Below are 57,671 nucleotides of genomic sequence, written 5' to 3'. Positions count from 1 at the left end.
TCAAAACCAAGTTTTCAGCTACATTTACAGTTGCAATAATGCATAAAACATTTTAATTCATTGGAGTATGAAGAAAAAAATTATTATGGGATGGGGGGTATTTACCCTTACACTCTTAATAGCCGCAGCTTACGGAGTGAACGTGAATATGGGAAACAATGCCGGTCTTTCAGAACTGGCTCTAAGTAATGTGGAGGCACTGGCAGAGAGTAATGCCAATGAGATAAGAGGGACTTGCACAGGATCATCATCATCTTATTGCTTTTATAGATGTTGCGCATGTGGGGCTTTACATCAGAGTCAAAGTCAAGGCGACACTTATTCGGTGAAAGGTAAATGTGGGGTTTGTGGGACTCCTGTTGAAGACTGTAGATAAATTGTATCTTTGAAATGTGTTTTTACTGAAATTTAAGCCTGTTTTTTCGAGAATAAGAAGTTGTTTTGAATTTTTTCATCCATTGTTTTTTAGCCATTTTTTGATGGATTTGGATTTTCATTTATTGAAATGTGGCGGGCCACTTAAAAGAAATGAAAGTTCAAAGGCGCAAAAAATGGCTAAAAACAATATGAAAGAGTGGAAAAATAAGCGTAAAATAATTACTCGTAAAATTCAAAACAGTTTCTAAAAATTTATGAGAATAGGCTTGATTTTATATGTCTTATATTTTAAGAAAGAATGTATGAAAATGAACTATAACTATATCTTATGTGTCTTATTCATTTTGTTTTTCTTACAATGCAAAAATCAAGATGACTCGACAGACGCGTATTTCCCTCCCGTCTTCCCTGAGACACAAGAAGTAGTAACCAAACGATTGAACGATTCTTTTATTTTCGACACAGGTCTGATAAACTTTATCGATACATTTATAATATGCTCCGGTAAAACGGATATCAATGAGCATCCGTTTCATTTATTCTCTAAAAAAAGTGGAGATCATGTCAGAAGTTTCGGACAGATAGGACAAGGGCCGGGAGAAATAATACTGCCGGTTTCTGGCTTTTCAACAGATCGAAACCAAAATAAAGTTTTTTTCTATGATACGCGACAATTCAAACTGACGGAATATTCCCTCTATTATACCGAAAATGAAATAGCCGTAAACACAAAAGACTATATGCTTCCTCCCGAAATACGCAATGTCAGAAGCGAGATGTTCTTTTCTTTAGGAAACAATGAATTTCTATCCGCATATAATAACTCATACGACACCTCGTATCGCTTTATAAAGACAAATATTGATGACACAATCAGTACTTACAACCAATATCCCAAATTAAATGAACCGGAGGAGTTTGTGAGAGTTGAACATGCTTATTTTGCTAATTTGGGGAGATTTGCCACCAAAACCGATGGAAAAAAATTCGCACACGCAACTCAGGGTGGATGTATTCTCGAAATTTTTGACTGTTCGGACAGGATCACACTTCTGCAGACAAAACGCTTTTTTGAACCGGTTTATATTCCCCCGAAAAGAAAAGACACCATGTATCCATTTGTGCAAGTAGACCCGAATTCCATCCACGGAATCACCAGTATTGCCTGTACCGATAAATATATATATACAATTTATAGTGACAGGCGCGGTGAAAATGAGTATCATCAAATTGCGGCATTTGATTGGTATGGAGATCCTGTGAAATTGTTTTCTTTTGAAAGGGGAATCATCTCGTTTGTGATTGAAGATAATGATAAAAAAGGATACGCGTTAATGCGGGATCCCGACCATGATGTGTCCCTGGTAAGTTTTGACTTGTAAAGTAAAAAATGACATTAAAGAGCTATCATTCAAAAAAAACATATTATTTTGTCCGGAATAAATTTATTCACCAATATTTTGCAATAATGAAGCACAACCATATTTTTATCCTGACACTCTCCATTTCCTTGTTTGCCGCATGCAAAGCTGACAAGGACAAAAATAGCGAAAACAATGTCCAGCAACTACTTCCGGACCGGCCGGCCGAAGTAACCACCATGACCCTCACCGCGGTCGATTTTGAACATGAACTGGTCAGTAATGGCAAGATATCGGCGCAAAATGTGGCGGAACTGAAATTCCTCACCGCTGAAGTGATCGCCGCCATATATGTCAGAAACGGCTCCCGCGTGGAAAAAGGACAACCCATCGCCATACTGCACACCTACTCCCTCACCAACGCCTTGAACCAGACCAAAGATGCGCTCGACAGGAGCAAACTCGAATACCAGGACGTGCTGATCGGACAGGGATACAGGCTCGATAACCCGCAAGCCGTGCCCAAGGAAGTGGAAGAATTGGCCCGGGTAAAGAGCGGTTACAACACGGCACAAACTCAATACGACATGGCGGTATATAACCTGGAACAGGCCACGCTGACCGCCCCCATCAGCGGAGTGATCGCCAACCTCTTCGCCAAACCCAATACTCTCTCCTCCCCTTCCGCGATCTTCTGCAATATCATCGACACACGCAGCCTGGAAGCGACCTTCACCGTGATGGAAAACGAACTGGTGATGATTCGCACAGGCGACAAGATAAAAGTCACACCCTTCTCCATGCCCGGCGTGGAAATAGAGGGGCGCGTCTCGGAGATCAACCCCTGGGTGGACAAGAACGGGATGGTACAGGTGAAAGCATCGGTAGGATACCATGAACGCATGGTGGAGGGGATGAACGTGCGGGTCAGCATCTTCCGTTCATTAGGCAAGCAATGGGTCGTACCCAAAAGCGCGGTTGTCCTGCGCACAGGCAAGCAGGTGGTCTTTACGCTGCAGGACGGAAAAGCCCTCTGGAATTACGTCCAGACCGGACTGGAAAATGCCTCCTCCTATACTATCACGGGCGAAACACTCAAGGAGGGCGACCGGATCATCACCAGCGGCAATATCAACCTGGCACATGAGTCACCCGTCACCGTGATCGATGAGATACAAAGGAGTGGCGATTCCCGGGATACTACAGGAGACTCAAACGCCACGGATGATTAATCTGATGATTTAAGAGATGCGACGATAACGCTGAAATCAGCCAATCAATAAACCAGCAAATCAGCAAATCGATTAACAATGATAAAAGCTATACTGCAACGGCCCGTATCGGTATTAATGCTGTTCCTGGCATGTGTGATTCTCGGGATTATCACTTATAACACTCTGCCCGTGTCGCTGCTGCCCGATATTGCCATTCCGGAGATTACCGTACAGGTGTCGGGTGAGAACACCTCGGCGCGCGAACTGGAGAACACGGTGGTGAAACCTGTGCGAAGGCAGTTGATGCAGGTGGGAAAACTGAGGGATATCCAGAGCGAGACACGCGACGGATCGGCCATTATCCGGCTGAAATTCGATTACGGTACCGATACCGACCTGGCATTTATCGAAGTGAACGAGAAGATCGATGCCGCCATGAACAACCTGCCGCGCGATTTCCGCCGCCCAAGGGTGATCAAGGCCAGCGCGACCGACCTGCCCGTATTCTACCTGAACCTCACCCTGAAAAACGATATCCCCTACGCCGGCACCGACGAACAGCAATTCCTCGAACTGTCGGAATTTGCCGACAACGTGGTCAAACGCCGTATCGAGCAACTGCCCGAAGTAGCGATGGCCGACATGACGGGGCTAATGTACAAACATCTCCAAATCACACCTGATCCCGCCTTGCTGGAATCGGCATCGATCACCCTGAGCGATATAGAGAGCGCGCTCTCTGCCAATAACATCGAACCGGGAAGCATGATCGTGCGCGACGGCTATTATGAATATAATATCAAATTCTCCTCACTGCTGCGCACCCCTGAAGATCTACGGAATATCTACATAGGGAAGGAGGGACGTCTCTTCCAACTGAAAGACTTGGCGCGGATTGAGGTCGCGCGGCAACCGGAGTCAGGGATGTCGCTCATCAACGGGAAAAGGGCTGTCACCATAGGCGTGATCAAGCAGGCGGATGAAACCATGAAGAATCTCCGTAAATCGCTGGACAAAACGCTCCACAACCTGGAACGAAGTTACTCCGACGTGGAATTCACCGTGAACAGGAACCAGACGGAACTGCTCGAATACACCATCTCCAACCTCCAGGAGAACCTCATACGCGGCTTTATACTGGTGTTCATCGTCGCCTTGCTGTTCCTGGGCGATGGAAAATCACCCCTGATCATCGGCATCAGTATGACCACCGCGCTGATCACTACTTTTATCTTTTTCTTCCTCTTCCGCCAGTCGATGAATATCATCACCCTCGCGGGATTGATCCTCGCATTGGGGAACATGATAGACAGCTCCATCGTGGTGACCGATGTCATCACCCAATACAGGAAACTGGGATACCCGCTGGAAGAAGCCTGCGAGAAAGGGACCAAGGAGGTGATCATGCCCATCTTCAGCTCCACGCTGACCACCATCTCCGTTTTCGTACCGCTTGTCTTTATGAGCGGAATTGCCGGTGCCCTCTTTACCGCTGAGGCATTTGCGGTAACCATGGGCATGCTGGTATCCTATCTCACCGGGATCATTATGCTGCCGGTACTCTATAAAATTGCTTACGGGAAAAAACTCGCCAAGAAAAATGAGAAAGGGTTCTTTGCTGCCGCGCAAAAGAAAATCGACGGGGTACTTTTTCCCGCTTACGACAAAGGGATCCATTATGTCTTCAAACACAAGATGTTCTTTATTGTCTTACTGGTGATCGCCATTCCGCTCTGCGCGCTTCTTTTTCAGGCAATGCCCAAGACGAGCATGCCCGAGATCAGCTATGTGGAAAGTATCGTCACAGTGGAATGGAACGAAAACATCCATGTGGATGAGAATGCGCGCCGTATATCGGAACTGCTTCAGACAACGAAAGCACATGCGGTGGAGAGCGCTGCCTACGTAGGACAACGGCAGTACTTGTTGGACAAGGACAACGACTTGACCGCTACCGAGGCCCAGTTGTATCTGAAGAGCGACAAACCCTCGGGAATCGCATCACTCGAAACCCAAATATCGGATTGGGTGCGCCATCATTACCCTGAGGCGGTAATCACCTTTTCCCCTCCGGAGAACATATTCGAGAAGATATTCGATACGGGCGAAGCCGAGATGATCGTGCAACTCTATCCCAAGAACAGGGAAGATATCCCCGAACCGGCCGCCATCCGGCAAATGGAAGCCATTCTGGAGACCACCACGGGTGAACAGGCCGAAAACGTGCCGTTCGAACACCAGTTCGTGATCACCACCGACCGGGAGAAGCTCCTGCTCTACGGCGTTTCACAACAGGAGGTGTCAAAGACATTAAAAACGGCGTTCAGGGACAACCAAGTGGCGGTGTTACGCTCATTCCAGCAGTACCTCCCCATCTCCATTGCAGGCAAACAACAATCCATTCAGGATGTCCTGCAACAGACATTGTTATATGGTTATCCGGCCGACAGGTCGCAACCTATCCGTGTACCCTTGGCTGCATTAGTCAGCCTGACCCCAGGAGAGGATATAAAGACCATCATTGCCGGAAAGAACGGCGAATACATCCCCCTCTATTATCACCATACCGATCAGCCCGGGAAGCTGATGGAAAAAGCCGCGGAAACCGTGCGGCAGGAGGGTTCGTGGGATGTCATCTTCTCCGGGAATTTCTTCGCCAACCGGCAAATGCTCAAAGAACTGGTGATCATCCTGCTGATATCTATCCTGTTGATGTATTTCATTCTGGCTTCCCAGTTCGAGAATTTCCTGCAACCGCTGATCGTATTGGCCGAAATTCCCATCGATATCGCTTTCGCTTTGGTTGTGCTCTGGCTGACAGGACATTCTCTGAACCTGATGAGCGCCATCGGTATCGTGGTGACAGTCGGCATTATCCTTAACGACTCCATCCTGAAAATAGACCTGATCAATGAGTTGCGGAAAGGGGGAATGCCACTCATGGAAGCCATCCATACCGGCGGGGTAAGGAGGCTCAGGGCAATCATCATGACATCGCTCACATCTCTCTTCTCCATGATCCCAATCCTGTTCACTTTCGATATCGGTTCGGAATTACAGAAACCCCTTGCCATAGCCATGATCAGCGCAATGACCATCGGGACTGTTGTAAGTATATTCCTGATCCCCTTGCTTTATTGGGCTATCTATAGGAAAGAGTGAAGAATGAAGAATGAAAAATGAAGAATGAAGAGTGAAGAATGAAAAATGAAGAGTGAAGAATGAAAAATGAAGAGTAAAGAATGAAGAATGAAGAATGAAAAGTGAAGAATGAAGAGTGAAGAATGAAAAGTGAAGAGTGAAGAATGAAGAATGAAGAGTGAAGAATGAAGAATGAAGAGTGAAGAATTGATTATTAGTAATTAGTAATTAGTAATTAGTAATTGGTAATTAGTAATTGGTAATTGGTAATTTAAAAAACATGAGACCTTCTGCCCTGACATATATCATACTGGTTGTGGGGATTTTTCTCCCGCACCTCGTTCTCGCCCAGCAGACGCATATCGAGTTAGACCTGCAGACAACGGTGCGGTTGGCAAACGACAGTTCGCTGTCGGCATTCCGGGCGAAGAACAGCTACATGGCCAGCCATTGGGAATACCGTTCATTCAAGGCGGACCGGCTGCCATCGCTCTCCCTCTACCTGACTCCCGTCAGCTATAACAGAGACTACACTCGCCGGTACGACTCCGAACAGAATATCGATATTTACCGCCGCCAACAATCACTTTACAGCTACGGCAACCTGGCGGCACAGCAAAACCTGGACATCACCGGCGGTACTTTCTTCATCGACTCGGAACTGGGACATATCCGTAACCTGGGTGAACAAACCTACAGCCAGTTCTCCAGCGTCCCCATCCGCGTCGGCTACCGACAGAACCTGATCGGATACAACCCTTTCAAATGGGAAAAGAGAATCGCTCCCGTGAAATACGAGAAAGCACAGAAACAATTGATCCATCAACTGGAGCAGACAGCCGAAACGGCCACGGGTTATTTCTTCGATCTGGCCATGGCACAAGCCGAATACGAACTGGCCATGGAAAACCTCGCCAGTTCCGACACGCTCTACCGCATCGGTGAGCAAAAGCACAAGATCGCCTCAATTGGACAGGCCGACCTGCTTACCCTGAAATTAGACAGGGTAAACGCACAGAACAGCCTGCAAAATGCGGAGATCAACCTCAAAAGAACCATGTTCGCCTTGGCCGCATACCTCAACCTGGAGAAAGACACGCGTATCACCCTCAAACTGCCCGGATACCCCAGCGAGGTGATCATCACCGAGGATGAGGCGTTGACGCTGGCCAAAGAAAACAACCCGCAATACCTGGATTCCGAACAGCAGATCCTGCAATCGGAACAGACCGTGGAAAAGGCAAAAATAGAGTCGTGGTTCAACGCGGGACTGTCCGCGAGCGTGGGATTCAACCAGGTGGCGGAGTCCTTCAGAAATGCGTACCGGAATCCGCTGCAACAGGATATAGTCTCTCTCACACTATCGATCCCGTTGGTGGACTGGGGTGTGAGGAAAGGGCGCTACAACATGGCCAAAAGCAACCTCAACATCACCCGCCTCACCGCCCAGGAGAATGAGATACGGCTCGAGGAAGATGTGATCATGACCGTGGGCGACTTTACCATACAGCAGCACCTTATCCGCAGCGCCGAGGAGGCGATGGACCTGGCCAAGCTCGCTTATGAGCAGACACGTGAACGGTTCATCATCGGGAAAGCCGACATCAACAGCCTCACACTTTCCACCAACCGACGCCAGGAAGCGCAGCGGAACTATATCTCCGCCCTGAAGAATTACTGGCAGAGCTATTTCAAGATACGCAAGCTCACACTGTTCGACTTTGAGAAACGGACGCCTATCGCCGACACATTCGATTGGAGCCTGACAGGCAAATGATAACGGATATTGAATTAGGGATGCGGAATGACTGGTACTGAAAAAAAACATATATCCTCCTTCACGGTCATCATCGCGTTTGTCTGCCTGGCAATCGTGGGAGTGGCCCTTGTCCCGCTCCTGCCCGTAAAACTGTCGCCCTCGCGTACCCTGCCGGGCATTACGGTACGTTTCAATATGCCACAGAATTCTTCCCGCGTGGTGGAGATGGAGGCCACTTCCCGGCTGGAGTCGATGCTGGCCAGAATCAAGGGGATCAGGAATATGTACTCTACCTCCGGGAATGGCTGGGGAAGCATCACCCTCGAACTCGACAAACACACGCCCATCGACGTGGCCCGCTTCGAAGTATCCACCATCATCCGCCAGACATGGCCGGAACTCCCCCGGGAAGTAACCTATCCGTATATCTCCGTGAACCGTCCTGATGACAATGCCGCCCGTCCCTTCATGACCTACACTATTAATTCGGCAGCTACCCCCATCGTTATTCAGCGCTATACGGAGAACGTGATCAAGACGGCACTGAGCGATATCAAGGGATTGTACAAGATCGACGTGACCGGTGCCAGTCCCATGGAATGGCAACTGGAATATGACTACCTGCAACTGGAATCTGCCGGCGTGACCGTGACGGATATCATGCAAGCCGTATCTCAGTATTACTCCACCGATTTCCTGGGGATGGCGGAGACAAAAACAGAGGGTAGTGCCCCGTCATGGATCCGCGTCACACTGGCATCCACAGCCGAGGAGAACCGGTTCGACCCCACCGTCATCCACGTGGCGAACAGGGATGGCGCCCTTATCCGCCTGGACCAGTTGGTGAGGGTGCATCATGCCGAAAGGGAACCGTCGGGCTATTACCGGATCAACGGGCTCAACTCCGTTTACCTCAACCTCACGGCGGAAGAGTCGGCCAACCAGTTGCGTCTGAACGAGCAGGTGAAAAGGACGATGCGGGAGTTGGAAGCATCGCTCCCGGCCGGTTACCAGATACACGCCAGCTACGATGCCACCGACTATATCCAGGCCGAACTGAACAAGATCTATCTCCGCAGCGGGCTCACCGTGTTGATCCTCACCCTTTTCGTGCTGCTGATCACCCGCAACGGGCGTTACCTCTTCCTGATCACCGCCAGTCTTTTTGTCGACCTGGCTATCGCCGTCATCTTCTACTATCTGCTCAAACTGGAGATACAGTTGTTTTCCCTGGCCGGCATCACCATCTCGTTGAGCCTGATCATCGACAATGCCATCATCATGACCGACCATATTATGCACAAGGGGGACAGAAATGCCTTTATGCCTATCCTGACCGCTACGGTCACCACCATCGGCGCATTGTCCATGATCTTTCTGCTGGATGAACGGATACGGCTTAACCTGCAGGATTTCGCGGCGGTGGTGATGATCAACCTGATGGTATCGTTGTTCGTGGCGCTGTTGTTCGTCCCGGCCTTAGTCGAGCGGATAGGGCTTACAAAGCGGCACAGGAAGAGGAGAGCGCCCCGATTCCGCCTCCTTTCCCGATTCCGCCTTTTTGGCCGTTCCGGCCGTCTTGCCGCTTTTCGCCATCGCTATCTTTCCCGTGGTCGGATCGCCATCCGGCTCACACGCCTCTATGAAAAAATGATCCTGCTGTTGTCCCGCAGGAAATGGATCGCCTTCACTTCCATCGTCCTGTTATTCGGGTTTCCGGTTTTCATGTTGCCGGACAAGATAGAAAAGAAGACCCCCTTCGCTTTGAAGTATAATGAAATATTGGGGAGCGCCACCTACAAGGAGAAAATCAAACCGTTGGTAGCCAAGGCATTGGGAGGCACACTGCGGCTGTTCGTGGAGAAAGTCTACCAGGGAAGTTACTTCACCCGCAGTGAGGAACTGGTGCTCACCATCACCGCTTCAATGCCCAACGGCACCACTCTTTCACAGATGAACGACCTGGTTGTCAAGATGGAACGTTACCTGAGCGGCTTTTCTGAGATACGCCAGTTCCAGACCAGCATCCCCAACGCGCGACGCGCCTCAATCAATGTCTTTTTCCGGAAGGAAGCCGAGCAGAGCGGCTTTCCCTACCAGTTGAAAAGCAATGTGATCAGTAAAGCCCTGGAGTTGGGCGGCGGCAGCTGGGGCGTGTACGGGTTGCAGGACCAGGGGTTCAGCAACGAGGTCCGGGATATGGCCGGACAATACAGGGTAAAGCTCTATGGATATAACTACGATGAGTTGTCGGCATGGACGGACAGCCTGAAGCAACGGTTACTTACCTATCGCCGCATCCGGGAAGTGATCGTCAACTCCAATTTTTCGTGGTATAAGGACGATTATCATGAGTTCTTATTCGACCTGAAAAAAGAACAACTTGCAGCGCGGGATATTTTACCCGGCGAACTGTTCTCCTCACTCCAGCCGGTCTTTGCGAGGAATATGTGGATCGGCTCCGTGGTGATGGACGGGGAAAACGAAGATATCATCCTCTCCGGCAGGCAGGCAAGGGAATATGATATCTGGGTATTACAGCATCTGGGGCGTCACGTAGGCGATCGCTACTATAAACTGAACGAAGTGGCCGATATTGCCCGGGGGCAGGCGCCGCAGGAGGTAGGCAAGGAAAACCAGCAATACCGTCTGGTACTGCAATACGATTATATCGGCTCCAACACGCAGGGACAGAAAATACTGGAGAGGGAGATCGAGGAGTTCAACAAGCGGCTCCCGATGGGTTATACGGCGCAAAGGGAAGACAGTTACTGGGGCTGGGGCAAGAAAAACAACAAGCAATACCGGCTGATAGGGTTGCTGATCGTGATCATATTTTTCACCTCCTCCATCCTGTTCAATTCGTTGAAACAGCCACTGGCCGTGATCTTCATCATCCCGGTATCCTTTATCGGTATTTTCCTGACGTTTTACTGGTTCAGGCTCAACTTCGACCAGGGCGGCTTTGCCTCGTTTATCCTCCTGTCGGGTATCACCATCAACGCCGGAATTTATATCACGGACGAATACAACCGGATAAGAAGGCGCAGGCCCCGCCTCTCCCCGTTACGGACATACCTGAAAGCCTGGAACGCGAAGATTATCCCCATCTTCCTGACCATTATCTCCACCGTGCTCGGCTTTATCCCCTTTCTGGTCGGCACGCAGAAAGAAGGCTTCTGGTTCCCGCTGGCCGCCGGCACTATTGGAGGCCTGATCATGTCTTTTATCGGCATCTTTATTTTCATGCCTCTGTTGATGGTTAAGAGATGAAGGTGAAATATGTTGGATAACATAAAAAAATATTTGTAATAATCAAAATAATATCCCATATTTGCCCTCTATCAGTACAATACTGAGATAAAAGCGTTTATCACAATCGCAATGACAGATGAATAGTGCCGGAAGAGGCAAATAACCAAAAACGAGCCGGTCCGATAGGATGAAAACGTAATTCTTTTCCTTATGGAAACACAAAGGCCATCTATCTTTTCTTTCCGCTACTTGTATTTCATAATACTGGGAATCTCTGCATTGGCAATATATTACCCGATCCTTAGTAATCAGTTGCTCGATTTCTGGGACGACCAATGGGTCGTGATGAACCAATATACTGAAGGTGGATTCACATTTCAGAATATATGGCGAATACTTACCGAATTCTATCATGGACAATATGCCCCTTTTAATGAATATTTATACCTGATCTTATATTCTGTGGCCGGATATAATCCATTTGTCTTTCATCTGGCAAGTCTTATCCTGCATATCATCAATACCTGCCTGGTATTCTTAGTAATAGAGAAATTGCTTACTTTAAGCGGAAAAATCGATATTAAAATAATTCCGCCGGTTTCATTGATCACTTCCCTTATATTCTGCGTTCATCCGTTCAATGTTGAATCGGTTGCATGGATGAGCGCATCAAAGGTATTGGTATATGCCCTCTTCTATTTACTGGCAACCTACACGTTTCTCCGTTATATGGAAACCGCGAAAGCACGGTTTTACATATACACACTCTTATTATACGTTCTCTCTTTTCTGGGAAAAGAGCAGGCGGTAGTTTTCCCGGTATGGATGCTATTGATATACTGGTTATTGAACCGGAAGCTATCAGATAGGAAGGCATGGATGGCAACCCTGCCGTTCTTCGTGTTATCCATTATTTTCGGGATTGTCACCATCTATTCCCAGTACACCGACGGAGGAGGATTTCTTGCCGGGCATGACAATTACCCAGTATGGCAGCGTATTGTTTATGCCTCTTATGCTTATCTGGAATACCTGTTCAAAATCATTTTCCCGTTTAAGTTATCCTACCTGTATCCTTTTCCTTCTGCTATCGGAGATCCGTTACCCAACTGGCTGTTGGTGTATCCGGCAATAATACTAGTTATTGCGGTATCATTATGGACGTTTATCAGGCAATGGCCGATGGCTTTCGGATTTTTATTTTTTACCATCCATATCGCTCTGGCTTTGCATATCATTCCGCTATCACGCTTTGCCATTGTGGCCGATAGATATGCCTATGTTGCAGTGATAGGAATAGGATTTATATTGGCTTATTACGGTGTTATTCTGTATAACAGGATCAGAAAGAAAAGCCTTAAATTATTAACAGTAATACTTTTTACCAGCTACATACTGTATTTAGGGTTTTATGCCCACAAACGCACGTATACATGGTATAATACCGATACGTTGAAGAAAGAACTAAGGGAATTACTGAAACAACGAAACGATTACCATTTATTTCAACCTGACAATGGAACAATGAAAACATATCTTATCTTTTACGATAGCGTGGTCTTCCGACAATCCCGTCATTGGCGGGATGAAAATAATCAGAAGATGAATAGTTGAATTCAATTATATCAATTAATAATCAAATAATTAACAGAAATGAAAAAGATTTACTTAACAATTTTAGGCATAGCAACCTTACTGTTTGCGCTTACGCTGAACTTCAAACATGCACTGGATGACTACGGAATAGTAGACAATAAATTGCATGTGGAAGTATTGGCTCAGTCGAATGGTTCAGGTGGAGGAGATAGTTCTGGAGGTGGTGGCAGTTCTGGAGGTGGCAGTTCCGGAGGTGGCAGTTCTGGTGGTAGCAGTTCTGGTGGTAGCAGTTCTGGCGGTAGCAGTTCCAATCCTTCTTCCAATAATAGTAAAATAGTCTGGACGTTAACTGGGTCATCAACAGTTAAAGAAGACAGTTATGGAGCTTATATTGAATTTGGAGGGAGTAAAAAATATGGTAGCTATACAGTTGGAGCATCCGCTAAAATTTCAGTAGCCTCATGTTCTTATTCTTTTAATTCAAACTGTGATTGGTCCATTTCAGGTACAATTAAAGTAACATTTTAACAAATTTATTCAGGTATTTTTATACTTAAGAGAATAAAGACGATCTTGTAATATATAATTACAAAACAGCAAAATGAGGCAAGGAATGTAAATACTAGAAATCTAAATATTTCCATAACGTTTACCTAAAAGTTCTATTTGCATTTTCCTTGCCTCATTTTTAAGATAATCAATCCAACAATGTTATGAAAAGTAAGATTAATAAAAAAGTAATGATATTTTCTATAATTATATTATTTTTTGAGCATTTAAATGCTCAAAAATATGATATCTTTATCCACGAATTGTTAAAACAAAATAACTGGTTTGCTCTAGAGAAAGAATATCCTCAAATACAAGACAGTATTAAAACGCCTGAACTTAAGTGGCTTACAGAATCCTTGTTAAATATCAAATTTAATCAAAACGAGGCCGCGATTTCATCAATTGATACCCTTCTACATAAATACCAACAAAATATCGGTTTTACTAATAGTGTAGAATTATTTCGATATAAAATATCTTTATTGGCTTATCAGGGTGAGTACGGCTTTATAGCTGGTGAATTGAAAAATTTTATAGACCAAGTTTCTGAAAATTTGCCTCAAGAAGAATTAAAAAAATTTGAAGAAATGTATAATTTTTATAATTCACTACGTAATGAGGAGAAAACCCAAGTAATAAAGCCGGAAAAAAATATTGAAATTCCCTTCGGCACAATAGAAATGGATTTTACTTCTCGAAAAGATGAAGACACAATTCACGACATGACAAGTGCTCTAGGAGTAGTGAAAATTTTTATACAAGGAAAAGAATATGTCTTCATTCTAGATACGGGATATGAAACAACTTGCATTTTTAATAATACTTCAAAAAATATAAATTTACATTACCTGAATGATTCGATAAATATATCAGGTACAGGGATAAGCCAGGGAAATTTAGCAATATTAGATAATATCTCATTGGGAGAAGTAACTCTTTATAATCTATTGATTGTAGTCAGTGATAATTTTTTGGAAAAATCCGGTATTTTCAGAAATGAAAATATAAATGACTATATTGATGGAGTTTTAGGAATAGATTTTATAAAAAGAATAGGAGAGATACAATTATATCCCTCCGACAAGAAGATAATAATCCCTCAGAAAGAAAGCGAATTACCTATTTCAGGCCGGAATATTATACTCGACGAAAGAAATAATATTATCGTTAAAGCCTTTAGTGAAGATGATCTTATTACATTTCATCTTGACACGGGAAATAGTAATAGTCATATGTTCAAATCCTATTATTTAAAAAATAGAAATGAAATAGAAACAACGTTAGAGAAAAAACTCACTTATTCCTTCGGAGTAGGAGCCATTAAGTCCGATACTATTTATCAAATGCCTTCACTTGCATTATTAATTGGTGAAACATTTTTCTCTCTTAAAAATATCCCCATTTATACTGTAGACTATTTTATGGAAGATCCCTCTGCTGATGGCTCTTTAGGAACGGATTTCATTAATAAATTTAGTAAGATCACATTGAATCTGAATAAAATGTTTATTCAATTAAAAAAATAACAAATATAAATCTTTGAAAATGAAAAAATATATTCTCATTCTTATACTAAACGGATTGATTTTGTCTTGTAATCCCAAACAAGAAAGGCAATCTATTGATTTGATCATTGATATTGAAGAACTTGAAGAAATTAAAATCACCCCCGGTAATTTTATAAAAAATTCCACTTATATTCAATTAGAGACTAACGAAAATTGTTTAATTGGAAACAATATTGAAAAATTGGTTGTCAAAGATAATCAAATATTTATTTTAGATTCTAATAATAAGATATTTGTATTTGATACAAATGGCACTTTTTTAAATACGATTGGAGAAAAAGGTGGAGGCCCAAATGAGCAATTAAGCATTGTTAGTTTTTACGTACACCCAATTAAAAAATATATAGCAATTTTTGATATTCTTAGACAAACTGTCTTCAAATACTCCTATAATGGGATATTACTTGATAAAATTAAGTACGATAACTCGATCTCTGAATTCTATGATGTAGACCTACTGAGCGATGAGAACAAATTAGTACTCACAACCTACAACGAGCCAAGAAATAAATATGAATACTTACTGGTAGATGAAGAAAACATGAAATTGGAAAGGAAAGTTTTCCCCTATCTAGCTACTAATAACGTTTCAATGAAATATGGCTTTCCTAGGGTCACAATGGTTCAAGACACCTGTTTTATTCTTACACAATATTCAGACATTGTTCAAAAATATCATAATAATAACATTAACCCATATCTATTAGTGAGTACTCATTTGAAACAGATTAATAAAAATACAAAATTTTCAGGTAGAAACGAAACAGGAACAATATTGGATTTCGATAGTAATTTAAAGAAAGATAATTATTCATTAGGATTAGAACAGATATTATCTACAGATGAATATTTATACCTATTATACAATAATTATCATAAAAATAAGATTTATCACATATTTAGAGATTTACAATATAACCAAAACTTTTCAATAACTTTAGATAAAGAATTTTATAAATATCCCATAGCTGACATAGTTTCTTTTGGAAACTTTAAAGCCAGTACAAATAAATATTTCGTCGCAGTTTTTATGCTAAGAGATGGTTTTAAAGAAGTTAACGAAGATATAATAAGTGAGAATGAATCAATAAAAGAGATTCGTTCGGAATTTGAGGAAGATGGTAATCCAATAATCGTATTTATCAACATACAACAAATAGTACAAGATGCAAGAAAATAAACACAAAATATATAAGTGCTTTCTAATATTATCAGTTATTTGTATTACGATTTCAGGATGTAATTCGAGAAAAACGAATGTTCTCCAAATAGAAATACCAACAGAAGTAGATTTTGGAAAAATAATTACATCTCGAAATAAAAAAAATAAGTTTGACATAGATATTCCGTTAAAAAATTTAAGTGAAAACAAAATACAGGTAGCACAAATTCAAACCAGTTGTAAGTGCCTTATCAGTAAGATTTCTAACACTCCGTTTATTTTAGAGCCTAAAGAAAGTTCTGTGATTAAATTAAATTTCACCCCAACAGAGTTGGATTACGGTTATATCGAGAGGGTGGTGTTTATATATTTTTACGGGTATGAATCTCCGATCTTAGTAACTATCAAGGGTATTGTGAGTAACGATGAAGTCAATTTTAGTATATATGGTACAAAATCTAAAAAAGAACCAGATAACGTATATTAAATCTTTTAATATATATATCATTATAGTCATATACACCTTATCTATTTTCTATAGTAACGGCTTCCATCATCCCGATGAACATTTCCAGTTAATTGAATTTGCCGGATTAAAAGCGGGATGGAATACCGGTTATGATTTGGCATGGGAATATGATTCACAAATTCGTTCGTCATTACAACCGTATATTGCTCTATGTATTTTTTACTTCTTTTCTTTATTTAATCTGAATAACCCGTATGTTTTGGCAATGATATTAAGAGGAATAACAGCAATTTTATCTGTTTTTTCCATTTCCTTTTTTATCCGTTGTTTCAGGCCTACTATAGAAAGAAGGTTCTATACGGTCTTTTCCTTTTTATCTTTTGTACTATGGTTTCTTCCCTCAATTAATGTGCGTTTCTCATCTGAAGTATGGGCTGGTTTATGTCTCTTAGTTTCTGTAGGTTTAATCCAATTAAATAGACATACCAACATTTATTTTTTTCTTATAGGCGTATTATTCGGATTAAGCTTTGAATTTCGTTTCCAGATGGGACTTTGTGTAACAGGTCTACTATTATGGTTATTATTAATTAAAAAAATCAGATTCAGGGATCTTTTCTTTGTCCTGGGTGGGCTATTTACAATTGTATTCTTATGTACCCTGTTAGATACAATTTATTATGGAGAATTTGTTTTTGCACCTTATAATTATTTTAAGGTTGATCTTATTGACAATGTAGTAAACTTTTATGGATTAGAGCCCTGGTATTATTATATTCAGAAAATTGTAACAGCGCCTACATTAATTATTGGTATTTCCATTTTGTTTTCTCTGATTTACTTATTATTTTATGATTATAAAAATATTATTCTGTGGTGCATTTTACCATATTTGGTAATTCACTCTTTCATAGGCCATAAAGAAATTCGGTATTTTTTCCCGATAATTAATTTTGCCCCCATCTTACTTATCTGGACTTATCAGAGAATAATATATAAAATCAAGAAAAGATATTTCCAAGTTATGTTCCACTCATTTATTTTCGCAGTGATAATAGTAAATGCGGGGGGATTATTTATGATCTTCAAACCCGCAGGTAGCGGGGCTGTAAATTTAGCTGAATATATCCAGAAAACTTATTATAAGGGTAATCCAATAGATATTTACAGTACCTATTATGGACCGTATTCTATCGGGAATGCCAAAGGCTGGATTCAAAGATTCTATATGGATGATGAAGTAAACCTTCATTTTATTGATACAGAGTTTCTGAATGATATACCGGATAATGCAATAGTGACTATTCCAAAAGGATATTTTCATGAACGCGAACTTCTTGAAACATCCGGATATAAAATTGAACATGAAAGTATCCCAACTTGGATGAGCTTTTTTAACAAACTATATAAAGTGTATGATGAAAATTCTGTATTGCTCTTATACACTCCCAATCCGTTTATAACAGATTACGAAAAAATCAGTTACATATTACCATGAAAACTATTTCCCAATTTCTTAAATTAATAAGGGTAGATCATTGGATTAAAAATGGAATGATATTTATTCCGGCTTTTTTTTCCGGCAGAATTTTCGATCTTCCGTTAAACACAATATATGATTTATTCATTCTTTTTTCCTCTTTTTGTTTGGCCTGCTCCATCATATATATTGTCAATGACGTTCTGGATGTTGAAAAGGATAAATACCATCCAATAAAATTCACAAGACCGCTGGCAAGCGGCTTTTTCACTAAAAAGCAAACCTTAATTATCGCTTTTATTTTATTGATCATATTCATTTCGTTATTTCCTTATCTGAAATCTTCCGGCTTATATGTAATATTATATATAGCATTAAATTTATCATATTCTGTATCGTTAAAAAAAATCCCAATCGTCGATGTATCATGCATAGGTCTTGGATACATTTTAAGAATAAAAAGCGGCGGGGTTATGAGTGACATATTTGTCAGTCATTGGATACTGATTATTGTATTTTTCCTCACCGTATCTATTGCTTTTGCCAAACGAAGAGATGATCTTATATTATCGCAAAAGTATATATACCGGGACGTACAAAAAGAATATAATATAGTTTTTATGGATGTGGCCGAAACAATCGGTTTTTCTGTCACTCTTATTACATATATCCTCTATACGGTTTCTGAGGATGTGATTGAAAGAATAGGTTCGAATAAATTATACCTTACGTCTATCCCTGTCTTTATAGGCATTATGCGTTATATACAGCTTTCCATAGTTGAAAGAAAATCGGGTTGTCCTATGAATATTCTAATGAAAGATTTATATTTAAAGATTGTAATTATTATCTGGTTTTTTATCTTTACGATTATTTTATATGGAAAAAATTTGTAATTGGGGATTATACCCTTGTATTAAAACAAACTTGATAGAGCGAAAGGATTATGACGATTTATATGAAATAATCGTCAATAGCAACAACTTGATAGCAAGAGGTAATGGGCGTTGTTATGGGGATAGTTCTCTTAATAAGGATCATATTATTTCAACTTTAAGGTTTAATAAAGTTATCTCTTTCGACTCTGAAAATGGCATTATAAAAGCAGAATCAGGTATTTTAATAAAAGACCTTTTGGAATTAATCGTACCTGAAGGTTTTTTTCTTGCTGTAACACCTGGGACTAAATACGTTACATTAGGAGGAGCCGTAGCATCAAATGTACATGGAAAGAATCATCATAAGGAAGGCGCATTTTCATCTTACATAGAGAATATAGAACTGATTAATGCAAAAGGGGAATTAATAGAATGTTCTAGAAATCGCAATACCCAATTGTTCTCAAATACAATTGGAGGAATGGGGCTGACAGGAATTATTGTATCCGTCACTTTAAAACTTAGGAAAATAGAGACAGCTTATCTAAAACAAAAATCTATAAAAATAAAAGGAGTGGATGAACTATTGGATAAATTAGAAGAATATAATTTTTATACTTATTCTGTAGCTTGGCTTAATTGCAACTCGATGAAAAATTCAACCAGAAAATCTATCCTTTTGTTGGGAGAACATGCTCTGTTAAAGGATTTACCTGTGGATAAAAAAAATAATCCATTAAAAGTACAGAGATCTAACCCGTTAATAAATGTGCCTTTCACGTTTCCTTCGTTTATATTAAATAAACAGTTTATAAGCAATTGGAACTCCATATATTATAATAAACAAATAAAGAAAGAAAGTAATTTTTTAATTCACTATAATAGTTTTTTTTATCCCTTGGATAGTATCAGCAATTGGAATAGGGTGTATGGCAAAAAAGGATTCACTCAATTCCAATTTGTAATTCCATTTACAAAGGGTAAGGAAGGCATAAAAAATATCATCGATAAAATTGTAAGTTCATCTTGTTTTTCTCCATTGGCTATTCTTAAAATTATGGGAGATAAATGCGAGTATGCAGCACCTATTTCGTTCCCAATGCCAGGCTATACATTAGCCCTTGATTTTAAATTAAATCGTCAAAATATTGATTTAATCAATCAGCTACACACACTGGTACTCAAATACGAAGGGAAAATATACTTAACAAAAGATCTTCTAATCCCAAAAAATCTGTTTAAAGAAATGTACAATACTGATTTTACTCATCCTAATAAATTTCAATCTCTCCAGTCTACAAGACTAGATATATAGAAGATACAGTAATAATATAAAATCTTTGATGAAATGGCCAATAAAACCTGTTTGATTCTTGGTTCAAATTCGGATTTGGGTGAAGCTATTGCATATAAATTTGCAAAAGAGGGATTCGACATCCAATTAGCTGCCAGAAAAATTACAGATTATCAGCAAAGATTGTCGGCTGATATTTCAATTAAAAATGATGTCAAAACTTTTAATCTCTTATTCGATGGAAATGAATTTGAGAATCACATGGAGTTTGTAAAATCACTGCCTATGTTTCCTGATGTTGTTGTTTCTGTCTTTGGATATTTAGGGGATCATAATAAAGCTTTAGGCAATTTTAACGAATCATTAGCTATAATTAATAATAACTATGTAGCTCATGTTTCCATTTTAAATATACTGGCAAATATAATGGAAGACGACCATGCTGGTACAATCATAGGAATCTCTTCTGTTGCCGGTGAAAGAGGGAGAGGGAATAATTATATTTATGGGAGTGCTAAAGCTGGATTTACAGCATATTTAAGTGGATTGAGAAATAGGCTTTCTAAATCACACGTGAATATAATAACTGTAATACCAGGATATATAGACACTAAGATGATTTCTCATTTAAAAACTCCTTCTATTTTAACAGCACAACCGTCGACAGTTGCAAAAACCATATACATTGCTTACAAAAGGAAGAAAGAAAAAATTTATGTATTAGGAATCTGGAAGATGATCACTTGTATAATAAAATTGATTCCTGAGAAAATATTTAAAAAATTAAGTTTATAATGATAATCTATGAAAGGTATTGCTGTTTTTGATATGGATGGTACTATAACTTTCAAAAATACATTTTTTGAATTTATAAAATTCTGTGAAGGTAGTCATTTTTATAAGGGAATATTGAGTTTAATACCATTTACGTTGTTATATTTTTTTAGAATATATCCTAATTTTAAATTGAAAGAACGCTTATTTTCCTTTTTTTTTAAGAATAAACCAGAATCATATTTGATTAAAAAAGGAAATGAATTTTGTGAGAAGAAGTTGCCATATATTTGTCGAAGAGATGCAATTAAACTTATAGAATGGCATAAAAAAAGGAATGATAGAATCATTATATTGACAGCATCTTCTTCGATTTGGTTGAAAAAATGGTGCGATATAAACGGGATGGAATTAATAGGAACTATATATGAAATAAAGAATGGGGTTTTCACGGGAAAGATTAAAGGAGGAAATTGTCATGGGCTGAGAAAAAAAAGGATTGTATTAGATTTAATTAAAGAGAAAAATTATACTACTAGCTTCGGATATGGAAATAGTAATTCCGATAACTATTTTTTGGAGTTATTGGAAATACATTATAATGCTAAGTTGACTACAAAGAATGTTTCACATATCTTAAAAATGAATTCCAAATATCTGGATGATGAGAAGAGTTATTCATAAATTTGTTCATCTCTTTTTAAGCATATTTTTTATTGCGATTTTAATACGGACTTTTATCGGTGAACCGTGCCGTATTTCCAGTGGTAGTATGGAACCGACTGTTATGGCGGGTGACTGGTTATGGATCGATAAGGTCAGCTATGGCGCTATACTACCTGCCCGCTGGTCTGATATTCCGCTTGTAAACATCTTCACATGGATTCCCTCACTGCGAGAAAAAGATATGGAAACGAATTGGGGATACCATCGGCTAAAGGGATTAAGAATGCCGCAGGAAAACGATCTTATTATTTTTAAAAGTCCTGAAAATAAAGAAGTATTGCTGGTGAAACGAATTTCTCAAATATTGCAAAAAGGGACGGATCTTATTATCAATCCCGATAATTTCATTGATTATAAGGAGATCATTATACGGGAGAATAATACCGTTGAATTGCAGAATAATTCCATATCAATCAATGGAAAACCAATGACTATTTATCGGGTACAAAACAACTACTATTTTGTTTTGGGGGATAATCCGCAAATTTCACGGGATAGCCGTTTCTTCGGTTATGTCAATGAAAAAGAGATCATAGGAAAAGTAAACAGAATCATCTTTTCTCAGGAAAAATGGAAAAAATCTTTTCGGACTTTGAAATAGTCAGTATTTCTGAGTTGTTACTGAAATTTTTGAAATTCGGGGCAGTAGGATTATCAGGAATGATCGTCGATTTTTTCTTTACGTGGCTATGTAAAGAGAAGTTCAAATGGAATAAGTTTCTTTCAAATTCTATCGGCTTCATACTGGCAGCCACCTCCAATTACCTGCTGAACAGAATATGGACTTTTGAAAGCGAGAATCCTGATTTACGAAGCGAGTATCTCTCTTTTATTGTAGTATCCCTGATCGGACTCGGTCTGAATAATTTTTTTCTTTATCTGCTCCACGAGAAAGGTAAGGTGAATTTCTATCTGGCAAAGATGGCTGCCATCACCCTTGTCACACTGTGGAATTTTCTGGCGAACTATTTCTTTACTTTCCGTTAAATATCACGCATTCACAATCTCGCCACCATTCGGATGCAGGCATTGCCCGGTTATGTAAGTCGAGTCGTCGGAGGCCAGAAACAAAAAGCAGGGGGCCACTTCACTGGGTTCTCCGGCTCTGCCCAGGGGCGTATCGCTACCGAATTCAGCAACCCTTTTCTCATCGAATGTCGACACAATCAGCGGCGTCCATATAGGGCCGGGCGCCACGGCATTCACCCGTATTTTTTTCGGGGCCAGACTTTGGGCAAGGCTGCGGGTGAAACTGATGATAGCGCCCTTGGTAGCGGAATAATCAATCAGCTTTCCACTTCCGCGGTAAGCTGTTACGGAACTTGTATTCACAATGGCGCTCCCTTCTTTTAAGTGTCTCAGGGCGTACTTGGTAACCCAAAAGTAAGAGAACACATTGTTAGCAAAAGTGCGCTCCAACTGATCGGTCGATATTTCCTCCAGACTTTCCGTTTCCCAATGCAAGGCTGCGTTGTTTACCAAAATGTCGAGTTTTGAAAATTTATCAATCGTTTTATCGACGGCTTTTTTGCAATTCACTTCCTTGGACAGGTCGCCTCTTATGAGCAGGCACTCCTTCCCCATTTCGCGGATCTCTTTTTGCGTAGCTTTCGCATCGTCCGTTTCGCTCAAATAGGCTATGGCGATATCGGCCCCGTTTGCCGCAAAGAGCAAGGCAGTTGCTTTCCCTATGCCGCTGTCGCCGCCGGTTATGAGGGCAACTTTTCCGTCAAGTTTATTTTGTTGTTTCACAGGTTCGGTATGGGGAACCGGTCTCATTTTCGACTCTTTTCCGGGACGGCGTTGTTTTTGCTCTGGACGTAATTTTTTTTCTTCATTTTGTTTTTGCATAATTCTTATAAGTTTCACCTGCCGGTTGATAATTAATCATCTATAAAACTGTTCCTGAAGAATATTTGTTCTCAGATGCAGACGGTATTATAATTAATTAAGCATTTGTATGGGAAGAAAATTATAATTGTGATTAACGGAAAACAAAGGGTATGCAAAAGGTTTGCTTTTCTACCTGTTCCCGATCATACCGATATCCCGCATCCATGAAAGGACGCGGTGGGGCCATTCATTCACCGTGTGACCGGTATTACGCAAGCCGTAACCATGTCCGCCGGAGGGATATAAATGCATGGCAGCCGGCACTTTCGCTTCTTTGAGCGCATAATAATAAAACAAACTACTATTGATGTAATCCTTGTCGTCCTGAGTCTGGATAAGGATAGTGGGAGGGGTATTGGCATCCACTTTCAGTTCAGGAGCAATCGAAAAATTCTCTCCGGATAAGTAGGCCGGATAGATAAGAATACAGAAATCAGGTCGTAGACTTACATCATCATAAGCGTCGACCTTCGGATAAGTAGGTTCGCCATACGCCGTACTTGCCATTGCCGAGAGATGTGCTCCGGCAGAAAAGCCCATCACCCCGATCCTGCCGGGATCGATATTCCATTCACCTGCATGGGAACGTGTATAGGCAATGGCGCGTTGCAGATCCTGTAAGGGAGCCGTATGTTTTTCCAACCCTTCGCGGCGCGGCACGCGGTACTTCACCAACACACAATTGATGCCAAAACTATTGAAACGCTTACATATCTCCGATCCTTCAAGGTTGTAGGCCAGTATATTATAACCTCCTCCGGGATTCAAAATGATGGTAGCACCGGTATTGTTTCCGGCAGGCGCAGGATAAAAAGTAAGTGTTGGTTCACTCACATTACTGATACGGAGTACAGGGCATCCGGCGACCCTGTTGCCGCTCTGGTCATCCACCTGTTTCATCTTCCGTGATTCACCCGGCGCACCGTCGGGAAACAACAGTACCGGATTATGCTGTGCCATAAGGGTTATCGTCATTACTGAAAATAAGAAAAGTGAGAAAATTGTTCGTTTCATCGTCTTTTTACATGATTTCGTTTCGAGGCAAAGATAGGGATTTTTTGATTCCGAAGATAAAACAAATTCATTTTATATTACGATGATAGAAGAAAAACGGCCGGTTGGTGCTATCTTTGCAGTCTAATTGAAACGAGCATAATAACTGTTCTCACACAAGAACGTGATTAAAAGCGAGTTCTATACGATATATTTGAAAATAAATAGTTTTAATCGTATAAAATTGCAGCAAATGGATCAAAAACAATATCTTCTGGGGATGACGCTTGCCGAGATCACCGAAAACGTTACTGAACTGGGATTACCCAAATTCACAGGGAAGCAGATTGCCGACTGGATGTATGTGAAACGGGTAAAGCGGATCGACGAGATGACCAATATCTCGCTGAAGAACCGGGAACTGCTCTCGGCGAAATTCGACATAGGCAGATCGGAACCATTGGATATACAGACATCGATCGATGGCACCCGCAAAATGCTGTTCAAAACATACAGCGGAAAATTCATAGAGACAGTGACCATCCCCGAAGAGGACCGACTCACCATCTGTGTCTCCTCGCAAGTGGGGTGCCGGATGAACTGCGATTTCTGCATGACGGGAAAGCAGGGGTTCCATGACAACCTTACCGCCACGGAAATATTGAATCAGGTCTACTCGGTACCCAGCTCGGAAGAGATCACCAACCTGGTATTTATGGGAATGGGTGAACCGCTGGATAATTATAAGAATGTAAAGAAAGCCTCGGAATTGCTTCAGGCGGAGTATGGACTGGGTTGGAGCCCCAGGCGGATCACTCTCTCCACTATCGGGTTGACATCAAACCTGAAACGGTTTCTCGAAGAGAGCAAATGCCATCTGGCGGTCAGCCTCCACAACCCGATCCCGGAAGAGCGGCTGGCTATCATGCCGATAGAAAAGTCGGCACCTTCGGCTTCGGTGATCGAAATGCTGCGCGAGTACGACTGGAGCCGACAGAGGAGGCTTTCATTCGAATACATCATGTTCGACGGGGTAAACGATTCGCCGCTTTATGCCCGCGAACTGACCAAGTTACTTGTCGGACTGGATTGCCGCATCAACCTGATCCGGTTCCACGTGATTCCGATGAGCAACCTGAAACCTTCCACCCACGAGAATATGATCAAATTCCGCGATTTCCTTACCGCAAAAGGATTCATCTGCACCATCCGCGCTTCGAGGGGAGAGGATATCTTCGCCGCCTGCGGCATGCTGTCGACAGCGAAGATCACAGATACATAAAAAGACGAGCTATACCGGCATGGGTCCTGGGCAGGAGTTTAACGATTATTTTAGCCCTATCGGTTATATTTCATACAAATAATCGTATATTTGCTTTTCAAACACAACTGACTGATTGTTCGGCCTGGTCGGTTTCCGAAGATATGGCTTGACATGGAGGTCGCTAAAGTTAAAAATGAAATACAAACCTTTTAAAACTACGTCGATATGAAACGATATGCCGTTTTACCCGTTATTCTTGCTTTATTAGCGCTGTTTATATCGTGTGACACCGGAAGTAGTTTTTTCTCCGCTTCGGGAACTACCAACGAGGTGATCGTAATAATGGACGAGAATGCCTGGGAAGGCACTGCCGGAAGGGCCCTCTTCGGCGTGCTCAACTCTAACGTGAAAGCACTACCCCAGGCCGAACCCAACTTCCGGATAATACAACTTTCCCCGGAAAATTTCACCAGCACTTTCAAGATGGCGAGAAACCTGATCATTCCCGAAATATCCAACATATACAGTTTTCCCAAACTTACCGCGGATCTCGACAAATATGCCATGGGACAGGTCATCATGAATATTCATGCTCCCGACACGGCCAGTTTTGTGGAATTCGTAACCGAGAACAAGGAGAGCATAATAGATTATTTCGTCGCCAAAGAACTGGAACGCAACGCGAGATATCTTAAAAATCAGATAAAAGAACCGGTATCACGCGTAAAACAGGTTTTTGGGATCAATATTCATCTCCCGAAAGGATTGCCTAATATTAGTGAGCATGAGAATTTCTACTGGGCGACCAACAATGCGGCGCGAGGGCGCCAGGACATCGTAATATACCAGTTTCCCTATACCACGGAGACCGTCTTCGAGAAAGATTCGCTCATCAATATTCGCAACAGGGTGTTAGGAGAATATATCACAGGATCGTTCGACTCCAGTATGACGACAGCCACAGCATATCCACCCGATTACAGGAAAATGGAAACGGATGGCCTGTTCCGGGCAGAGTTGCGCGGCCTCTGGGAAATGACCACCGACATGATGGGCGGCCCCTTCGTGATGCATGCGTTCGTCAACGAGAACACCGGTATGGTGGTAATCGTGGAAGTATTCGTGTATGCCCCGGAAATGAATAAGCGGAATCTCCTGCGTAATCTGGAATCCACATTATATACCATCAGTATCGCCGACGAAGAGGGAGAAAAAACCAAATCTTAATTGAATTATTTATCACATAGACTTTAATCGCACTTAAGCTCTTTAATCAACATACATACATGTCAGATTTAATCAAGGTGGGCATCACCCATGGCGATGTGAACGGCGTAGGATATGAAATCCTGTTAAAGGCCTTCTCCGATGCCAGAATACTTGAGTTGTTCCACCCAATCGTATACGGATCATCCAAATCGGCCTCCTATCACCGGAAGGTGTTGAACAGCGACGCGATGAATTTTCACATCATTTCCAAAGTCGAGGAATCGCATGAAGGTAAAGTCAATCTTGTCAATTGTGTCAGGGAGGAGATCAAGATAGAGTTGGGATCGGCAAGCACCGATGCGGGAGAGTCGGCTTACACGGCATTAGATGCTGCTTGTCGTGATCTGGCGAACGGCAAGATCGACCTGCTGGTCACCCTTCCCATCAATAAAGACACCATCCAGAATGACCGTTTTCAATTTCCCGGACATACCGAATTTTTAGAGGAACGTTTTGCCTCGAACGGTGAAAAGGCTTTAATGATCATGGCAACAGAAACATTGCGTGTGGCACTGGCCACCACTCATGTACCCTTGGCGGAAGTCGCCTCGAGACTTTCCAGGGAATTGATCATGGAGAAGCTGAGGACACTCGACCACACGTTGAAGCGTGACTTCAGAGTGGAGAATCCCCGTATTGCCGTATTGGGGTTAAACCCGCATGCAGGCGAAAACGGATTGCTGGGAAAAGAGGAAGCAGACATCATTGCCCCTGCCGTGAAAGAGGCACAGGACCAATGGATCCTCTGTGCCGGCCCTTTTGCTGCCGACGGATTCTTCGGCTCGGGACGCTTCAAGGAGTTCGACGCCATCCTGGCGATGTATCACGATCAGGGATTGATCCCTTTCAAGACCCTTGCCATGGATGCGGGCGTCAATTTCACGGCCGGACTACCCATCGTGCGCACCTCGCCCGATCACGGCACCGCTTACGATATCGCAGGAAAGAACTTGGCTTCCGATGAATCGTTCCGTCAGGCGATCTATATGGGTATTGATATTTTCAGGAACCGGCTGGCTTATGATCAAGCCCGTAAGAATCCTCTCAAAAAGATGTTCTTCGACCGGGGCAAGGACGATGAAAAACTCGACCTTACCGGTGAAGAAGAGATATAAACACGAAAAACGCGGTTTTAAAACCGCGTTTTTCGTATCAAGGGGTTCAATATTTACCCTCTATCTCAATTATTCTCCGGACGCAGTTTCCTTACGACGGCTCCGGTTTGCCACATCTCGCTTTCACGAAGGGCTTTCAGTTCTTTTTCCAGCTTTTCCCTGTAATCGGATTGTGAATTGCTGTCGATAGAACGTTGCGCCTCATTGCCACTGGCCACCTCTTTATAGAGTTTTTCAAATACCGGCTTGGTGGCATCATGGAACGGCCCCATCCAGTCAAGGGCGCCGCGCTGTGCGGTAGTGGAACAGTTGGCGTACATCCAGTCCATTCCTTTTTCGGCGAATAAAGGCATCAGCGATTGGGTAAGTTCTTCCACCGTCTCGTTGAATGCTTCCGAAGGCGTATGCCCGTTCTCACGCAACACCTCGTACTGTGCCAGCAACAGGCCCTGAATAGCGCCCATAAGGGTACCGCGCTCGCCGGTCAGATCGGAATATACTTCACGTTTGAAATCGGTTTCAAACAGATAACCTGAACCCACACCTATACCCAGAGCCACCACCCGATCGTATGCCTTGCCCGTGGCATCCTGATAGATAGCATAGCTGGAATTCAGTCCCCGCCCCTCCAGGAACATCTTACGCAGGCTCGTGCCCGATCCTTTGGGAGCTACCAGGATCACATCCACATCTTCGGGCGGAACAATACCGGTGCGATCTTTATAGGTAATGCCAAAGCCGTGTGAGAAATAGAGCGCCTTGCCGGGAGTCAGATGTTTCTTCACGGTGTCCCACAGGGCAATCTGTGCCGCGTCAGATAACAGGTACTGAATAATAGTTCCGCGCCGGCAGGCTTCTTCAATATCAAAGAGCGTCTCACCCGGCACCCAGCCGTCGGCCACCGCCTTATCCCAAGTCTTACTCTCTTTCCGCTGTCCTATGATCACGTTGAAACCGTTATCACGCAGGTTGAGAGATTGTCCGGGGCCTTGCACGCCGTAACCGATCACCGCGATGGTTTCATCTTTCAATACTTCCCGCGCTTTTTCAAGGGGAAATTCTTCGCGGGTGACTACATTTTCCTCAACCCCGCCAAAATTCATTTTTGCCATTTGTTCAATTTTTTATTGTCATGAGTAGGGTATTGTTAGAACTTGGAACTGAGAACTGAGAACTGAGAACTGAGAACTGAGAACTGAGAACTTGGAACTGAGAACTTGGAACTGAGAACTGAAATACCAGCTGAACTCATTGACTGTTTATTTATAATTATTTTCTGTTTTATAGATTTTGCACCAGGTTTTCCGGTTTCCCGATGCCGTTTCGTTGCTGTTCCCATTTGGCCAGCATATCGCTCAGACGTTCCACCTTCGATTTGGTAATGGCAATCCTTCCCGAACGGACGAATTGCAACACACCAATGGTGTCGGCCAGCTCTTCGAAGAGGCCCTGGGTCTCCTCATAATGACCTGCTTTCAAAAAGACCACACAGTCTTTGTTGGCCTCCAGTATGCGGATATTATATTTCCTCACCAGATACTCTATGGAGCCATGTTCCATCACCTTATCGGTGGACAACTTGTAGAGCGCCAACTCCTGATGCACAAGGTCTTCATCGGTGTTGAAATAGGCTTTCAGGATATCCACCCGTTTATCGATCAGGCGCACCAACTTTTTCATCACCTCCTCATCATCCGAAAAAGTGGTAATGGTGAATTTATGTATCCCGCGGATGGCCGAGGGTGAGACTGACAATGTCTCGATATTGAGCTGCCTGCGGGTAAAGATGGTCGCGATCTGGTTGAGCACACCTACCGTATTCTCTGAGAAAATAGTAATGGTATATAATGTTTTATTCCCGTCCATTTTAATTGGTAATTGGTAATTCGTAATTCGTAATCCGTAATTTGTAATTCGTAATTCGTAATTTGTAATTTGTAATTCGTAATTCTACAGCGTGTATCCGTTACCCAAGATAATATTGGTAATATTGCCTCCGGCAGGCACCATCGGATAAACCATCCCTTTGGTTTCCACCACCACTTCGAGCAGGTATGCCCCTTTGTGTTGGAGCATCTCCTGTATGGCGGCATCGAGTTCGGCGCGCTGTGTCACTTTCCGTCCCCTGATATTGTATGCGTCGGCAATCTTGATAAAATCAGGATTTTTAAGGTGTGTTTCCGAATAGCGTTCGTCAAAAAAGAGTTCCTGCCACTGGCGCACCATCCCCAGATAATTATTGTTCAGGAGGATGATCTTCACATCTATACCATATTCCATAATAGTGCCAAACTCCTGGATCGTCATCTGCAGTCCCCCGTCACCCACGAAGATGCAAACCGTTCTGCCGGGTGCGCCATATTTGGCACCGATACCGGCGGGCAGGCCGAATCCCATCGTCCCCAATCCGCCCGATGTAACCATACTGCGCGATTGATTGTATTTGAAATAACGGGTGGCCATCATCTGGTGTTGTCCCACGTCGGTCACGCAAATTGCCTTGTTTTGAGTGGCTTCGGTGACTTTATTCACCACTTCGCCCATCTTTATCTCTCCCCCATTTTCAGGATAGAGCTCATTTTTTATGATGCAATCGTATTCCTTCTGCTCATAGGGTTTGAATTCTTCGAGCCATTCAGGATAGGATTTATTTTCGATCAGCCTGGTTACCATCGGTAACGTCTGTTTAGCGTCGCCCAGTACTTTCACGGTGGTCTTCACGTTCTTGTCCATTTCGGCCAGATCAATATCGAAATGGATCACTTTCGCCTGTTTGGCATAAGTCTTCAGGTCGCCCGTCACCCGATCGTCAAACCGCATGCCGATAGCGATCAACACATCACATTCATTTGTCTTGATATTGGGAGCTACATTCCCGTGCATACCCAGCATACCTTGATTCAGAGGATGATCAGAGGGTATCGCCGATAGTCCCAGGATGGTAGATCCAAAGGGGATACCGCCTTTCTCCAGGAAAGCGCGCAATTCTTCTTCGGCATTCCCGAGGATTACCCCCTGCCCTATCAGGGCAAATGGCTTTTTAGCGCTGTTAATAAGGTCGGCCGCCATCTTTATTTTGTCTTCCTCCACTTCGGGCAGCGGATGATAACTCCGCAAAAAAGTGGTTTTTTGGTAGGCATAATCGCATTTCAGCACCTGTGCGTCTTTTGCGATATCGAGCACCACCGGACCGGGTCGGCCACTGGAAGCGATGTAGAACGCCCTCGATACGGCCCAGGCAATATCCTCGGCACGCCGTACCTGATAAGCCCATTTGGTGATGGGTTGCGTAACACCAATCACATCGGCCTCCTGAAAAGCGTCAGAACCGAGCAGAGTGGAATTGACCTGTCCCGCGATCACCACTAACGGCGTACTATCCATCATCGCATCGGTGATGCCGGTAATCGCGTTGGTTGCCCCCGGGCCGGATGTTACCAGGGCCACCCCCACCTTTTCCGAGACCCTCGCATATCCCTGCGCCGCATGGAGCGCACCCTGTTCATGACGCACCAGTATATGCCTGATCTTGTCTTTATGATCGTACAAAGCATCGAATACAGGCATGATCGCTCCACCGGGATAGCCGAATATGGTATCCACTCCTTCGGCCATCAGTGAGCGAATAAGCACTTCACTCCCCGGAATAGTTTCCGTCTCCACGGAAAGGGATGTAGTTAATGGAGTTTGATTATCTCTGTTCATACACTCTTCTCTTTAAACTTGAACCTAAAATTGTAACTCTTTTTCTCAAATGATTCTTACCGCTCCCAGATCGGCTGAGCTTACAAAAGCGGCGTATGCTTTTAATGCTTTCGAAATCACTCTGTCGCGTTGGGGTTTGAAGGCGTTTTCCCCTTTTTCCTCTTCTTCCCTTCTTCTTTCCTGAAGTTCTTCATCGCTAATTTTCAAGTGGATGGAACGGGCAGGGATATCTATCTCGATGATGTCCCCCTCGCATACCAGCCCGATGTTTCCGCCGGCAGCCGCTTCGGGAGAGATATGTCCGATGGAGAGACCCGAAGTGCCGCCCGAAAAACGGCCGTCGGTGATCAGGGCGCACTTAGTGCCAAGGTGTCTGGCTTTAATGTAAGACGTGGGATAAAGCATCTCCTGCATACCGGGCCCCCCCTTGGGCCCTTCGTACACGATCACCACCACATCGCCCGCCTGCACGTCGCCGTTAAGGATACCGGTACAGGCATCGTCTTGAGAATGGAATACTTTGGCTTTGCCGCTGAATTTCCAGATACGCTCATCCACGCCGGCAGTTTTCACCACACAGCCTTTTTGAGCGATATTCCCTTTCAGGACAGCCAACCCGCCATCTTTGGTATAGGCATGTTCCACGCTGCGGATACATCCCCTCTCCCTGTCGGTATCCAGCTCCTTGAACTGTGCATTCTGTGAAGCCATCACAATATTGTACCGGTTACCGGGAGCGGAAGAATAGATCCTGCATGCCTCGTCACCCGGATTTCCGTTGGTGATATCATATTCTTTTAACGCCTCTTCCAAGGTGCGCCCGTCGGCGCGGTGCACTGAGGTATTCACCAGGCCGGCCTTCGCCAGTTCGTTCATTATACCCATAATACCACCTGCGCGATTCACATCTTGGATATGGTATTTTTTCGAATTGGGTGCCACCTTGCATATACAAGGCACGCGACGCGAAAGGGCATCGATATCATCGAGGGTGAAGTCGATTCCCCCTTCATGGGCAATGGCCAGTGTGTGGAGGATGGTGTTGGTGGAGCCACCCATGGCGATATCAAGCGTCATGGCGTTGAGAAAAGAGTCGCGGGTGGCGATATTCCTTGGCAATACCGAATCATCTCCTTCGAAGTAATAGCTGTAAGCATTTTCCACGATCTGTCGGGCAGCATCGACGAACAGCTGTTTGCGGTTGACGTGCGTGGCCAAAATGGTGCCGTTACCGGGAAGCGCCAGCCCGATCGCCTCATTGAGGCAGTTCATGGAGTTGGCAGTGAACATTCCCGAGCAGGATCCGCAGGTGGGACAAGCCAGTTGTTCGAGTTGGGCTACCCGTTCATCGGAAACCGACTCGTCGGCCGACTCGATCATGGCATCGATCAGGTCGACCTGCTCCTCGCCGATCTTACCCGCCTCCATGGGTCCTCCGGAGACAAAGATAGCCGGGATATTCAAACGCATAGCGGCGATCAGCATCCCGGGCGTGATCTTGTCGCAGTTGCTGATACAGATCATCGCGTCGGCCTTGTGGGCATTGACCATATACTCTACCGAATCGGCGATCAGGTCGCGCGACGGGAGGGAATACAGCATACCGTCATGCCCCATGGCAATGCCGTCGTCCACGGCGATGGTGTTGAACTCAGCGGCAAAACAACCCAGCTTCTCGATCTCGGCCTTTACCATCTGCCCTATTCCATGCAGATGCGTATGGCCGGGGACGAACTGGGTGAAGGAGTTTACGATGGCGATGATCGGTTTCCCCATCTGCTCACGCGTCATCCCGTTGGCATGCCAGAGAGCGCGCGCGCCTGCCATACGGCGTCCCTGCGTACTGGTCGCACTGCGTAAATCGCCCTTATTTATATTTTTGTTATTCATCACTCTTTAAATTTGGGATGTGGATGTGGGATGTGGGACTCACAGTCCTCCTTTCTTCCCCGTTTCCACTCTCCACATTAATCATCAGATCTTCACATCGGCAAATCATCCAATCCACCTTTTCACAAATTGTTCAATCCACTCTCCCACTTCATAGGTTTTATATGCCTTTCCGCCGTCGGCGATATCTTCGGTGACCACTCCTGCTTGGAGGCTCGCATTGACCGCTTCGCGGATAAGCGCTCCTTCTTCCATCAGGTTGAAACCATATTCAAACATCAGGGCGGCAGACAGGATCATAGCCAGCGGGTTAGCGATGTTTTTGCCGGTCGCCTGCGGATAGGATCCGTGGATGGGCTCGAACAGCGATGTATGCAAGCCCACGGATGCCGAAGGGAGTAATCCCAGTGAGCCGGTGATCACGGAGGCTTCGTCGGTGAGGATATCTCCGAACAGGTTTTCGGTCACCATCACATCGAAGCTCCTGGGCCATTGTATGATACGCATGGCGGCATTGTCCACAAAGAGGAAATCGGTTTCAATATCAGGATATTGGGGTGCGATCTCCTGCGCAATCTGGCGCCACAGTCGGGAAGTAGCGATGACGTTGGCCTTGTCGACCACGGTCACTTTTTTACGTCGCTGTGCGGCAAACTTATAGGCCAGATGCAGTACACGTTCAATCTCTTCGCGCGTATAGACGCAGGTGTCATAAGCCGTATCACCATCTTCACTCCTTCCCTGGGGCCGTCCGAAATACATGCCACCCGTAAGCTCGCGGATACAGACAAAATCGGCACCCTCCACCAGATCGGCCCGCAGGGGTGATTTATGGATAAGGGAGGGAAAGGTCATTACGGGCCGGATATTCCCATAGAGTCCCAGTTGCTTTCGCATGCGGAGCAAACCCTGCTCGGGACGCACTTTTGCGTTGGGATCGTTATCGAATTTAGGATGACCGATAGCACCGAACAGCACCGCATCGCTCCGCATACAGAGTTCATGCGTTTCGGCCGGATAAGGGTCCCCGGTCGCATCAATGGCACAGGCGCCCACCATGGCCTCTTTGTAGGTCAAAGTATGGCCGAATTTTTCACAGACGGCCGAAGTTATATTCAACGCCTGTTTCATGATCTCCGGACCTATTCCGTCGCCCGGCAGTACAGCTATGTTTAGTCGCATCTTAATTCAATTACAAATTACAAATTACAAATTACGAATTGTTGATTACCAACACTTGTCCCGATTTACCGGGATTAATCACCTTTCCACTATTCCACTACTCCACTCTCCTACTCTCCTACTCTTCAACTATTCCGCTATTCCACTATTCCGCCTTCCTAGGGTAATCTCATATAATTCATATTGGGAATATTCCCGCTTTCTATCATATTCAACATTTTCACTGTCGCCTTGATGGCTGCTACCGTCTGGTCGATATCGAGGGCGCGGGTTTTGAATATCTTGTCTTCGAACTTCCAGGTGATCACTGTCTGCACATAAGCATTGGTTTTCCCGCCGGGCGGGATTACTACAACGTAGTCAATCAGTTCCGGTGCCGGCTTGTCAAGCTTTCTGTATATCTTGTACATCGCTTTCGAGAAAGCATGGTATTGTCCCTCTCCGGCTGCGGTTTCCTGATAGATCTCTCCTTTTATCGATATTTTCACCGTAGCGGTCGGTCTGAGCCCATCCGTCAGCGTGAGTGAATAGTTAAGCATTTTAATATCCTGATTTTCCATTCCGTTCTTCAACACATCGGAAACGATATAAGGGAGTTCATCGAGGTTGACAATCTCTTTCCTGTCACCCAGTTCGATAATTCGGGCCGTCACCTTGCGTGTCGCCTCATCGTCGAGTTCAATACCCAGGGCTTCCAGATTTTTAATGATATTGGAACGTCCTGCATTTTTCCCCAGCGCATATTCGCGGAAACGGCCGAACCGTTCGGGCATGAGGTTATTGAAATAAAGGTTTTTCTTTTTATCTCCGTCGGCATGAACACCCGCCACCTGAGTGAACACATTGTCACCAATCACCGGCTTATTATTCGGGATACGCACACCGGAGTAGCTCTCCACCACCTTGCTCACGTTGTAGAGTTTCGACTCATCGATGCCGGTACTCAAACCCATATGGTCATGGATAAGCGCCACCACGCTGGTAAGGGGCGCATTGCCGGCACGCTCGCCGAGTCCGTTCACAGTGACATGGATGCCTTTGACTCCCGCTTTGATGGCTTCGTATACATTGGCCACGGCCAGGTCGTAATCGTTGTGGGCATGGAAGTCGAAATGAAGGTCGGGATATCGTGTAATCATTTCCGAACAGAACCGGTGTGTCTCATCGGGATTGAGCACACCCAAGGTATCGGGCAGCATGAAACGGGTGACCGCCTCATCTTTCAACCCATCCATCATTTGGAATACATACTCTTTAGAGTCGCGCATACCGTTGGACCAATCCTCCAGGTAAAGGTTGACCGTCAATCCCATCCGTTGTGCCTGGGCAATAGTCTCCTTCACATCTGTCAGGTGTTCTTGCTGCGATTTAGACAACTGATAGGTGCAATGTTTCAAAGAACCTTTGCAGAGCAGATTTACCACCTTACATCCCGCATTGACAATCCATTCCAAGGAAGTATTGCCATCCACGAAGCCGAGCACCTCGAGTTGGTCGATATAGCCATGCGTTCGCGCCCATTGCGCCATTTTCTTCACGGACTGGAACTCTCCTTGGGAAACCCGCGCGGAAGCAATTTCCACACGGTCCACCTTCAGCTCTTCGAGCAAAAGGCGTACCACGCTCACCTTCTCCTGTGCGGCAAAAGAGACGCCCGAGGTCTGCTCACCATCACGAAGCGTGGTATCCATGATTTCTATTTTCTTCACTCCTCCCAAAACAACCTATATTAATGCGATGATTTGTTGATATGTTGATTTGCCGGCTCAGAATCCTAAATCCGGACTCTATTCGTACGCAAATAAACGGTTTTTCTCATATTCTTCGATTTTATTCCTGTTGGAGAGAAGGAAATCGATATCATCCAACCCCTTCATCAGACATTCTTTCTTGTAGGGATTGATCTCGAACGACTCGACCGTACCGGTTTCGTTATTCGAGATGGTCTGTTCCTCAAGGTTGACCGTCACTGTAGCCCGCGGATTACCATTCACTGATGCAAAAAGTTCGCTCAGGAATTTCTCACTCACTACTACGGGCAGGATACCGTTATTGAGGGCGTTGTTACTGAAGATATCGGCGAAGAAGCTCGACACCACCACTTTAAAGCCATAACCTGCGATGGCCCAAGCGGCGTGTTCGCGGCTACTTCCACTCCCGAAATTCTTTCCTGCCACCAACACTTCTCCCCAATAGAGAGGGTTATTCAGCACGAAATCGGATTTAGGATTTCCTTCTTTATCATAACGCCAGTCGGCGAACAGGTTGTCACCAAAACCATCCCGTGTAGTCGCCTTTAGAAAGCGGGCAGGGATGATCTGGTCGGTATCCACATTTTCTATGGGAAGCGGCACGTATGTTGATGTTATTGTTTGAAACTTTTCCATTATTTTTTCAAAATTCAAGATTTCAGATTTCAGATTCAAAATTCAAGATTCAAAATTTTGAATTCTGATTTCCATTAGCTTATTAATCTCATTGGCACATTAGCACATTGGCACATTGACTCACGGTTCGGTTATTTTTCCGTTTACCGCCGCGGCAGCAGCCACCAGGGGACCTGCCAGGATAGTCCTTGCCCCCGGGCCCTGTCGTCCTTCGAAATTGCGGTTGGAAGTAGAGACCGCATATTTACCTGCCGGCACCTTATCGTCATTCATTGCCAGACAGGCAGAACAACCCGGTTGGCGAAGTTCGAAGCCGGCCTCTTCCAGTATCTTGTCGAGTCCTTCCGCTTCAATCTGCTTGCGCACCTGCCAACTGCCGGGCACCAACCATGCTGTCACATTGCCGGCTTTCTTTTTACCCTTCACATAATGGGTAAATACCCTGAAATCCTCGATCCGGCCATTGGTGCAACTTCCCAGGAAGACATAATCGATCTGTTTTCCTTCCAACTTTTCACCAGGAGCAAATCCCATATAATTCAATGACTTCTGGAATGATAATTTTCCGGCTTCGTCTATTTCATCCAGATGTGGAATAGTACCATCGATAGGAATACCCATCCCGGGGTTGGTTCCATAAGTGATCATGGGACGGATCTTCGTCACATCGAAAGTAACCTCCTTATCGAAGAGGGCACCCTCATCACTCTTCAATGTTTTCCAGTAAGCCAGGGCTTTTTCCCATTTTTCTCCTTTAGGTGCGAACTCACGTCCTTTGATGTAATTGAATGTGGTTTCATCCGGGGCGACCAGCCCGCCGCGCGCCCCCATCTCGATACTCAGGTTGCAAAGTGTCATCCGCTCTTCCATGGTGAGATTGCGTACCGCTTCGCCGGCATACTCCACGAAATAGCCGGTAGCTCCCCCGGTGGTCAACTGTGAGATCATATACAGCGCCATATCTTTAGCGCTTACCTTTTCGCCGAGTTTGCCTTCGAAATTGATCCGCATGGTTTTGGGACGTGTCTGCAGGATGCATTGCGACGCCAGCACCATCTCCACTTCGCTGGTACCGATACCGAAAGCGATAGCTCCGAAAGCGCCATGGGTAGAAGTATGGCTATCGCCGCAGACAATAGTCATTCCCGGTTGTGTATAGCCGTTCTCCGGTCCGATCACGTGCACGATCCCGTTCTTGGGATTATTTAATCCGTAATAGGTCAGGCCGAAATCCGACGCGTTCCTGGCAAGCGTTTCCACCTGAAAACGAGAGACCGAGTCGCGAATAGGCCTGTTCTGCCCCATGGTGGGAATGTTATGGTCGGCCGTCAGTGTAGTCTGCTTTGGGCGAAACACCGTCAACCCACGTGCCCGGAGGCCCGCAAAGGCCTGGGGACTGGTCACTTCGTGACACAAATGCCTGTCGATGTATAGCTGGGTGGGACCGTCCTTTACCGTCGCCACCACATGCGCATCCCATATCTTATCAAAAAGAGTCTTCATTTATAATTGATTTGTTAATTCATTGATTTACTGATTCAAAGATGATTATGTGGCCACCTTTCCACCTTACTCCACAAACTTATTCACCGCATCGATAAATGCCTCCACGGAGGCCGCCACAATATCGGTGTTGGCCGCGAAACCATAATATACTATATTGTTGTGTTCCACCTGCATATGGACTTTACCTATGTCATCGCTGCCATGGTCGATTGCCTGGATGAGGAACTCACGGATTTTCACCTTCCTTCGGATAATATTTTTCACGGCACGGATGGCGGCATCTACCGGACCGTTGCCGCTCGCGGTAGCTTCGAAACGCTCGCCTGCAATGTTGAGGGCGATGCTGGCCACATCACGTACGCCAATACCGCACAGTACCTGCAGATATTCCACTTTGATCCTGTTGAGGCGTCCATCTTTGCCTACCAGCATCAGGATATCATCATCATTAACGCTTTTCTTCCTGTCGGCCATTTCCAGGAATTTCTGGTATACCTCATCCAGCTCTTCGTTTTCGAGTTTTACCCCGAGGATCGACAGACGGTTCTTCAGCGCGGCGCGTCCGCTACGTGCTGTCAGCACTATGGCATTGTCATCGATTCCCACATCTTTCGGATTGATGATCTCGTATGTTTGGACATTCTTGAGTACCCCATCCTGATGGATGCCCGAGGAGTGTGCAAAAGCGTTTCTCCCCACGATGGCCTTATTAGGCTGTACCGGCATATTCATCAGGCTCGACACCATCCGGCTGGCAGAATAGATATGTTGGGTATTGATATTGGTATCGAATCCGCGGTCTTTATGACTTTTCAGAGCCATCACCACCTCTTCAAGGGAAGTATTCCCGGCGCGCTCACCGATACCATTGACGGTCACTTCCACCTGACGTGCCCCATTGATCACGCCCGAAAGAGTGTTGGCAGTGGCCATTCCCAGATCCTGATGACAGTGGGTGGAGAGGATGGCACCTCTCAGGTCCACGTTATCTATAAGATACTTTATTTTCGCCCCGTATTCGTCGGGGAAGCAGTAGCCGGTCGTGTCGGGTATATTCACCACAGTGGCTCCCGCATTCACCACGGCCTGCACCACGCGGGCAAGATATTCATTGTCGGTACGTCCCGCATCTTCGGCGTAGAACTCCACATCATCCACGAAACGGCGGGCACACTTTACCGCCTTTACCGCCCGTTCGATGATCTCCTCCCGGTTGGAGTTGAACTTGTATTTAATATGCGAGTCCGATGTGCCAATACCGGTATGGATCCGCTTCCGCTTGGCATACTTCAGGGCTTCCGCAGCCACTTCGATATCTTTTTCCACCGCGCGGGTTAGCGCGCAGATAGTAGGCCAGGTGACCGCTTTAGATATCTCCACGACCGAATTGAAGTCGCCCGGGCTTGACACGGGAAAACCGGCTTCTATGACATCCACTCCCAACAATTCAAGCGTTTGAGCAATCTGTATCTTTTCAATGGTGTTCAACTGACAACCGGGGACTTGCTCGCCATCTCTTAATGTTGTATCAAACACATAAATACGTTCCATTATTATTCACGTTTTGTTAGCTTTATAAAAAAGGATAACCTTTCCCACGTGGTGAGAAAGGTTATCCCTATATTTTTTACCTAATGTAAATCACAGATATGCCAGTCTCACCCTCCGAATCTTTTCAGAAGTAGAATAGAGATGACTAGAATATCGACCTGATAATACATACGACAAATTGAAATTTTCTCTGTTTAACGGGTGCAAAGTAAAGGCAAAAATTCATACAAACAAAATATTTCCACGATTTTCTTCAAAAAAATTTCATTTTGTTGATTATTCCCATGAAAAAATATCGATTTAACCTCCACACCCTCTCAAATAACACAAAAAATCAGCATACTATCCCTGCCCCCCTTATCGGGGGTATTTGGCATCTTACAGGCTTAGCGGGTTCAGCCCCTCACGAAACATCTTTCTTCGGCTAATTGTTTATTCAGGGTCTGCTGAACATATGGTTTGCCCATACAGCCGCCGCCGATAGTGACATAGTCTTTGCTTTTTATAGTTTTTGATCTTCATAATTACAAAACTAAGCGAAACGGCATCCTCTCCAGTGGGAGAGGATGCCGTCAAATATATATGGATTCCTTCCGTGATTAACCGAAGTCGTCGAACATGATCATCTCCGGCGGGACCCCCAGGTTGTCGAGCATGCGCTGCACAGCGTTTGCCATGGGGCCGGGGCCACACATGTAGTACTCGATATCTTCGGGAGCATCGTGGTCCTTCAGATAGGTATCGTGAATGACCTGGTGAACGAATCCCGGCGTATATTTCACACCGGCGGCGTCGGCTGCCGGATCGGGCTTATCGAGTGCCAGATGGAACGAGAAGTTGGGAAATTCTCTTTCGAGTTCGTAGAAATCTTCCAGATAGAATGCTTCTATCAAAGCCCTTGCCCCGTAGAAGTAAGACATCTTCCGGTCGGTGACCTTCAACGTTTTGGTCAGATGCATGATCTGGGAACGCAGGGGAGCCATACCGGCACCACCGCCTATCCAGAGCATTTCACGCTTGCTGTTGAGTATGGGATGAAATTCCCCGTATGGGCCCGATATTTTGACTTTGTCGCCCGGAGTCAGGTTGAAGATGTAAGAAGATACAATTCCGGGATTCACCTTCATCCATGTGCCTTTGGCCCTGTCGAACGGAGGAGTCGCCACTCGCACGTTGAGGGTAATGATATTTCCCTCCGCCGGATAATTGGCCATGGAATAAGCGCGTACGGTATCTTGGTCATTGGTCACCGTAAGATCCCACATGTTGAATTTATCCCATTCGCTTTTGTACTTCTCATCGATAATAAAATCGGAATACTTTATCTGGCCGAATCGGGGTACCTTGATCTGGCTGTAGGACCCCGGTTTGAAATTGAGTTTCTCCCCTTCGGGCAGCTTCACTATAAATTCTTTGATGAACGAGGCCACGTTACGATTTGAAACCACTTCACACTCCCACTCCTTAATACCGAAAACCTCATCGGGTATAACGATCGACATGTTGTCCTTTACTTTCACCTGACAACTCAAACGCCAATCGTTCAACTGCTCCTTACGGCTGAAGTGGCCCTTCTCGGTGGGAAGTATCCCACCTCCTCCCTGGGTGACGCGACAACGGCACTCGCCACAGGTACCTCCACCCCCGCAGGCAGAAGAGAGAAATATATTCTGCGACTGTAACGTGTTCAACAGGGTACCCCCCATCGGCACGTTCAATTCTTTTTCATCATTCAGGGTAATCTTTACATTGCCGGAAGGCATCAATTTAGCTTTAGCTATCAGAATGATCACCACAAGTACCAAAATGATCAGCAGGAATGCAATGACACTCGCCCATATCGTCAACCCACCCGCGCTCAATAATACACTCATATTTCAATAAATAATTTGTTATTGTCTGTTCTCATTTAAATGTCGATCCCTGAAAAACTCATGAAGCCAATAGCCATCAATGCCGTAATAATAAAGGTGATACCCAATCCTTTCAGGGGTCTGGGAACATGGGAATACTCCAATTTCTCCCTGATGGCCGCCAACCCCACGATAGCCAGCAACCAACCGATTCCGGAACCAAATCCGTAGGCAGTAGCCATGCCCACATTGGCGAACTCGCGCTGCTGCATAAACAGCGAACCACCGAGAATCGAGCAATTCACCGCGATGAGCGGCAGAAAGATACCCAATGAGTTATAGAGAGAGGGGCTGAAACGTTCAATCACCATTTCCACTAATTGCACGAAAGAAGCGATGATGGCAATAAACACAATGAGGCTGAAGACACTCAAATCGACTCCGGCATACTCTTCTCCCAGCCATTGCAACGCGCCTGCCTTCAACACATAGTTTTCCAGCATATAATTAATAGGAAGGGTGAGGACCAATACAAATGTGACCGCAATTCCCAACCCCAGTGCTGTCTTCACATTTTTCGACACTGCCAGGAAGGAGCACATCCCCAGGAAGTAGGCGAAAATCATGTTGTCGACAAATATCGATCGTACAATCAAACTAATTGCTTCCATGTCTATATATTTTATAAATTAATAGTTAAAAGTGAAAATTGAAAAATTGATTTTCCATTGAATTGTAAAGTTTTGAATTGTGGATCTTGAACCATGAATTCTAATTTTTCACTTTTCATTCTTCATTCTTCATTCTTCATTCTTCATTCTTCATTCTTCACTCTTCACTTAATTAGTCTCTTCCTGGAGCTCTTTGTTCCTCGACCTGTGTACCCATATAATGCAAGCTACCAGCAATATCGCCATGGGCGCGAGCATCATCAAACCGTTATTTTGATACCCGGCATCATAGAGCACCTGGGGTATCACCTGATATCCCAGCAATGTGCCGGAACCCAGCAGTTCGCGGAAGAATCCCACCACTACCAGTATCCATCCATAACCCAACCCATTGCCGATACCGTCCAAGAAAGAAGGCCAGGGGCCGTTACCCAGTGCAAACGCTTCAAGGCGTCCCATCAGTATACAGTTTGTCACGATCAGTCCGACGAACACCGAAAGCTGCTTATTCACATCATATGCGAACGCTTTCAGCACTTCACTCACGATGGTCACCAGCGAGGCCACGACGACCAGTTGCACAATAATACGGATGCGATTGGGAATGCTTTTGCGCAACAGAGAGATGATCACATTGGCAAAAGCGGTCACCAACACCACGGCCACCGCCATCACGATGGAAGGTTCCAGTTTGGATGTGACCGCCAATGCGGAACAGATACCCAACACCTGCACGATAACAGGGTTATTTTTATTCAGCGGGCCTAATAAAACCGCTTTTGTCTTACTTGATAATGCCATCTTGTTTTACTTTTATCATCACCTGTCATTGATTGGCGGTGTGCAAGTTCATTAAAAAATTCCTGTATTCACCCACGCTGTTCAGCAACATGTTGTCCACCCCTTTACTAGTGATGGTGCCTCCCGAGATACCGTCGACATAGTCTCGTCGGTTATTACTCTGTCCGGGCTTTACCACAGCCACGGAGGTGAATTGATTCTCCCTGAAAAGATTTTTCCCTTGAAATTGAGTTCTGAATCCGGCAGTCTCTATTTCGGCGCCCAGCCCGGGAGTTTCTCCCGCATGCCCGAATTCGGCACCGTAGATGGTGCTCCCGTCGGCCTCAATGGCCAGGTATCCCCAAATGGGGCCCCAAAGTCCGGCACCGCTCATCGGGATAATATATTTGGTGGAACCATCTACTTCCGCTTCATATACCGGCAGTCCTTTAGCCTGGGTATCTCCCAATTCGGTTGAAAAGGCCGGATCGTCAGGGGTGATCCCTTCGCTACCTTCCACCTTCACACCTTCATCATCGACAAGATAGGCATTCTTTATCAAGCCGGTATATTTCACCTGGGCCTCGGCCGCCCTTACATCCAAGTTGAGAGAACGCAATATCTGCTGCATCTTGTCGGTATTCACGTTAGCCGTCTGCCGCTCGCTCAGCACCTGGTGTGTGAATGCCAAACCCAGGGCTACCACTACCACCATCACCGATGCATATATGATCGTATATCCACTGTTTTCTCTGTTCATATCTTTATTATTATTTATTTCAATACTGCTGCCCGTTTGACACGACGCTTAATATTGGCGTCGATCACATAGAAATCGATAAGCGGAGCGAACGCGTTCATGAACAGGATAGCCAACATCATTCCTTCAGGATATCCCGGGTTGAACACGCGGATGGCTACCGCAATCAGTCCGATCAGGAAACCGTAGATCCATTTTCCTTTTTCGGTTCTTGCCGAGGTTACCGGATCCGTGGCCATAAATACGGCTCCAAAGGCGAAACCGCCTAACAGGAAGTGGTAATGTACGGGCATCTCCATGATGGCATTTTGCGCGAAGAGATTCACCAGCAGGACGGCAACCAGACCTCCGACAAAGACTGAAAGCATGGTTTTCCAGCTTCCCACGTCGGTGGCAATCAGAATCGCGGCTCCCAACAGGATGGCAATGGTAGATACTTCACCGATAGATCCCGGAATGAAGCCGAAAAACATGTCACTGAGAGAGAGAGGCTGGCCGGTAATACCGTGGAAGGCAAATTCAGAAAAACCACCCACCTCGGTCGTCGCGATCTGTCCCAATGGGGTAGCACCGGAAAAACCGTCTATCACTGTTCCTTTACCTATTCCGAAAGTATCGGCAGTGCGGACCCATACCTGGTCACCCGACATTTTTGAAGGGTAGGAGAAGAAAAGGAATGCACGCGTGATCAACGCCACATTAAATATATTGTATCCGGTACCACCGAACACCTCTTTGGCAAATACCACGGCAAAGGCGGTGGCTACCGCGACCATCCACAGCGGGGTATCCACGGGCACGATCATCGGGATAAGCATCCCTGTGACCAGGAACCCTTCGGCCACTTCCTCCTTTTTCATCTGCGCCATGGCGAACTCGATGCCAAGTCCCACCACATATGAAACCACGATATGGGGCAGCACTGCCAGAAATCCATAGAAGAATTTGGTAAGGAATGTCACATCCTGGCCAATTGCCAGATAATGCTGTAATCCCACGTTATACATACCGACCAGCAGCGCGGGGATCAACGCGACGATCACGATGACCATCGTACGTTTCGAGTCACGCGCGTCGTGGATATGCACACCCGATTTCGATGTCGTGTTGGGCACGAAAAGGAACGTCTCAAAGGCATCGTATGTGGAATAGAGCCAGTGCAGTTTCCCGCCTTCCTCGAAATTCGGTTTGATCTTATCAAGATACTTTCTTAACGCTTTCAAAGTTCTATTATTTATAAGTTATATTATACTATCATAAACGATGTTCACTCCATCTCCTTGCGCAACATATCCAGCCCGGTGCGCACGATACGTTGCAGTTCCAGTTTGGATGTATCGACAAACTCGCACAGGGCAAAATCTTCAGGCGCCACCTCGTATATACCCAATTGCTCCATCTTGTCGATATTGAATGCGATAATGGATTTGATGAGTTGCTCGGGATAAATATCCATCGGAAACACCTTGTCATATTCGTTGGAAACGATGATAGCCCTCGGGCCGCCCAACAGACGGGCATCGAGACGGTATTTCTTGTTGTAGGTGGGATAAGTGCATCCGGCACTGTAACGCTTGGGCGACAGCGATGCCCATCCAAAAGCCTCATGTACTTCATCGCCTTCGGGAATGACGGTCACCTGCGTGTCATACGCGCGAAGCACACCGTCCGCATCGATTTTGCGACCTGTAAGCGGATTTCCACTGATATATCTCAATGAGATACCCTCCGTTACATTTCCCTTGAAAAGGGATTTCAACTGTGTGCCGATCACCATCTGAAAGTAACCGGTCTGTTTCACTTCCGATCCGGTAAGGGCGACCGTACGGGTGAGATCCACGATCCCCTGGTTGAAGAGGCGGCCAATCAGCGCCACATCCGGTGCGCTGAGCGTCCATACGGTTTCGCCCCTGTTCACCGGTTTGATATGGTTGATCTGTACACCTACATTTCCCGCGGGATGCGGCCCATCGAATTCTGTGACCACCACATTCTTCGCCTCACGTAACCCTTTATTGGTTGTTTTCGGACTGACAGAGAGATAAACCTTGCCGGTGGTCAATTTTGCCAGGGCATCGAATCCCGTCTGCAGGTCAGCCTCCAGACCGTTCAGTATAAAATCGGCGGACGGCGCCAGCGGAGCCGTGTCGAAACCGGTCACGAATATGTCGCGTGGTTCTTTGTCGGGCATAGCCACTATATCATAAGGCCGCTGCTTGACCAGGAACCAGATACCGGCATCGAGGATCGTTTTCTTCACCTCTTCGGCAGAGAGTGAATCCACCTTTTTCTTGCCGAAATCTTCGTATTGCGGGGTATTGTCAGCTTTCACCTCTATATAAAGGATACGCCGCTTCTCACCGCGTTCAATGGCTGTCACCACGCCGCTGACAGGTGACGCGAAGAACATTTCGGGATGATTTTTATCAAAGAACAAGGGCGTTCCGGCCTTCACGGCATCATCCACGTTGACGGCCAATTTGGGAGTAATGCCATGAAAATCTTCCGGGCAAATCCTCACATATTCACTCGTCACCTTGCCTCTTAGTGTCTCTTCAGCCTCACCGAGCAGCGGAATTCGCAAGCCTTTCTTAATTTTAATTCGATTAGCCATATAGTATTTATAAATAACCTTGCCTGTAATCTTCTTGAAAACTATCTCGTTAAGCAATACGAACAGAATCCAAGCTTGCTTGAATTATGCCATGGCGGGAAATAGTCTGATGAATTTGAAGGAGCACCTCCTTCCGGAAGGCAAAGATACATCATTTCCCTCCAAAAAAAGAAAAAATAAAAAGAAATTGGAGAAAAAATTCTCCAATCCACTTTCGGGTACTTTGCCGGACGCCTCTTCTGTATTGCGGGGTGATAAATTCACTTTTCAGAGATTCCCGCCATTTCAGGGTCGATCATAATGCGCCCGCAATATTCACACACGATGATCTTCTTTCCCAGCTTGATATCCATCTGTTTCTGGGGCGGTATCTTGTTAAAGCACCCACCGCAAGCACCCCGTTGGATAGGCACTACTCCCAGGCCGTTGCGGGCATTTTTGCGGATCCTTTTGAAAGCGGTCAAAAGACGGGGTTCAATGGTTGTCTCTGTCTTCTTTGCCTTCTCGCGGATTTTCTCCTCCTGTGTCTTGGTTTCCGACACGATATCGTCCAACTCCTGTTTCTTATGCTCCAGATCCGAGGTCTTGTCTTTCAGCAGTTCATTGGCGGCTTCAATCTGTTCCTTGATAGAGTCAGCTTCTTGGGCATACTCCCGGATATGTTTCTCCGAAAGCTCTATCTCAAGCGTCTCGAACTCTATCTCTTTGGAAAGATGGTCGTACTCCTTGCTGTTGCGCACGTTCTCAAGCTGCTTGTTATATTTCTCAATCTTTACCTTGCTGGTCTCGATCTTCCCCTTTTGTAATTTCGTGTTCTCATCCAGTTGTTTGAGCTCCAACTCGAAGTTGTTGATACGGGTGCCCAAGCCGGCGATCTCATCGTCGAGGTCGGCCACCTCAAGGGGTAATTCCCCGCGCAGGGTCTTGATCCGGTCGATTTCGGAGAGATAAGATTGTAATTTGTAAAGGGACTTCAGTTTATCTTCTACCGAGACTTCCTGTTCAGCGCTTTTTTTTCTTGTTGCCATAATTCATAGTTGTTTATCAATATTCATTTCATCAAGTTTTGCAAACCGTGTGGATGTAACCAAATCGCACACCCAAGACTCACAATAATCACATTATAAATCAAAAAATGTAGTAATGAACGATGATCGATCGTTTCATTACCACATTTCCCTGTAGTCGCGGGAACAAGTCGGACCGCCTTTTTACAGATACTTCACCGGATTCGAGTCGAACGCCGATTTATGTAGTGCAAAGGTAGGGAATTTTCTCGAAATAAGATCGAAAAAAATCTCTTTTGTGCAGATTTCCGACTCATAATGACCGACCACCGCCAGGAGGATACGTCCTTCCACATCGAAAAAGTGATTGTATTTTGCTTCACCGGTGATAAAAGCATCGGCACCATAAGCGATGGCCCTGGGGATAAGGAATGCGCCGGCACCGCCGCAGAGCGCCACGTCACGGATTTCCCTCCCCTGCGTTTTTGAGTGTTGTATGGTGGGTAAATTAAAAATATCTTTCAACAGATATAAAAATTCCTGCTCCGGCATCGGTTCCGGCAATACCCCCACCACGCCGCTGCCGTGTTGCGGCCAGTCGTTGGCTATGGGATAGAAATCAAACACCGGCTCTTCATAGGGATGTACTGACAGCAACGCCCGAAGCACCTCTTCCCTTTTCATGACAGGGATCACGGTTTCTATTCTCACTTCCGGCTCAAAATGAAGCCGGCCGATCTCTCCTATGTGGGGACTGGCTCCCTCCTTTGCCCGGAATGTGCCTTCTCCCGAGAGGTTATAACTGCAACTGTCGTAATTCCCGATACCCCCCGCACCGGCATTGAACAGGGCGTTCCTGACACTCTCGGCATGCTGGAGCGGCACGGTGGTCACGAATTTCAACAACGCATTTTCCAGGGGTTGCAGGATCTTCACGTTCTGCAATTCCAGCATCTCCGCCAGCTTGTAGTTTACACCTCCCCGCGCGTTATCCAGATTGGTGTGCGCGGCATAGAGCGCGATGTCGTGCCGGACAGCCTGCATCATGCACCGTTCCGTGTAATTCTTTCCGGTGAGCGACTTGAACGGCCGGAAGGCGACGGGGTGATGCGAAATGATAAGGTTACAGCCTAAAGAAAGGGCTTCATCGATCACGTCCTCGGTCACATCAATACATAACAGGATACCGGTTACTTCCCGGTTCGCGTCCCCCACCTGCAGTCCGCTGTTGTCATATCCTTCCTGTAGCGGTAGCGGGGCGACCTGTTCAATGGTCTGGATAATCTCTTTTATTCGCATGGGATAGTTATAAATTACCAATTACCAATTACAAATTACAAATTACAAAATATTTGATTATTGTTCCCATTAACCGAAGGTCAATCTTTTATGGGAAATATTTTCCGCATTGTATCGGCAAAGATGGCTCCCATACGCCGCTGGATATAACTATCCTGACCGTTTTCGGGATGCCATCCGAATTTCTCGCCGGCGATCTGCTGATTGTCGCCCGTAAAGAGCAGGCTGGTCTGTTGTCTGGTGACGGGATGGACACTATTCCTGGAGAAACCGATATATTTATCGAATTCCACTACCGGGAATCCCCATTTCTCCGCCAGCTTCCGCACGGAGGTGTTGTAAGTCACTCTTCCGTCGTGCCAGTCGGTGCAAAGCACTATTACCGCCGGCTTTCCCATACGGGTATTATAGTATTTTGAATTTTCATCGAATTTCAGATTATAACATTCCGTGAGGTAACGTTTGATCACATAGTCGAACGCGGCGGCGTAGTTGCCGCGGTCAAACGGGATATTGTAATCGGTATAATCTTCTTTCAGCGGAGAGGAACCCCACACATCCCTGTCGTGTACCTGCATGATCACCAACGCATCTATCTCTTCGAGTTCTTCTTTGGAGTAGAGTGTGCCTTCCGCCATCCGGTTGGCGGCATCGGCGATCGCTTCTCCTCCAACGGCTCTGTTCAGTGGAGTCGCGCCTGTCAATCGGCATCCCACCTCGAACCAACCGTTGTTGGGCGAGGCAAAGGATGCCCCGGTGAGCAGGAAGGTGTATTGGTTTTCACTATCCTCCTGTGGATGAGCAGGAAGAGCGGTCAAGAATGTCAATAATAAGACCGACAAGGTCAATGTTTCAATTCGCTTCATATATTGAATGTTTAGGAGTCAAGAAGTTCATACACTTAGCATAGAGATTTTTCAGTACAAGCATCACCACACTCCGGCAAATATAATGAAAGCCGAGAGAAAAGTCAAACTTGTTTGAGCTTGTCCCAGACGCATTCTTATTTTCCACAAAGATACAAAAAGTTTTACAGCTTCGGATAATCCAAGGCAGTCGGTAAACAATTCCAAATTGTGACATCAAATTGTCTGTCAAAAAATCACTATCGAGATTTTACAAGCTTTCACTCAAAATCCTTTTCATTGGAAGGAAAAACCTTTCGAGAAGCGAAATATCTTCGGTAATGATGTCGGCGCGTCCCTGCATGTGGGGAAGATAAGGCAATTCTTTTTTATAGGTAGTTGTCAGCCTATCTGGAAGTATGATATCAATGGTATAATATGCCGCACCGTTTTCGGCCGCAGCTTGTCCCGCACTAACAGGCACCAACGATATGTTTTTTACCTGCCCCTGTAAAATGCCGAATTCGTTTTCGGGAAAATTTTCCAGCCGGATATTTACTTTCTGGCCTATTTTCACTTTTCCGCTACGTGCTATGGGAAGGAGAGCTTTGCCAAAAATAAAATAGGAGGAGGATGGGGACAGGCTGCTCACCACAGAGAAAACTTCATGTCCGGCCGTAACGACCTGATTTTCGGACCAGAAACTGGTAAATGTGACCTTGCCGTCAATCGGCGATTTCAGCACAAAACTCATTTCCCATTCTTCGATGGCTACTTCCAACTGGGTTACAAGCGTCCGTAACCTTGTCTCCAGGTCGTTTAACGTTTCCGTATCCAATTGCCTTGTGTCCAATAACGTTTCTTTTAATTGTTCAATTTGTATACCCATACTATTGGTGGCCGCCTGCATACTTTCAAGTGTCAATTCCGATTGCAGGTATTGTGACCGGGATTGTTCCAGTTCTTCATCTGATACTATACCTTTTTCGTTTAATTTGACATCCCGTTGGTATTGGTTTTCCTGTAAACGTGCTTGCTCTTTTATCAATTCATATTGTCTTTGCAAGTTTTTACGCTGTTTTTCATGTTCCACTATCCGTTGTTTGGTTATTTCAAGCTTTTGCGGGTAATACAGCAGGCGCTTGTATTCATTGTATTGGAAATGTGCTGTATAATATTGTGAATATATTGATTGGATATTGCCAAGCTGTAATTCCTTGTTCAAATGATTGGTGTGTTGTAGGCCCAAGGTGTTTTTTTCTGTATCTCCTCCCGTGGAGATGGCTGAGAAGGCACGTAACGACTCTTTCAATAATCTTACGTCATTCGTATTGGCGGTATTGTCTATCACTGCGAGGTAATCACCCGATTTCACCTCTTGATTGTCTTTCACATACAGCTCTTTTATCTTGCCGGAAGCATGGGCGACGACCGACGCGGGCGGCGTTGTGCCCGTAATGGTTACCTGCGCAGAGATCACATCGGGGTATTTGAACATCGCACTCCCTATCAATAGAATCAGAACTACGATGGCCAAAAAAGTAATGCCCCATTGCAATATCCATGGGGGAACCGTTCCAAGCACTTCTTGAAATTCCTCGCTGCGCAATTCTATTTTATCTTCTTCTTTTTCCATATCCATATCACTGCCAATACAATTGCGTGGGTCATGTACCCAACTCCAGTTGGTTCTTTACCAGTGTGTAATAGGCTCCACGCATTCCGGTCAATCCGGCATGGGTGCCTTCTTCCACTATTTTTCCTTTATCCAACACGATGATTTTGTCGGCGTGTTGTACCGTGCTTAACCGATGGGCGACTATCACTACTGTTTTTCCTTTATAGAATTCCTTCAGGTTTTCCATTATTATCTTTTCATTGTTGGCATCCAACGAATTGGTAGCCTCGTCGAAAAACAAAAAATCGGGATTTTTATATACGGCACGGGCAATAAAAAGGCGTTGCCGCTGTCCCTGGCTGATACCGCTGCCTTCCATGCCGATTTTTGAGTTGTATTTCAACGGGAGCGATTCGATAAACTCACGAATATTGGCGGTTTCTACCGCATGCAACAAACGTTTTTTGTCGACTTCATCTTCCCCTACGGCAATATTGTTGGCTATCGTGTCGGAAAAGACAAACCCATCCTGCATCACCGCCCCGGTTTTTTGCCGCCATAAATGCGGATTGATTTCATCCAAAGGAATATTATCTATGCTGATTTTCCCTTTGACGGGCGGATAAAAACCCATTAAGAGTTTTATTATGGTCGTTTTCCCGCTTCCGCTAGCTCCCACAATGGCCGTCACTTTGTTTTGTGGAATTGTCAGGCTTAACTCATCCAACACATAATCACGTTCTGCCCCATCGTAGCTGAAAGAGACATTTTCCATCTTAATTGTTTTGTTTTCAGGCAAGATATTTATTTTATTTTCAATCGTTTGCTCCTCGTCCTCCTTATTGTGGATTTCATTCAGGCGTTCAAGGCTTATCTTGGCATCCTGCAACGACTGTGCAAAACCTATCACCTGCCCGATGGGACCTGAGAGTTGCCCGATTATATAACTGATGGACATCATCATGCCCAGTGTAATGTTTCCCTCCACTACTGCCTTGGCCGACAGGAACGAGATTAATAAACCGGTGGTCTGGCTGAAGAATATGGACCCTATTTGCTGGTATTGCCCTAATGCCATTCCCTGTATGCTGATTTTGAACATTTTCACCTGGATGCGTTCCCACTTCCACCGTTGTTGCTTTTCACAGTTATTGAGTTTGATTTCCTGCATGCCGGTAATTAGTTGGATTGTATTGCTCTGGTTGGCGGCCGACTGGATAAACCGCTTATAATCCAACTTCTTGCGGTAGCGCATAAACAATAAGATCCAGGTTATATAAAAGGTGTTTCCCACCAAAAAAACAAGCAGGATGGTGAAATTGTAATAGGCAAGGATAAAAGCAAAAACAAAGAAGTTTGCAAAGGAAAAGAGCGTGGACAAAGTAGTTCCGGACATGAATCCTTGGATACGCCCATGGTCGCCGATGCGTTGCATGATGTCGCCGATGTTCCTCGCGTCGAAGAAACTTACAGGCAGTTTCATCAACTTGGCCAGGAAATCTGAAATCAAAGAAATACTGACACGGGTATTGGTATGAAGGGAAATCCAGCTCTGGAGAAAACCCATGCCCATTTGGGTTATCGACAAAACAAACTGTGCAATAAGTATTAACGATATAAAACTCAGGTTACTGTTACCGATACCCTGGTCGACCACGGCTTGTGTCAGAAAAGGGAAAATCAGGGAGAGGATGCTTCCCAGCATCATTCCCACGACTATTTGGGCATATTGCGATTTGTAGGGCAACAAATAACGGAAAAAATACCCCAAGTTCTTTTCCTGTTTTTCCTTGTCGTCCTCGTAATCGTAAAAATCGGGAGTAGGATGCAACAGTAGAGCCGTTCCGGTTTCTTTTCCTTTCTCCTTGGAACTATACCAGCAACGACAGAATTCTTCCTGGTTCATTGTATATTTTTGACCAGCAGGATCAGCTATGTAGAATCTTTGCTTTCCCCCTTCCTCTCTCCATTTTGTAGCGGAGGTAATGCGGTACAACACCACAAAATGATTCTGATTCCAATGTAGGATGCAGGGTAGAGGTTCTCCTTCCGTCAATTGTTCAAGCGTGATTTTCACACCTTGCGTATGCATTCCAATGCTTTCGGCTGCATCGCTAATACCCAACATACTCACTCCTTCACGAGTGATGAAACTTCTTTCACGCAAGGTTTGTAACGTATAGCTGCGCCCGTAATGCTTGGCAATCATGCGCAGGCATGTGGGACCGCAGTCCATCGAGTCTAATTGTGTATATATAGGAAATGGTTTCTGCATTATAAAAAATTATACCCATGAGCCAAAAAAATAATGAATTGCCATGGCCTTTTCCAATTTCTTTTCTAATTTCTCTATGTCCCCTTCATGATAGATATAATGTCTTACATCTTCTGGCAACCATGGAGAAACTCTTTCTGCCGGAAAAAAATCGATAATAGCTTTATTTTCATATTTACTATAAAGAGATGTTAGCATTTTAGGCCCTGTAGAAGATAAGACATCCTGAAATTTGTTCCCGGTATAAATAAAGGGTGTTGTTTTTAAATAAGTAATAATGTGTTCAATAAACGGATGACAAGGAGGAGACATCATCAATGCATTATTGAAATATATACCGTTCTCGAATCCTTGGCAATGTTCGACCGGCTCCATTGCAAAAAAGCATTTTCCGTTATTATTAAGATAATCATCAAAAGGTTCAAAACATTCGTAATCAAAATCAGCATACATTCCCCCCATTTTATAAAGAATCAGATAACGGATTACATCCCAGCGTTGCACATCATACTTATAGTTAAAATAGACATCGGCTATTTCAGGGAAGGACGTTCTAATCAATCCCTCCATCTTTTTACCGTTCCAGAGTTCGTATTTCCAATCAGGGTGATGCTCTTTCCATGTCTCACCTAATTTTCTATGAAAATCGGGTAGTACATCCTTTCGTCCTTCCCACACCTGATGAATTATTTTTGGTATCATACGAAAAAATTATATTTATTTCAATTTAAATCTCACGCTTAACAGAAAATTTCTCGGCCGCAGGTTGTATCTATAATAATAGGTACTTAAATCCGTGTAGGAAGCCGACACATATTGTCTGACATTAAAGAGGTTGTTACACTCCAGTTCCCATTCCGCCCGTCCGCTTTTGTAACGTATTTTTGCATCAATAAAAGTCATGTTACGATTATTCACCGCACTGTTGTACCGGTAATCTCCTCTCAGGTTTATGCTGAAACTTTTGGTAGGGTTGATCCAGATAGCGGCTGTATGGTTCTGGTTGCGGATGGAGGGAAACCGTGTCGTTGACTCCTCCGAAAAACTCCAATTCTTCGACCAGCCAAAGTTATAATTCAGATCAATGAATGAAGAGGGTGACGTATTGATGGAGGCACCCGCATTGTAACCTTCCGAACGGTAGGTCAAAATTTCATCCTGTATTAAATGTTCTCCACGGCCTTGGTTGTACCCTCCTGATATACCGATCCTTGTTTTCCAAAAACCGAGGCCTTTGCTGCCGCCGAAGTTTAGGCCATAGTACTCTGACCGGGTTGGTTGGTCAATGGTCCTCTTCACCTGCATGATACCATCGTAATCAAAACCATAGAGCAGGTTGTTCCACGAGGTTCCATAATTGACACCAAAATTGAGGAAGAGCGCCCGTAAAGCATTGCGGTATTGTATGGATGCGTTTGCTCCTCCCGAACGCGACTCAAACAGACGGTTAACGGTATTGCGGAGCAGATTGCGGTAAGAATGCATGATGTACCCCGTGTAGGCATCGTCCATATTTCCATAATTTTTTCGGAAATTTCCACCGGCAGCCAAAACCAGTTCGTGCGTCAGGTCATACGAAACTTTAAGTGAAGGATTGATTATCCAGCGGTTATAACCGGTGAATGTTTCAAGATTCCGGTCATTTACCGTCAGGGCATAATTAATGACAGGAATGGCAAGGGTGACTTTGAGTTTTCCACCCTTATTGTAGGTATAATTCTGGTTTACACCCACCTGGTAGGTGTTATACCAAAGGTTATTCCTCAGTGAGTCGGCAGCGGGAACAAGTTGACCGGCAGGACCTTTTTCTCTCAGTTCGGAATCCAGCCCCTTCAGGTCCACGCTACACCACAGGCCATAATCGATGTTTACGTTTCCTTTTCTCAACCCGTAGGACGTCCTGAGCGATGATGTGAAATTATCTGTGACCACACTTTGCTCCACGGAAATCAGATTGTTGTCGCCGAAATAGTTTGCCGGACTCACCGTCAACTCGTGAGGGCTGTGGTTGTAGTCCATTGAAAATAAAATCTTGTAGCTTCTTTTCCTGATGTTCCGGATAAAATCCAGGGAGTTGCCCACCGAGAAAAAAGGCCTGGATAAATACTGCGACAGCATTTCGTCCATATCTCCCACATTACTCCTTGTAACGCCCGTTCCCCGATCATTGCCCCAACTCCCCTTGATATTCAACGAGTTGTTGAAATACTTCTCTTCCTCGTTTGAATTCAATCTAAATGACAAATCCAGATTATTGGTCCTGGTCAAACTCTTGATATTTTCCTCGATCCTTACGGAACTGCCGTCAGGCAGAAACTGCTCTGAAACCGAATAGCCTTCCTTACCCACACGGTCGTTGAAGTAAATGGCATTGAATGTCATTTCCATACCCTTTTTCATTTTAATCAACTGGTTCGCGGCAATAACATTACTTATACTGTTTAGGTATCTATTCTTACTGACCGGGGGGGAGGAAGGGGATGTAATGGAAAGCATGCCTCTGCTTCCGGAATTCGCATAGTCGTAATCGTATCCTTCGTGAGTGACAATCTCCAGATTCAAATCCTTCCCGGCGTTATTCCCCTTGTAGGTCGTCATGTTTTGCTTTCGGTGGGCAAAGTACATCGCCACCAATTCCGCGTTCCACATTGCCGGTTCGTAACCGGCTCCCGCCAAGGCATTCATCATCAGCTTCCCCTTGGCGCTCTCCTTCAATTTAAGGTTGAGTGCCGCCGCATCGACAAACATCTTGTCTGCCAACACTTTGACCGGCTGGTGATTTTCCATCACCTGGACGGTCGCCACATCCCGCGCTTCAATGTTTTTGGTTGCAATGCTATAACGACCCCGTAGAAGATCCAGGTTCTCGATATAAAATTTATTGATGGGTTTCTTATTGTAAGAAATAGTACCTGATTCATCCACATCAATACCCGGCATTTTCTTTAATACATCTTCGATGGTGCGGTCATTTTGACCGGTATACACGCCAACTGCGTAGTTGAGGGTATCTCCGGCACGGCGGATTGGTGACGCAGTGACGGTTACCCCTTTCAACTCAATGACTTTCTCCTCAATGTTGAAATCGACCTGCCCCGGGCGATTGGGCACTGTACGGCTATGTTTCCCTACTGTAAGTCCGGAGACGGTAACCACGAGGGAATCGGCTGTTCCCTTGTAAGTCACTTTGTAGTTCCCATTTTCGTCGCTTGTCGTAAACCCGGCAATCGTGTTGCTTCCCTTGGCCTGCACGGTTATGTTGGCAATCAAAGGCTCTCCCTGCCTGTTCTTGACCGTGCCGGTCAGCGTAGTCTGGGTGTACGCAAGTAAAGGGACAAGCAGTGATAAAACGCAAATAGAGAACTGTTTCATAGAAGTGTATTTTATTCCAATTCCATGGGATTGTACGGATTTAACTTTTCCTCATCTGGTGTCGTGATTGATATTCCTTGTGAATTGGGCAATGCCAATAACCGATAATAATTTTCCTGCGCTTCCCTTTTCAATTTCACATGATTGCGTCTATCTGCTTTCTTGAATTGTGTGAAGGCGTCATGCATTTGTATGGGGAACTTTTCGGGGTAGCT

46 protein-coding genes are annotated in these 57,671 nt (G+C 44.9%); 21 read left to right on the top strand and 25 right to left on the bottom strand.

Features of this window, described 5'->3' with window-relative positions:
• The first annotated feature begins 67 nt into the window (after positions 1–67).
• The 18 genes from D7D25_RS14865 to D7D25_RS14775 all read left to right on the top strand — a co-directional run bounded on the left by D7D25_RS14865 (position 68) and on the right by D7D25_RS14775 (position 22,594).
• Positions 68–376: an NVEALA domain-containing protein gene (locus tag D7D25_RS14865; protein WP_122969715.1), complete on the top strand. Its 309-nt coding sequence runs from the start codon at positions 68–70 to the stop codon at positions 374–376.
• 439 nt (positions 377–815) lie between these two features.
• Positions 816–1,760, top strand: a complete 945-nt coding sequence (locus tag D7D25_RS14860) for a BF3164 family lipoprotein (RefSeq protein WP_255417335.1) — start codon at positions 816–818, stop codon at positions 1,758–1,760.
• Between the two features lie 86 nt (positions 1,761–1,846).
• Positions 1,847–2,971, top strand: coding sequence for an efflux RND transporter periplasmic adaptor subunit (locus tag D7D25_RS14855; protein ID WP_122969724.1), 1,125 nt, complete (start codon positions 1,847–1,849; stop codon positions 2,969–2,971).
• 78 nt (positions 2,972–3,049) lie between these two features.
• Entirely contained in the window at positions 3,050–6,115 is a 3,066-nt protein-coding gene (locus tag D7D25_RS14850; RefSeq protein WP_122969714.1) for an efflux RND transporter permease subunit, read from the top strand.
• A 259-nt stretch (positions 6,116–6,374) separates the two neighbouring features.
• Positions 6,375–7,871 carry a TolC family protein gene (locus tag D7D25_RS14840; protein ID WP_122969713.1) on the top strand — a complete coding sequence of 499 codons (1,497 nt, stop codon included), beginning with the start codon at positions 6,375–6,377 and terminating at the stop codon, positions 7,869–7,871.
• 27 nt (positions 7,872–7,898) lie between these two features.
• Positions 7,899–11,126: an efflux RND transporter permease subunit gene (locus D7D25_RS14835; RefSeq protein WP_122969712.1), complete on the top strand. Its 3,228-nt coding sequence runs from the start codon at positions 7,899–7,901 to the stop codon at positions 11,124–11,126.
• Between the two features lie 192 nt (positions 11,127–11,318).
• Positions 11,319–12,722: a hypothetical protein gene (locus D7D25_RS14830; protein WP_122969711.1), complete on the top strand. Its 1,404-nt coding sequence runs from the start codon at positions 11,319–11,321 to the stop codon at positions 12,720–12,722.
• A gap of 39 nt (positions 12,723–12,761) precedes the next feature.
• Positions 12,762–13,232: a hypothetical protein gene (locus D7D25_RS14825; RefSeq protein ID WP_092121584.1), complete on the top strand. Its 471-nt coding sequence runs from the start codon at positions 12,762–12,764 to the stop codon at positions 13,230–13,232.
• 185 nt (positions 13,233–13,417) lie between these two features.
• Positions 13,418–14,782: a retropepsin-like aspartic protease gene (locus D7D25_RS14820; RefSeq protein ID WP_019541188.1), complete on the top strand. Its 1,365-nt coding sequence runs from the start codon at positions 13,418–13,420 to the stop codon at positions 14,780–14,782.
• A 19-nt stretch (positions 14,783–14,801) separates the two neighbouring features.
• Complete coding sequence (locus D7D25_RS14815) at positions 14,802–16,004, top strand: 6-bladed beta-propeller (RefSeq protein ID WP_019541187.1); 1,203 nt, start codon at positions 14,802–14,804, stop codon at positions 16,002–16,004.
• Entirely contained in the window at positions 15,991–16,473 is a 483-nt protein-coding gene (locus D7D25_RS14810) for a DUF1573 domain-containing protein (RefSeq protein WP_019541186.1), read from the top strand. The genes D7D25_RS14815 and D7D25_RS14810 overlap by 14 nt, the downstream gene beginning before the upstream one ends.
• Positions 16,433–17,953 carry a hypothetical protein gene (locus D7D25_RS14805; protein WP_019541185.1) on the top strand — a complete coding sequence of 507 codons (1,521 nt, stop codon included), beginning with the start codon at positions 16,433–16,435 and terminating at the stop codon, positions 17,951–17,953. The genes D7D25_RS14810 and D7D25_RS14805 overlap by 41 nt, the downstream gene beginning before the upstream one ends.
• Positions 17,950–18,831: a UbiA prenyltransferase family protein gene (locus D7D25_RS14800; protein ID WP_081624415.1), complete on the top strand. Its 882-nt coding sequence runs from the start codon at positions 17,950–17,952 to the stop codon at positions 18,829–18,831. Before D7D25_RS14805 ends, D7D25_RS14800 begins: the two co-directional genes overlap by 4 nt.
• Positions 18,815–20,128 carry an FAD-binding oxidoreductase gene (locus D7D25_RS14795; RefSeq protein ID WP_019541181.1) on the top strand — a complete coding sequence of 438 codons (1,314 nt, stop codon included), beginning with the start codon at positions 18,815–18,817 and terminating at the stop codon, positions 20,126–20,128. The genes D7D25_RS14800 and D7D25_RS14795 overlap by 17 nt, the downstream gene beginning before the upstream one ends.
• A 33-nt stretch (positions 20,129–20,161) precedes the next feature.
• Positions 20,162–20,902, top strand: coding sequence for an SDR family oxidoreductase (locus tag D7D25_RS14790; RefSeq protein WP_019541180.1), 741 nt, complete (start codon positions 20,162–20,164; stop codon positions 20,900–20,902).
• Between the two features lie 9 nt (positions 20,903–20,911).
• Positions 20,912–21,565 carry an HAD-IB family phosphatase gene (locus tag D7D25_RS14785; RefSeq protein WP_019541179.1) on the top strand — a complete coding sequence of 218 codons (654 nt, stop codon included), beginning with the start codon at positions 20,912–20,914 and terminating at the stop codon, positions 21,563–21,565.
• Positions 21,543–22,208 carry a signal peptidase I gene (lepB, locus tag D7D25_RS14780; protein WP_313382153.1) on the top strand — a complete coding sequence of 222 codons (666 nt, stop codon included), beginning with the start codon at positions 21,543–21,545 and terminating at the stop codon, positions 22,206–22,208. The genes D7D25_RS14785 and lepB overlap by 23 nt, the downstream gene beginning before the upstream one ends.
• Positions 22,178–22,594: a GtrA family protein gene (locus D7D25_RS14775; protein ID WP_019541177.1), complete on the top strand. Its 417-nt coding sequence runs from the start codon at positions 22,178–22,180 to the stop codon at positions 22,592–22,594. The genes lepB and D7D25_RS14775 overlap by 31 nt, the downstream gene beginning before the upstream one ends.
• A 3-nt stretch (positions 22,595–22,597) precedes the next feature.
• Here the strand turns inward: D7D25_RS14775 and D7D25_RS14770 are convergent, their stop codons facing one another.
• Entirely contained in the window at positions 22,598–23,458 is an 861-nt protein-coding gene (locus tag D7D25_RS14770; protein WP_019541176.1) for a glucose 1-dehydrogenase, read from the bottom strand.
• A 171-nt stretch (positions 23,459–23,629) separates the two neighbouring features.
• The gene (locus D7D25_RS14765) at positions 23,630–24,514 is read right to left on the bottom strand and encodes an alpha/beta hydrolase (protein WP_122969709.1); all 885 of its coding nucleotides are present in this window, start codon (positions 24,512–24,514) and stop codon (positions 23,630–23,632) included.
• Positions 24,515–24,746: 232 nt separating this feature from the next.
• On the opposite strand from D7D25_RS14765, the gene rlmN reads away from it, so the two are divergent.
• The 3 genes from rlmN to pdxA all read left to right on the top strand — a co-directional run bounded on the left by rlmN (position 24,747) and on the right by pdxA (position 28,141).
• Positions 24,747–25,775, top strand: coding sequence for a 23S rRNA (adenine(2503)-C(2))-methyltransferase RlmN (rlmN, locus tag D7D25_RS14760; protein WP_122969708.1), 1,029 nt, complete (start codon positions 24,747–24,749; stop codon positions 25,773–25,775).
• A 207-nt stretch (positions 25,776–25,982) separates the two neighbouring features.
• On the top strand, positions 25,983–26,984 hold the full coding sequence (locus D7D25_RS14755) for a DUF4837 family protein (protein WP_122969707.1): 1,002 nt from the start codon (positions 25,983–25,985) through the stop codon (positions 26,982–26,984).
• A gap of 59 nt (positions 26,985–27,043) precedes the next feature.
• The gene (gene pdxA / locus D7D25_RS14750) at positions 27,044–28,141 is read left to right on the top strand and encodes a 4-hydroxythreonine-4-phosphate dehydrogenase PdxA (protein ID WP_122969706.1); all 1,098 of its coding nucleotides are present in this window, start codon (positions 27,044–27,046) and stop codon (positions 28,139–28,141) included.
• 65 nt (positions 28,142–28,206) lie between these two features.
• On the opposite strand, the gene ilvC is transcribed toward pdxA, so the two are convergent.
• From ilvC to D7D25_RS18075, 23 genes are all read right to left on the bottom strand, one after another.
• Complete coding sequence (gene ilvC, locus D7D25_RS14745) at positions 28,207–29,253, bottom strand: ketol-acid reductoisomerase (RefSeq protein ID WP_122969705.1); 1,047 nt, start codon at positions 29,251–29,253, stop codon at positions 28,207–28,209.
• 169 nt (positions 29,254–29,422) lie between these two features.
• A complete protein-coding gene (gene ilvN / locus D7D25_RS14740) occupies positions 29,423–30,007 on the bottom strand; it encodes an acetolactate synthase small subunit (RefSeq protein ID WP_122969704.1) in 585 nt (194 codons plus the stop codon).
• A gap of 84 nt (positions 30,008–30,091) precedes the next feature.
• A complete protein-coding gene (gene ilvB, locus D7D25_RS14735) occupies positions 30,092–31,846 on the bottom strand; it encodes a biosynthetic-type acetolactate synthase large subunit (protein WP_370453860.1) in 1,755 nt (584 codons plus the stop codon).
• Between the two features lie 45 nt (positions 31,847–31,891).
• Entirely contained in the window at positions 31,892–33,736 is a 1,845-nt protein-coding gene (gene ilvD / locus D7D25_RS14730) for a dihydroxy-acid dehydratase (RefSeq protein ID WP_122969703.1), read from the bottom strand.
• Between the two features lie 105 nt (positions 33,737–33,841).
• On the bottom strand, positions 33,842–34,918 hold the full coding sequence (gene leuB, locus D7D25_RS14725; RefSeq protein ID WP_122969702.1) for a 3-isopropylmalate dehydrogenase: 1,077 nt from the start codon (positions 34,916–34,918) through the stop codon (positions 33,842–33,844).
• A gap of 158 nt (positions 34,919–35,076) precedes the next feature.
• Entirely contained in the window at positions 35,077–36,636 is a 1,560-nt protein-coding gene (locus tag D7D25_RS14720) for an alpha-isopropylmalate synthase regulatory domain-containing protein (RefSeq protein WP_185140269.1), read from the bottom strand.
• A 69-nt stretch (positions 36,637–36,705) separates the two neighbouring features.
• Entirely contained in the window at positions 36,706–37,305 is a 600-nt protein-coding gene (gene leuD / locus D7D25_RS14715; RefSeq protein WP_122969720.1) for a 3-isopropylmalate dehydratase small subunit, read from the bottom strand.
• A gap of 120 nt (positions 37,306–37,425) precedes the next feature.
• Positions 37,426–38,808: a 3-isopropylmalate dehydratase large subunit gene (gene leuC, locus D7D25_RS14710; protein ID WP_122969701.1), complete on the bottom strand. Its 1,383-nt coding sequence runs from the start codon at positions 38,806–38,808 to the stop codon at positions 37,426–37,428.
• 66 nt (positions 38,809–38,874) lie between these two features.
• Positions 38,875–40,362 carry a 2-isopropylmalate synthase gene (locus D7D25_RS14705; RefSeq protein WP_370453859.1) on the bottom strand — a complete coding sequence of 496 codons (1,488 nt, stop codon included), beginning with the start codon at positions 40,360–40,362 and terminating at the stop codon, positions 38,875–38,877.
• A 599-nt stretch (positions 40,363–40,961) separates the two neighbouring features.
• Entirely contained in the window at positions 40,962–42,236 is a 1,275-nt protein-coding gene (nqrF, locus tag D7D25_RS14700) for an NADH:ubiquinone reductase (Na(+)-transporting) subunit F (protein ID WP_122969699.1), read from the bottom strand.
• Positions 42,237–42,271: 35 nt separating this feature from the next.
• The gene (gene nqrE, locus D7D25_RS14695; protein WP_122969698.1) at positions 42,272–42,886 is read right to left on the bottom strand and encodes an NADH:ubiquinone reductase (Na(+)-transporting) subunit E; all 615 of its coding nucleotides are present in this window, start codon (positions 42,884–42,886) and stop codon (positions 42,272–42,274) included.
• Between the two features lie 168 nt (positions 42,887–43,054).
• A complete protein-coding gene (locus tag D7D25_RS14690) occupies positions 43,055–43,687 on the bottom strand; it encodes an NADH:ubiquinone reductase (Na(+)-transporting) subunit D (protein WP_122969697.1) in 633 nt (210 codons plus the stop codon).
• Between the two features lie 25 nt (positions 43,688–43,712).
• Positions 43,713–44,426, bottom strand: coding sequence for an NADH:ubiquinone reductase (Na(+)-transporting) subunit C (gene nqrC, locus D7D25_RS14685; protein WP_122969696.1), 714 nt, complete (start codon positions 44,424–44,426; stop codon positions 43,713–43,715).
• A 14-nt stretch (positions 44,427–44,440) separates the two neighbouring features.
• Positions 44,441–45,649, bottom strand: coding sequence for an NADH:ubiquinone reductase (Na(+)-transporting) subunit B (locus D7D25_RS14680; protein ID WP_122969695.1), 1,209 nt, complete (start codon positions 45,647–45,649; stop codon positions 44,441–44,443).
• Between the two features lie 44 nt (positions 45,650–45,693).
• Positions 45,694–47,040, bottom strand: a complete 1,347-nt coding sequence (locus tag D7D25_RS14675; protein WP_122969694.1) for a Na(+)-translocating NADH-quinone reductase subunit A — start codon at positions 47,038–47,040, stop codon at positions 45,694–45,696.
• 260 nt (positions 47,041–47,300) lie between these two features.
• Positions 47,301–48,068, bottom strand: a complete 768-nt coding sequence (locus tag D7D25_RS14665; protein WP_122969692.1) for a zinc ribbon domain-containing protein — start codon at positions 48,066–48,068, stop codon at positions 47,301–47,303.
• 183 nt (positions 48,069–48,251) lie between these two features.
• Positions 48,252–49,346, bottom strand: a complete 1,095-nt coding sequence (locus tag D7D25_RS14660) for a Nif3-like dinuclear metal center hexameric protein (RefSeq protein WP_122969719.1) — start codon at positions 49,344–49,346, stop codon at positions 48,252–48,254.
• A gap of 80 nt (positions 49,347–49,426) precedes the next feature.
• Positions 49,427–50,212 carry a DUF5040 domain-containing protein gene (locus D7D25_RS14655; protein ID WP_122969691.1) on the bottom strand — a complete coding sequence of 262 codons (786 nt, stop codon included), beginning with the start codon at positions 50,210–50,212 and terminating at the stop codon, positions 49,427–49,429.
• 250 nt (positions 50,213–50,462) lie between these two features.
• On the bottom strand, positions 50,463–51,827 hold the full coding sequence (locus D7D25_RS14650; RefSeq protein ID WP_158602636.1) for an HlyD family secretion protein: 1,365 nt from the start codon (positions 51,825–51,827) through the stop codon (positions 50,463–50,465).
• 31 nt (positions 51,828–51,858) lie between these two features.
• The gene (locus D7D25_RS14645) at positions 51,859–54,087 is read right to left on the bottom strand and encodes a peptidase domain-containing ABC transporter (RefSeq protein WP_370453861.1); all 2,229 of its coding nucleotides are present in this window, start codon (positions 54,085–54,087) and stop codon (positions 51,859–51,861) included.
• Between the two features lie 6 nt (positions 54,088–54,093).
• Complete coding sequence (locus D7D25_RS14640) at positions 54,094–54,786, bottom strand: glycosyltransferase family 32 protein (RefSeq protein WP_122969688.1); 693 nt, start codon at positions 54,784–54,786, stop codon at positions 54,094–54,096.
• A gap of 15 nt (positions 54,787–54,801) precedes the next feature.
• A complete protein-coding gene (locus D7D25_RS14635; RefSeq protein WP_122969687.1) occupies positions 54,802–57,456 on the bottom strand; it encodes a TonB-dependent receptor in 2,655 nt (884 codons plus the stop codon).
• Between the two features lie 11 nt (positions 57,457–57,467).
• Positions 57,468–57,671, bottom strand: a 204-nt coding sequence (locus tag D7D25_RS18075; protein WP_158602635.1) for a hypothetical protein, incomplete at its 5' end; no start/stop codon positions are given.

It is taken from the genome of Proteiniphilum sp. X52, from assembly GCF_003712195.1.
Classification (GTDB): Bacteria; Bacteroidota; Bacteroidia; order Bacteroidales; family Dysgonomonadaceae; genus Proteiniphilum.
This window is presented reverse-complemented; position numbering and strand designations above follow the sequence as displayed.

Excerpts from the sequence above, each read along its gene's own strand:
- D7D25_RS14865 (WP_122969715.1), top strand. The coding sequence starts at position 68 with ATGAAGAAAAAAATTATTATGGGATGGGGGGTATTTACCCTTACACTC.
- D7D25_RS14855 (WP_122969724.1), top strand. The coding sequence starts at position 1,847 with ATGAAGCACAACCATATTTTTATCCTGACACTCTCCATTTCCTTGTTT.
- D7D25_RS14850 (WP_122969714.1), top strand. The coding sequence starts at position 3,050 with ATGATAAAAGCTATACTGCAACGGCCCGTATCGGTATTAATGCTGTTC.
- D7D25_RS14840 (WP_122969713.1), top strand. The coding sequence starts at position 6,375 with ATGAGACCTTCTGCCCTGACATATATCATACTGGTTGTGGGGATTTTT.
- D7D25_RS14835 (WP_122969712.1), top strand. The coding sequence starts at position 7,899 with ATGACTGGTACTGAAAAAAAACATATATCCTCCTTCACGGTCATCATC.
- D7D25_RS14830 (WP_122969711.1), top strand. The coding sequence starts at position 11,319 with ATGGAAACACAAAGGCCATCTATCTTTTCTTTCCGCTACTTGTATTTC.
- D7D25_RS14825 (WP_092121584.1), top strand. The coding sequence starts at position 12,762 with ATGAAAAAGATTTACTTAACAATTTTAGGCATAGCAACCTTACTGTTT.
- D7D25_RS14820 (WP_019541188.1), top strand. The coding sequence starts at position 13,418 with ATGAAAAGTAAGATTAATAAAAAAGTAATGATATTTTCTATAATTATA.
- D7D25_RS14815 (WP_019541187.1), top strand. The coding sequence starts at position 14,802 with ATGAAAAAATATATTCTCATTCTTATACTAAACGGATTGATTTTGTCT.
- D7D25_RS14810 (WP_019541186.1), top strand. The coding sequence starts at position 15,991 with ATGCAAGAAAATAAACACAAAATATATAAGTGCTTTCTAATATTATCA.
- D7D25_RS14805 (WP_019541185.1), top strand. The coding sequence starts at position 16,433 with ATGGTACAAAATCTAAAAAAGAACCAGATAACGTATATTAAATCTTTT.
- D7D25_RS14800 (WP_081624415.1), top strand. The coding sequence starts at position 17,950 with ATGAAAACTATTTCCCAATTTCTTAAATTAATAAGGGTAGATCATTGG.
- D7D25_RS14795 (WP_019541181.1), top strand. The coding sequence starts at position 18,815 with ATGGAAAAAATTTGTAATTGGGGATTATACCCTTGTATTAAAACAAAC.
- D7D25_RS14790 (WP_019541180.1), top strand. The coding sequence starts at position 20,162 with ATGGCCAATAAAACCTGTTTGATTCTTGGTTCAAATTCGGATTTGGGT.
- D7D25_RS14785 (WP_019541179.1), top strand. The coding sequence starts at position 20,912 with ATGAAAGGTATTGCTGTTTTTGATATGGATGGTACTATAACTTTCAAA.
- lepB (WP_313382153.1), top strand. The coding sequence starts at position 21,543 with ATGATGAGAAGAGTTATTCATAAATTTGTTCATCTCTTTTTAAGCATA.
- D7D25_RS14775 (WP_019541177.1), top strand. The coding sequence starts at position 22,178 with ATGGAAAAAATCTTTTCGGACTTTGAAATAGTCAGTATTTCTGAGTTG.
- D7D25_RS14770 (WP_019541176.1), bottom strand. The coding sequence starts at position 23,458 with ATGCAAAAACAAAATGAAGAAAAAAAATTACGTCCAGAGCAAAAACAA.
- D7D25_RS14765 (WP_122969709.1), bottom strand. The coding sequence starts at position 24,514 with ATGAAACGAACAATTTTCTCACTTTTCTTATTTTCAGTAATGACGATA.
- rlmN (WP_122969708.1), top strand. The coding sequence starts at position 24,747 with ATGGATCAAAAACAATATCTTCTGGGGATGACGCTTGCCGAGATCACC.
- D7D25_RS14755 (WP_122969707.1), top strand. The coding sequence starts at position 25,983 with ATGAAACGATATGCCGTTTTACCCGTTATTCTTGCTTTATTAGCGCTG.
- pdxA (WP_122969706.1), top strand. The coding sequence starts at position 27,044 with ATGTCAGATTTAATCAAGGTGGGCATCACCCATGGCGATGTGAACGGC.
- ilvC (WP_122969705.1), bottom strand. The coding sequence starts at position 29,253 with ATGGCAAAAATGAATTTTGGCGGGGTTGAGGAAAATGTAGTCACCCGC.
- ilvN (WP_122969704.1), bottom strand. The coding sequence starts at position 30,007 with ATGGACGGGAATAAAACATTATATACCATTACTATTTTCTCAGAGAAT.
- ilvB (WP_370453860.1), bottom strand. The coding sequence starts at position 31,846 with ATGAACAGAGATAATCAAACTCCATTAACTACATCCCTTTCCGTGGAG.
- ilvD (WP_122969703.1), bottom strand. The coding sequence starts at position 33,736 with ATGAATAACAAAAATATAAATAAGGGCGATTTACGCAGTGCGACCAGT.
- leuB (WP_122969702.1), bottom strand. The coding sequence starts at position 34,918 with ATGCGACTAAACATAGCTGTACTGCCGGGCGACGGAATAGGTCCGGAG.
- leuD (WP_122969720.1), bottom strand. The coding sequence starts at position 37,305 with ATGGAAAAGTTTCAAACAATAACATCAACATACGTGCCGCTTCCCATA.
- leuC (WP_122969701.1), bottom strand. The coding sequence starts at position 38,808 with ATGAAGACTCTTTTTGATAAGATATGGGATGCGCATGTGGTGGCGACG.
- D7D25_RS14705 (WP_370453859.1), bottom strand. The coding sequence starts at position 40,362 with ATGGAACGTATTTATGTGTTTGATACAACATTAAGAGATGGCGAGCAA.
- nqrF (WP_122969699.1), bottom strand. The coding sequence starts at position 42,236 with ATGAGTGTATTATTGAGCGCGGGTGGGTTGACGATATGGGCGAGTGTC.
- nqrE (WP_122969698.1), bottom strand. The coding sequence starts at position 42,886 with ATGGAAGCAATTAGTTTGATTGTACGATCGATATTTGTCGACAACATG.
- D7D25_RS14690 (WP_122969697.1), bottom strand. The coding sequence starts at position 43,687 with ATGGCATTATCAAGTAAGACAAAAGCGGTTTTATTAGGCCCGCTGAAT.
- nqrC (WP_122969696.1), bottom strand. The coding sequence starts at position 44,426 with ATGAACAGAGAAAACAGTGGATATACGATCATATATGCATCGGTGATG.
- D7D25_RS14675 (WP_122969694.1), bottom strand. The coding sequence starts at position 47,040 with ATGGCTAATCGAATTAAAATTAAGAAAGGCTTGCGAATTCCGCTGCTC.
- D7D25_RS14665 (WP_122969692.1), bottom strand. The coding sequence starts at position 48,068 with ATGGCAACAAGAAAAAAAAGCGCTGAACAGGAAGTCTCGGTAGAAGAT.
- D7D25_RS14660 (WP_122969719.1), bottom strand. The coding sequence starts at position 49,346 with ATGCGAATAAAAGAGATTATCCAGACCATTGAACAGGTCGCCCCGCTA.
- D7D25_RS14655 (WP_122969691.1), bottom strand. The coding sequence starts at position 50,212 with ATGAAGCGAATTGAAACATTGACCTTGTCGGTCTTATTATTGACATTC.
- D7D25_RS14650 (WP_158602636.1), bottom strand. The coding sequence starts at position 51,827 with ATGGAAAAAGAAGAAGATAAAATAGAATTGCGCAGCGAGGAATTTCAA.
- D7D25_RS14640 (WP_122969688.1), bottom strand. The coding sequence starts at position 54,786 with ATGATACCAAAAATAATTCATCAGGTGTGGGAAGGACGAAAGGATGTA.
- D7D25_RS14635 (WP_122969687.1), bottom strand. The coding sequence starts at position 57,456 with ATGAAACAGTTCTCTATTTGCGTTTTATCACTGCTTGTCCCTTTACTT.